Origin of the sequence: Phormidesmis priestleyi ULC007, assembly GCF_003003695.1 — a bacterium.
GTDB classification, from domain to species: domain Bacteria; phylum Cyanobacteriota; class Cyanobacteriia; order Leptolyngbyales; family Leptolyngbyaceae; genus Phormidesmis_A; species Phormidesmis_A priestleyi_A.
In genome coordinates this window covers 1-47675 of record NZ_PVWG01000036.1, presented here as the reverse complement: position 1 = coordinate 47675, position 47675 = coordinate 1, and the positions used below count along the sequence as shown (strand labels likewise).

The 47675-nt window shown below is 48.4% G+C and carries 42 protein-coding genes and 2 pseudogenes; 25 read left to right on the top strand and 19 right to left on the bottom strand.

Annotated features, from left to right (window positions below; all coding sequences use genetic code 11):
• Positions 1 to 374, bottom strand: a pseudogene (locus C7B65_RS20595) (IS4 family transposase); the annotation flags it as partial.
• Positions 375 to 475: 101 nt separating this feature from the next.
• Between C7B65_RS20595 and C7B65_RS20590 the strand changes: the two are divergent.
• The 3 genes from C7B65_RS20590 to C7B65_RS20580 all read left to right on the top strand — a co-directional run bounded on the left by C7B65_RS20590 (position 476) and on the right by C7B65_RS20580 (position 2933).
• Entirely contained in the window at positions 476 to 1432 is a 957-nt protein-coding gene (locus C7B65_RS20590; RefSeq protein ID WP_073074525.1) for a hypothetical protein, read from the top strand.
• Positions 1433 to 1545: 113 nt separating this feature from the next.
• On the top strand, positions 1546 to 2322 hold the full coding sequence (locus C7B65_RS20585) for an Rpn family recombination-promoting nuclease/putative transposase (RefSeq protein WP_073074526.1): 777 nt from the start codon (positions 1546 to 1548) through the stop codon (positions 2320 to 2322).
• Positions 2323 to 2483: 161 nt separating this feature from the next.
• Positions 2484 to 2933: an RpnC/YadD family protein gene (locus tag C7B65_RS20580; protein WP_143162102.1), complete on the top strand. Its 450-nt coding sequence runs from the start codon at positions 2484 to 2486 to the stop codon at positions 2931 to 2933.
• A gap of 22 nt (positions 2934 to 2955) precedes the next feature.
• Here the strand turns inward: C7B65_RS20580 and C7B65_RS20575 are convergent, their stop codons facing one another.
• Entirely contained in the window at positions 2956 to 3480 is a 525-nt protein-coding gene (locus tag C7B65_RS20575) for a zinc ribbon domain-containing protein (RefSeq protein ID WP_223257468.1), read from the bottom strand.
• A 179-nt stretch (positions 3481 to 3659) separates the two neighbouring features.
• Here C7B65_RS20575 and C7B65_RS20570 point away from each other — a divergent pair, with 179 nt between their 5' ends.
• The 3 genes from C7B65_RS20570 to C7B65_RS20560 all read left to right on the top strand — a co-directional run bounded on the left by C7B65_RS20570 (position 3660) and on the right by C7B65_RS20560 (position 7108).
• The gene (locus C7B65_RS20570) at positions 3660 to 5093 is read left to right on the top strand and encodes a circularly permuted type 2 ATP-grasp protein (RefSeq protein ID WP_073074527.1); all 1434 of its coding nucleotides are present in this window, start codon (positions 3660 to 3662) and stop codon (positions 5091 to 5093) included.
• A 10-nt stretch (positions 5094 to 5103) separates the two neighbouring features.
• Positions 5104 to 6060: an alpha-E domain-containing protein gene (locus C7B65_RS20565; protein WP_073074528.1), complete on the top strand. Its 957-nt coding sequence runs from the start codon at positions 5104 to 5106 to the stop codon at positions 6058 to 6060.
• 178 nt (positions 6061 to 6238) lie between these two features.
• Positions 6239 to 7108, top strand: a complete 870-nt coding sequence (locus C7B65_RS20560; protein ID WP_073074529.1) for a transglutaminase family protein — start codon at positions 6239 to 6241, stop codon at positions 7106 to 7108.
• On the opposite strand, the gene C7B65_RS20555 is transcribed toward C7B65_RS20560, so the two are convergent.
• Entirely contained in the window at positions 7093 to 7839 is a 747-nt protein-coding gene (locus C7B65_RS20555; protein WP_073074530.1) for a proteasome-type protease, read from the bottom strand. The genes C7B65_RS20560 and C7B65_RS20555 overlap by 16 nt on opposite strands.
• 48 nt (positions 7840 to 7887) lie before the next feature.
• Here C7B65_RS20555 and C7B65_RS29365 point away from each other — a divergent pair, with 48 nt between their 5' ends.
• A complete protein-coding gene (locus tag C7B65_RS29365) occupies positions 7888 to 8013 on the top strand; it encodes a hypothetical protein (RefSeq protein ID WP_262983565.1) in 126 nt (41 codons plus the stop codon).
• On the opposite strand, the gene C7B65_RS20550 is transcribed toward C7B65_RS29365, so the two are convergent.
• Positions 8014 to 10590, bottom strand: a complete 2577-nt coding sequence (locus C7B65_RS20550) for an ATP-binding protein (RefSeq protein ID WP_073074531.1) — start codon at positions 10588 to 10590, stop codon at positions 8014 to 8016.
• A gap of 212 nt (positions 10591 to 10802) precedes the next feature.
• Here C7B65_RS20550 and C7B65_RS20545 point away from each other — a divergent pair, with 212 nt between their 5' ends.
• Positions 10803 to 11231, top strand: a complete 429-nt coding sequence (locus C7B65_RS20545; RefSeq protein WP_073074532.1) for a hypothetical protein — start codon at positions 10803 to 10805, stop codon at positions 11229 to 11231.
• Positions 11232 to 11429: 198 nt separating this feature from the next.
• Here C7B65_RS20545 and C7B65_RS20540 read toward each other — a convergent pair whose 3' ends face one another.
• Positions 11430 to 12935: a UDP-N-acetylmuramoyl-L-alanyl-D-glutamate--2,6-diaminopimelate ligase gene (locus C7B65_RS20540; protein ID WP_073074533.1), complete on the bottom strand. Its 1506-nt coding sequence runs from the start codon at positions 12933 to 12935 to the stop codon at positions 11430 to 11432.
• Positions 12936 to 12974: 39 nt separating this feature from the next.
• The gene (locus C7B65_RS20535) at positions 12975 to 13226 is read right to left on the bottom strand and encodes a glutaredoxin family protein (RefSeq protein WP_073074534.1); all 252 of its coding nucleotides are present in this window, start codon (positions 13224 to 13226) and stop codon (positions 12975 to 12977) included.
• Between the two features lie 101 nt (positions 13227 to 13327).
• Between C7B65_RS20535 and C7B65_RS20530 the strand changes: the two genes are divergently transcribed.
• Positions 13328 to 13762 (top strand): Na-translocating system protein MpsC family protein, encoded by a 435-nt coding sequence (locus tag C7B65_RS20530; protein WP_073074535.1) that lies wholly within the window; start codon positions 13328 to 13330, stop codon positions 13760 to 13762.
• Here C7B65_RS20530 and purU read toward each other — a convergent pair.
• The 5 genes from purU to C7B65_RS20505 form a co-directional block, all read right to left on the bottom strand.
• Positions 13759 to 14616 carry a formyltetrahydrofolate deformylase gene (purU, locus tag C7B65_RS20525; protein ID WP_280523192.1) on the bottom strand — a complete coding sequence of 286 codons (858 nt, stop codon included), beginning with the start codon at positions 14614 to 14616 and terminating at the stop codon, positions 13759 to 13761. The genes C7B65_RS20530 and purU overlap by 4 nt on opposite strands.
• 23 nt (positions 14617 to 14639) lie before the next feature.
• Positions 14640 to 15299 carry a DUF4340 domain-containing protein gene (locus C7B65_RS20520; protein ID WP_073074536.1) on the bottom strand — a complete coding sequence of 220 codons (660 nt, stop codon included), beginning with the start codon at positions 15297 to 15299 and terminating at the stop codon, positions 14640 to 14642.
• A gap of 90 nt (positions 15300 to 15389) precedes the next feature.
• Complete coding sequence (locus tag C7B65_RS20515; protein ID WP_143162103.1) at positions 15390 to 15695, bottom strand: hypothetical protein; 306 nt, start codon at positions 15693 to 15695, stop codon at positions 15390 to 15392.
• Between the two features lie 344 nt (positions 15696 to 16039).
• Entirely contained in the window at positions 16040 to 16723 is a 684-nt protein-coding gene (locus C7B65_RS20510) for a response regulator transcription factor (RefSeq protein ID WP_073074538.1), read from the bottom strand.
• Positions 16724 to 16761: 38 nt separating this feature from the next.
• Positions 16762 to 17829, bottom strand: a complete 1068-nt coding sequence (locus C7B65_RS20505; RefSeq protein ID WP_223257469.1) for a hypothetical protein — start codon at positions 17827 to 17829, stop codon at positions 16762 to 16764.
• Between the two features lie 343 nt (positions 17830 to 18172).
• On the opposite strand from C7B65_RS20505, the gene C7B65_RS20500 reads away from it, so the two are divergent.
• Positions 18173 to 19558, top strand: coding sequence for a sensor histidine kinase (locus tag C7B65_RS20500; protein WP_219898674.1), 1386 nt, complete (start codon positions 18173 to 18175; stop codon positions 19556 to 19558).
• A 2-nt stretch (positions 19559 to 19560) separates the two neighbouring features.
• Here C7B65_RS20500 and C7B65_RS20495 read toward each other — a convergent pair whose 3' ends face one another.
• From C7B65_RS20495 to C7B65_RS20485, 3 genes are read right to left on the bottom strand one after another with little or no spacing between them, the layout of a single operon-like run.
• Positions 19561 to 21195, bottom strand: a complete 1635-nt coding sequence (locus tag C7B65_RS20495) for a PhnE/PtxC family ABC transporter permease (RefSeq protein WP_073074539.1) — start codon at positions 21193 to 21195, stop codon at positions 19561 to 19563.
• Positions 21195 to 21953, bottom strand: a complete 759-nt coding sequence (phnC, locus tag C7B65_RS20490; RefSeq protein ID WP_073074540.1) for a phosphonate ABC transporter ATP-binding protein — start codon at positions 21951 to 21953, stop codon at positions 21195 to 21197. The genes C7B65_RS20495 and phnC overlap by 1 nt, the downstream gene beginning before the upstream one ends.
• The gene (locus tag C7B65_RS20485) at positions 21953 to 22870 is read right to left on the bottom strand and encodes a putative selenate ABC transporter substrate-binding protein (protein ID WP_073074541.1); all 918 of its coding nucleotides are present in this window, start codon (positions 22868 to 22870) and stop codon (positions 21953 to 21955) included. Before C7B65_RS20485 ends, phnC begins: the two co-directional genes overlap by 1 nt.
• A 52-nt stretch (positions 22871 to 22922) precedes the next feature.
• On the opposite strand from C7B65_RS20485, the gene C7B65_RS20480 reads away from it, so the two are divergent.
• From C7B65_RS20480 to C7B65_RS20470, 3 genes and pseudogenes are all read left to right on the top strand, one after another.
• A complete protein-coding gene (locus tag C7B65_RS20480; protein ID WP_317615840.1) occupies positions 22923 to 24299 on the top strand; it encodes a bifunctional folylpolyglutamate synthase/dihydrofolate synthase in 1377 nt (458 codons plus the stop codon).
• Positions 24300 to 24473: 174 nt separating this feature from the next.
• Positions 24474 to 24739: pseudogene (locus C7B65_RS29675) on the top strand (DUF6972 family protein).
• On the top strand, positions 24687 to 24956 hold the full coding sequence (locus tag C7B65_RS20470) for a hypothetical protein (protein ID WP_073074542.1): 270 nt from the start codon (positions 24687 to 24689) through the stop codon (positions 24954 to 24956). The pseudogene C7B65_RS29675 and the gene C7B65_RS20470 overlap by 53 nt, the downstream one beginning before the upstream one ends.
• A 94-nt stretch (positions 24957 to 25050) precedes the next feature.
• Here C7B65_RS20470 and C7B65_RS20465 read toward each other — a convergent pair whose 3' ends face one another.
• On the bottom strand, positions 25051 to 26349 hold the full coding sequence (locus C7B65_RS20465) for an ABC transporter substrate-binding protein (RefSeq protein ID WP_073074543.1): 1299 nt from the start codon (positions 26347 to 26349) through the stop codon (positions 25051 to 25053).
• 172 nt (positions 26350 to 26521) lie between these two features.
• Here C7B65_RS20465 and C7B65_RS20460 point away from each other — a divergent pair, with 172 nt between their 5' ends.
• The 10 genes from C7B65_RS20460 (at position 26522) to C7B65_RS20415 (ending at position 39038) form a co-directional block, all read left to right on the top strand.
• Entirely contained in the window at positions 26522 to 27343 is an 822-nt protein-coding gene (locus C7B65_RS20460; RefSeq protein WP_073074544.1) for a hypothetical protein, read from the top strand.
• A 577-nt stretch (positions 27344 to 27920) separates the two neighbouring features.
• Positions 27921 to 29036 carry a type IV pilus assembly protein PilM gene (pilM, locus tag C7B65_RS20455; RefSeq protein WP_073074545.1) on the top strand — a complete coding sequence of 372 codons (1116 nt, stop codon included), beginning with the start codon at positions 27921 to 27923 and terminating at the stop codon, positions 29034 to 29036.
• Between the two features lies 1 nt (position 29037).
• On the top strand, positions 29038 to 29856 hold the full coding sequence (locus C7B65_RS20450; protein ID WP_073074546.1) for a PilN domain-containing protein: 819 nt from the start codon (positions 29038 to 29040) through the stop codon (positions 29854 to 29856).
• The gene (locus C7B65_RS20445) at positions 29853 to 30752 is read left to right on the top strand and encodes a hypothetical protein (protein WP_073074547.1); all 900 of its coding nucleotides are present in this window, start codon (positions 29853 to 29855) and stop codon (positions 30750 to 30752) included. The genes C7B65_RS20450 and C7B65_RS20445 overlap by 4 nt, the downstream gene beginning before the upstream one ends.
• Before the next feature lie 72 nt (positions 30753 to 30824).
• Positions 30825 to 33056 carry a type IV pilus secretin family protein gene (locus tag C7B65_RS20440; RefSeq protein ID WP_073074548.1) on the top strand — a complete coding sequence of 744 codons (2232 nt, stop codon included), beginning with the start codon at positions 30825 to 30827 and terminating at the stop codon, positions 33054 to 33056.
• A gap of 109 nt (positions 33057 to 33165) precedes the next feature.
• Entirely contained in the window at positions 33166 to 34398 is a 1233-nt protein-coding gene (locus tag C7B65_RS20435) for an MFS transporter (protein WP_073074549.1), read from the top strand.
• 102 nt (positions 34399 to 34500) lie between these two features.
• Positions 34501 to 35733, top strand: a complete 1233-nt coding sequence (locus C7B65_RS20430; RefSeq protein WP_073074550.1) for a tellurite resistance TerB C-terminal domain-containing protein — start codon at positions 34501 to 34503, stop codon at positions 35731 to 35733.
• A 128-nt stretch (positions 35734 to 35861) separates the two neighbouring features.
• Positions 35862 to 38081 (top strand): S-layer homology domain-containing protein, encoded by a 2220-nt coding sequence (locus C7B65_RS29360; RefSeq protein ID WP_073074551.1) that lies wholly within the window; start codon positions 35862 to 35864, stop codon positions 38079 to 38081.
• Positions 38082 to 38183: 102 nt separating this feature from the next.
• The gene (gene psb28, locus C7B65_RS20420) at positions 38184 to 38522 is read left to right on the top strand and encodes a photosystem II reaction center protein Psb28 (protein ID WP_073074552.1); all 339 of its coding nucleotides are present in this window, start codon (positions 38184 to 38186) and stop codon (positions 38520 to 38522) included.
• Positions 38523 to 38531: 9 nt separating this feature from the next.
• The gene (locus C7B65_RS20415; RefSeq protein WP_073074553.1) at positions 38532 to 39038 is read left to right on the top strand and encodes a MogA/MoaB family molybdenum cofactor biosynthesis protein; all 507 of its coding nucleotides are present in this window, start codon (positions 38532 to 38534) and stop codon (positions 39036 to 39038) included.
• A gap of 31 nt (positions 39039 to 39069) precedes the next feature.
• Here the strand turns inward: C7B65_RS20415 and C7B65_RS20410 are convergent, their stop codons facing one another.
• Positions 39070 to 39339, bottom strand: a complete 270-nt coding sequence (locus C7B65_RS20410; protein WP_073074554.1) for a YciI family protein — start codon at positions 39337 to 39339, stop codon at positions 39070 to 39072.
• 14 nt (positions 39340 to 39353) lie between these two features.
• A complete protein-coding gene (gene pheT, locus C7B65_RS20405; protein WP_073074555.1) occupies positions 39354 to 41798 on the bottom strand; it encodes a phenylalanine--tRNA ligase subunit beta in 2445 nt (814 codons plus the stop codon).
• A gap of 817 nt (positions 41799 to 42615) precedes the next feature.
• Between pheT and C7B65_RS20400 the strand changes: the two genes are divergently transcribed.
• Positions 42616 to 44235, top strand: coding sequence for a serine/threonine-protein kinase (locus C7B65_RS20400; protein ID WP_073074556.1), 1620 nt, complete (start codon positions 42616 to 42618; stop codon positions 44233 to 44235).
• A 196-nt stretch (positions 44236 to 44431) separates the two neighbouring features.
• On the opposite strand, the gene C7B65_RS20395 is transcribed toward C7B65_RS20400, so the two are convergent.
• The gene (locus C7B65_RS20395) at positions 44432 to 44674 is read right to left on the bottom strand and encodes a hypothetical protein (protein WP_073074564.1); all 243 of its coding nucleotides are present in this window, start codon (positions 44672 to 44674) and stop codon (positions 44432 to 44434) included.
• Between the two features lie 125 nt (positions 44675 to 44799).
• On the opposite strand from C7B65_RS20395, the gene C7B65_RS20390 reads away from it, so the two are divergent.
• The gene (locus C7B65_RS20390; protein ID WP_073074557.1) at positions 44800 to 45009 is read left to right on the top strand and encodes a helix-turn-helix domain-containing protein; all 210 of its coding nucleotides are present in this window, start codon (positions 44800 to 44802) and stop codon (positions 45007 to 45009) included.
• Positions 45010 to 45138: 129 nt separating this feature from the next.
• Here C7B65_RS20390 and C7B65_RS20385 read toward each other — a convergent pair whose 3' ends face one another.
• The gene (locus tag C7B65_RS20385) at positions 45139 to 47478 is read right to left on the bottom strand and encodes a GUN4 domain-containing protein (RefSeq protein ID WP_106254111.1); all 2340 of its coding nucleotides are present in this window, start codon (positions 47476 to 47478) and stop codon (positions 45139 to 45141) included.
• Positions 47479 to 47675 lie beyond the last annotated feature (197 nt).

Genomic DNA, 47675 nt, shown 5'->3' with positions numbered 1-47675 from the left:
ATCTCTGCTTGAGCCAGCGTCTGTTGGGCAGACAGGGCGTAAGCGGTTTTGGTTTCCACATCCACCACCCCCACTAACGAGATCTCTAAGCCTTTCTCTACCCGGCTAGCACAACCATTCCAATACCAGTCGATGCCCTCCGTCGCCTTGCCGCTCTTGGGAATAAACGAGCTATCCATCACCAACAGCAACGCCTGTTCTGTCCTAGCTCCAAGGTTGACCAGTTCGACATTGAACGAGGTGAAGTCAAACTCCGCCCCGAAGTGCCGTCGGTACGTCTTCTCATGCAACTCACTATAGCGGCTCAAATTCGTGAAGTTGACCTTGCCGCAGACAATCAGAATCGTTGAAAACAGCGTCACGAAAAAGGTCACTTGCGGTTTGCGAAAACGCCCACTTTGGTCAGTAGGCTCTGTACAATGGCTTCCATAGCTATCTATCCGGTGCGCTTGATTTAGTAGTTGCACCCTATCCGATGGATAGCTTTTCTGTCAAAAATTGTCCGAACTATTGTGTTAATGACAATATTAAAAATCCAGTTCAAGAAGTCGGTCAGATAGATTTTGCAGTTTATAATCTATCTGATAAAGATTTTGATAAAGTTCAGATATCTATTGAATTTAAACAAAAGGGGAAGAGCAAACCTTTGAGAATAATATCTCAAGAAATTCCCACTGAATACAAGGATAGTACTAAATTATCTGCATCACAGTCCCTAGCGAGTAATTCAACTAGGAAATATTTTTACAATATAGATATTCTAAATCGCTCTAGTTTTGAAGAATCATCTAAGCCTAATCATGAGTCCTCGGAATTTACTGCTGCTTTTGGAACTCCAGTAAAGCCCGTATTCAAAGCAACTTACACAATCGTAGGTGAGAGGATATCTAACATTGAGGTCGTTCCAAGTGTAAGACTGAAAGAGGTCAACCTTCGCGAAATTTCATACGATTCTGTCAGAGAGTATGAGATTACTTCTGAAGCAAACTGGTGGAATCTTCTAATGTTGAGATTCCCCATCTTACAGCTCCTTCCTTTTTTGGCACTGTTGTTTTTCTTTTTTTATGCCTACCACTTTATTTTATGTTTGTTCCTAAGAGTTAGAATTTATCGACAAGAAAAGGAACTTGGTAGCCAGTTCACAGAATTCTTTAAGAAATCAAACACCTTGAATCAACTACGTTTAATGTCAGATCCAAAAGACATTGCTCAAGAGTTGACAAAAATTAATAGGCAAATACGAAACCAGGAAATTGATACGGAAATTTTTACAGTTCTAATTGCAGAACTTTCTGAGCCTGAAGCAATAAATAAATTTCAGCAATCTACGGTTTCTGAAATTATTGAGATCTTGCTGAAAATTGATCCTAACCCAATGAAATATCAGCTAAATTTTTGGGAGTGGCTCCGTATGGGGATGCGATTCTACTAGAATGATCCAAAGGAGCAGGAGTTTAATAAACGCACCACAACAATCAGTCATCAAAATTCAGATTTTCACAGAAACAAATTGCTCATGCAGGGCGTACAATTTTACTATTTCTTATGTACGACGATACCTGCCGATTTCTTGCCGAACACTTCTCCTCAGACTTTGCCAGTTGGCTTTTGGGAGAACCTGTCGAAATGACAGAACTCAAGCCCTCTGAACTTTCTCTCGATCCGATTCGCACCGATGCCCTGATTCTGCTGCAGTCAGTTGCTTCTTTTTTACATCTAGAGTTTCAAACCCTGCCTAAAGATAATGTTCCATTCCGAATGCTGGACTACCGTGTGCGTGGGTATCGTAAAGATCCAAGCAAACCGATGCGGCAGGTTGTGATTTACCTGAAGCAAACTGCATCTGAGCGCGTGTATCAAACCAGCTTTGAGATGGAGAACACACGCCACGAGTTCGAGGTGGTGAGAATCTGGGAGCAACCCGCAGCCCTGTTCCTGCAATATTCAGGGCTGATCCCCTTTGCGTCTCTTGGTCAAAGCGCAGACGCAGAGGAAACGTTGCGGCAAGCGGCACAACGGATTAATCAAATTGCAGACTCTGAAGCGCAAGCAAATTTGATAGCAGCATCAGGGATTTTAGCTGGGTTACGATTAGAGGATGAGGTCGTTTATCAAATCCTACGGAGAGACATCATGCAAGAATCTACCGTTTATCGTTCGATTCAGAGAGAGACTCAAGCAGAGAATTCACGAGCGATCGCACTCAATCTTCTGCAAGAAGGTGTACCAATTGAAATTATTGTTCGTAGTACTGGTTTATCGATCCAAGAAGTGCAACAACTTCAGCAACAACTCAACGGTTCCTCACAAGGCGGAAGTTGATCGATGTACGGAGAGTTGATCGTAAGAAACGGCATAACAATCTGCTTGCACCCGACCGTTTAGAGTCTTTTCATTGAGTTCGAGAGGCTATTTGCGGCGGGTGAAGCGAAACGTTATGCACACTTAAAGTCACAGAATGTTCTCGATCGTTTATTTTGGCAGTGCTGCGATCGCATCTAGAAGGGGAATTACGTTACGACTTTGATGTGGTTCGTTTATGGGAGCAACCTGCTTCACTCTTCCTGCAATATCCTGGACTGCTGCCCTTTGCGGCACTGGGACAGAGTGCAGATCCAGCAGAGATGTTGCGCCAAGTGACTCAAGTTGGGGATCAGATTGAAGAACCAACGACGCAAGCTAATCTAATGGCAGCCTCAGCGATTTTGGCTGGGTTAAGATTGGAGGAGGACGTGATTTATCGTTTAGTGCAGAGGGACGTTATGCAAGAATCTGTGATTTACCGTTCAATTCAGAGAGACGAGAAGCAGGCGATCGCACGCAATCTTTTACGAGGAGGCGTGAACATCAATCTCTTTGCGTCTTCAACAGGTTTATCGATCGAGGAAGTTCAACAGCTTCAACAGCAAATGAACGAGTCTGCACAAAGTTAAGCTTTGCCAATCAAACCATTCGTTAATTTGTTGATAACTGAGTGCCGCAGTGAGAGCAGAAGCGATCGCTAACTCTCACAGATTCTCCACACTGAGAACAAAAGCGCTGACCGCTCTGGGGCGTGCCCATCTGCATCTGCATATTGCCCATTTTCATTTCCATCGGCTTCATCGGCTGCATGGGCTGCATGGGCTGCATCGGCTCCATCGGCTTGAATGATGAAGCGATCGCTTCGGTAGGCTGAAGCGACAGCACCTCTGCGCCTGTCATGTCGGGTAAGTGGCTTAACGTGCCGATGCGTTGAGCTTGCAAACTGACAAATGATTGCTTTTGGGCTGACTCGATTTGCAAAATGATTCCGGTGCCCGTGCGAAACACTTTGGGCAAGGTTTGCCATTCTCCCGTTTCAAAGTTGCTCTGCTGACTCTGCTGCTGTCGGGCACTGCCACTCGTCAGCCTGACGATCGTCTGCGTGCCTCGGTTTTCGAGATACAGCCGTTGTCCGGTTCCTAAATCACACTGATAAGCCATAGTCTGATCCTGCATCCTCTCCCTTTTGTTCTATCAATGACTTGGGATGAATGATCGGTCAGCGACTCGATCGCTATATTTCTTCACATGGTTGATCGCGCTGAAGACAAGATTAAGTATTCACGGCTACAGTTTGAAGTCGTGGTCAACTCTATTCATTAAGAAGTTAACGGTCAAACTTTGGGCGCACGGCTGTGAATTTGCATGATTATGAACCCGGAGATTTCTATGATGAACTGTTTATTGAGCAGGGACAGCCTCGCCTAGATGCGATTCCTCTGGTCGATCGGATCAATTCGCTGTCGATGGAAGAGTTGCAGCGACGGCAGCAGTCGGCTCAAATTGCGCTGTTTAAAATGGGTGTCACTTTTAACGTTTATGGCGATACGCAAGGCACCGAGCGCATCTTTCCGTTTGACATCATTCCTCGCATTGTCTCAGCCAACGAATGGGCAAAGCTAGAAAAAGGTTTAAAGCAGCGCATTTATGCCCTCAATCTATTTTTGGCTGACATTTACGACGAGCAAAAAATCATTCGCGATAGTGTAATTCCGGCAGAGCTGATTTATTCGGCAACGGGATTTTTTAAGCAATGTATGGGAGTCAAGCCGCCAGAAGGCATCTGGTGCCATATTACCGGGACGGATTTGGTGCGCGATCGTGCAGGTGAATGGTACGTGCTAGAAGACAATCTGCGCTGCCCGTCAGGAGTCTCTTATGTGCTAGAAAGTCGGCGCGTGATGAAAAGCACTCTGCCGCTCGTCTTTGAGACGATGAATATTCAGCCCGTCGAAGAATACCCCAGCCACTTGCTCGAAACGCTGTTGAATTTGGCTCCTCACCATTTGCCCGACCCTACTGTCGTGCTGCTGACTCCTGGAATCTATAACTCGGCTTATTTTGAGCAGTCGTTTCTTGCCCAGCAAATGGGAGTCGAACTGGTCGAAGGGCGAGATCTGGTGGTGTCAGATGGCTATTTGCAAATGCGAACGACCAAGGGTCTCAAGCGGGTTGATGTGGTCTATCGCCGCATTGATGACGACTTTATCGATCCGTTAGCGTTTCGTGCTGATTCTCTCTTAGGCATTCCTGGGCTGATGGAAGTCTATCGTGCCGGAAGAGTCGGACTGGCTAATGCTCTGGGTACTGGCGTTGCAGACGACAAAGTGATTTATTCTTTTGTCCCGGCGATGATTCGCTACTATTTGGGCGAAGAGCCAATTCTGGCCAATGTGCCCACTTATCTCTGCTGGGAGCCGCAGCAACAGAGCCACGTTTTAGCCAACTTAGATAAGCTGGTGGTCAAATGCGCCAACGAGTCTGGCGGCTATGGAATGTTGATCGGTCCTCACTCAACTCAGGCACAGCGAGACGAATTTGCCGAAAAAATCAAGGCGCAACCCCGCAATTACATTGCTCAACCAACGCTTTCACTGTCTCGCGTGCCTTCGCTGATCGGCGACCAGTTTGAGGGCTGTCACGTCGATTTGCGTCCTTATGTGCTCTACGGTAAAGAGATTTACGTTAATCCGGGTGGGTTGACTCGTGTGGCGCTTAAAAAAGGTTCTCTAGTGGTCAACTCCTCTCAAGGGGGCGGCAGCAAAGATACGTGGGTCATTTGTCAATAAGAAATTCTCTATGCTGAGTCGTGTTGCTGATTCGATTTACTGGCTAAACCGCTACATTGAGCGGGCAGAAAATATTGCTCGATTTATTGATGTCAATTTGAACTTGTTGTTGGATTCTCCGATCGGAGTCACTCAACAATGGGAGCCGCTGGTGCTAACCACCGGAGATTTGCCGCTGTTTAAAGAACGCTATGGCGAGGCGACGGCTGAGAATGTGATCCGATTTCTCACGTTTGACAGCAATTATTCCAATTCGATTTTGTCGTGTTTGAATTCGGCGAGAAACAATGCCCGATCGGTGCGAGAAATCATCTCGTCAGAAATGTGGCAACAGGTAAACGCCTTCTATTTCATGGTCAAAGAAGCCGCTCAAGCAGACTCGCCCGGTCAGTTGCCCGAATTTTTTAGTGAAGTGAAACTCGCGAGTCACTTGTTTGCTGGCATCACTAACGCGACCATGACCCACAATGAAGGATGGCATTTTGGGCAAATTGGCAGACTTTTAGAACGCGCCGACAAAACCAGCCGGATTCTCGACGTGAAATATTTTATTTTGCTGCCATCAGTGAAAGATGTCGGCACCACGCTAGATGACTTGCAGTGGATAGCGTTGTTGAGGTCTGCCAGTGCCTACGAGATGTATCGCAAACAAGGTCTGCATCGCATCACGCCGATGTCGGTCGCCAAGTTTTTAGTCTTAGAGCGAGAATTTCCGCGATCGATGCGGTTTTGCATTCAGCAAGCCGAGCGATCGCTACATGAGATCACGGGCACTCCGATCGGCACTTGGTGTAATCCTGCCGAGCGCACGTTGGGGCGGCTGCGATCGGACTTGGATTATCTGACGATCGATGAGATCGTTCACGTCGGACTGCACGAGTTTCTAGACAGCTTACAGCAGCGGATGAACGAAGTTGGCAAAAATGTTTTCGAGACTTTTTTTGCGTTAGAACCTGCCAATCGATGATTAACTGCGAAGTTTGACGTTGCACAATGAGGAATGAAATCGGCTGTAGGGGTAGCGCCCCCGTGCCTACCCATGACGGAGGGCAACCACGGGGGGATTGCCCCTACCCCAATTATTCCGCTATTCAGCAGTGCCGAATTTTGGATTCTGGTTGTCTGTCAAGATTCAAAATCGCCCAATGTTTTACCAAATCTCACACACCACCACTTACAAATACAGTCAGCCTGTGACGTTGCAGCCGCATCTGGTGCGATTGCGACCCCGATCGAACGGCTGGCAAACCCTCAAATTGTTTTCGCTGCAAGTCACGCCACAGCCGACCGCGCGATCGCAAATCGTGGATCTCGATGGCAACTCGCTGATCAAGCTGTGGTTTGCGCCGCAAAAAACCGAGCAACTGCAAATTCAAGCTCAGTCTCAGGTTGAAACTCACGAATCGAATCCGTTTAACTATTTGATGGAGCCTTGGGCAGCGCGACTGGCGATCGATTATCCCACTTCACTTTTGCTGCAACTTCAGCCTTATCTAACGGGGCAAAACGCCAACTATGCCACCTCGGTTGACCCGATCGCGCTACAACTCGCTCAAGAAATCAGTCACGAAGTTTCAGGCGACACGGTGAACTTTTTAGCAACCCTCAATCAACGCATTTACGAAAGCTGTAAATATCTGGTTCGCGAAACCGGGAAGCCGCTATCACCAGGCATCACCTGGACAGAAAAATTGGGATCTTGTCGAGATCTAACGGTGCTGTTTATCGAAGTGTGTCGCTCGATCGGACTCGCGGCACGGTTTGTCAGTGGCTATCAAGAAGGCGATTTAGATCGAGACGATCGTCATCTTCACGCTTGGGCTGAGGTTTATTTACCGGGCGCGGGGTGGCGAGGCTATGATCCGACGCATGGATTAGCGGTCAGCGATCGTCACGTTGCCCTGGTTGCGAGTGCGGTGTCTGATTATGCGGCTCCTGTCTCCGGCAATTTTAGTCGAGTCGGAGACGTGCAATCCACTATTGACTATCAGATTCAGATTCAAGGACTGTCTTGAGACTGATCCCAATCGATGTTGGGCATCCGTTCAAACGCCTCATTCAGATAGCCCTCCCAAAACTTGCGAATCTGAGCGAGATAAGGCGCACCCCGATCGAGCCGCAATTCATAGCGAATTTTAAAACTATCCGCTTCATACATCACCAGATTAATCGGCGGGCCGACTGAAATATTAGACTTCATGGTTGAATCGATCGACAGCAGCGCACACTTCGCCGCCGCCTCTAATGACGTGTCGAAATTGAGGACACGATCGAGAATCGGCTTGCCATATTTCGCTTCGCCAATCTGCAAAAACGTCGTTTCTTTAGACGCTTGAATGCAGTTGCCCTGACTGTAGAGCATATACAGTTCCGGTTCTTCACCTTGAATCTGTCCGCCCAGCAAAAACGTGCATTTAAAGTCGATGCGATCTTTTTCGAGCCACGATCGATCCCGTTCTTGAATTTGCCGCGTTTTGTCGCCGATGTATTGGGCAACTTCATAGAGACTGGGCAAGGTGTGCAAATTAACCGCTTCCTGAGCTTTAATGTCTCGTTTTAACAGCGTCACAATTGATTGAGTCACCGCCAAATTGCCCGACGTGCAGAGAAGAATGACGCGATCGCCCGGCAGCGAAAAATCAAACAGTTTTTGGTGAGTCGAAACATAATCAACCCCGGCATTTGTGCGCGAGTCGGCAGCCATCACCAAGCCAGCACTAGTTAAAATTCCGAGGCAATAAGTCATAAATAAACTGGGAAACCTACAGCGGTTAGCTATCAAGCAAATCGGGCATTGCAGAATCAAGGTAAAGATAAGCTGCAAGCATTAGCAAACTCCTTGCAAAACCAGCATCAGATTCAGGCTTACGTCATTCCTCAAGACTTAACCGAGCCTGGCTTGTTGAGTGGCGGTAAATGATTACTTCCTTGAAGTTGATGATGAAGACTCGGACAGTCGCTTTTGCAGTTCTGCTTTGTATTCCTGAAGTTGTTTTACATCGGTGGGAGAAGCGTTCTTAATCATTCTATCCACGATTTCAATAGCACTGCTCCAGTCTTTCTTGTCTGTTGCTATTTTTAGGGCAAATCGAAGCTCTTCTTGGTTAGGAATGGATGAGATAGGCGGTAATTCTGTTATTCGCTTTAATGGTTCAACCTGCGGTGTTGGTTTTACTAATTCACTCGGATTTGAATTCGTGTTTCCGTTAGGATTCCGATTATTTCCTGGAGGTAGGTTTTTGGGAGGATTTTTCTGCCCAGATTTGAGCATCCATTGTGGTAGCTGCTCTAAATTCACCTCATTTCCAGCTTTGGGAATCTTAAGTGTCCAGATATTAGCACCTTGTGCAGATAGAGTCATTCTGAACGTACCTGTTGCCCCACTCGTTTTGTCTGTTTTAATTTTGCTTCTCTTGCCATCCAATAGCACTTCGTCTGCACTTGCTCCACCCACTATCAAACCATCTGACATCTTTTCTCCATCAAGTCTGATGAAGCAGCTTCCAGGAGTAGGGTTTTGTGTTTCCATATAAAACCAACCACTCCTTGTATTGAGAGTTCCCAACAGAGTTGCTTTTGCTGGTTTTCCATTCAGTTGATAAGAAATTTCTTCACCTCTGAAAGAGTTGCCATTTTGGGTAATTTGGGCAGATGAACCTCCAGTAATAATGCAAGCGGCTGGAGGTAAAGGATTCGGTTTAGAAATTGGGACAGAATACCCTTGATAGTTATAATCAGGTGTTTTCCACAAACTTAAGAAAATTGCCCCTACTGTACCTATAAGAATTGGGGGAATTAGATGGGATTCTGGGCGCTTCAAACCCAAGAGCAGACCTAAATTATGGCGAGTGACAGCAGCACCATTGCGATCGTCTAACTCTTCCCGTAAAGCAAGTGCCTGAGTCAGGCAAGTATAGGCTATGTCGGTATCACCCAAACAGAGTGCCCGACTGCCCTTTTGATGAAGTGCCCAAGCCTCAGATGCCCGATCCTTTAGGTTTTTTGCAGCCTCTAACTCCCAATTCAAGACCTCTTCCCAGGCACCCCATTGTCCATTCAAGGCAAGCGCCCCCTCTAGTCCGCGACCCATTTGTACAACTTCTTCCCAACGCCCCCCATCAACAGCCGATTCCAAAAGGTTAAAAACTGCATCAGATTCTTTCAGCACAACATCAGGCTGCATTTGATTCTGTTGCATCCAGTCATTGAAATATGTAGTGGCTTTGTCTCGCCAGGGAACTAAGTCCCACTCGGAGCCAAGTGTTTCGCTGTTTTTGAAAACTGCTTTGAGAGGTTCATCTAAACTGTAGCGAGAACCGTCAGATTGAATAAGACCATTTTGGAGCAAGGAGTCTAAGTGATATTTCACCTCAGTAGCTGACAGATCCATTGATGAATTGCCTTTTGGTACAGATGTTGTAGCATCTGATTTAACTTGGGCGACGAGAAGAGTTAAACCTGTTATTCCTAAAACGGCTAAGACTTTCAAAATTCGTCGTGCTGGTTTCGGTAAAGAATTCAGCATTTTTAAGACTGAAGAAGGATCAGAGAATTCTGAGCTTGGTGCATTTGCAATTTCCTCGGCAATCTCTTCCAGTCTTTTGTCATCCTTCCTAGCTTTTCTCACAGCTTCGCGGATTTTTCCAGGATTTCCTTTCAGAAGAATACGCAGTTTTTCAACTGCAAGACGATCCTGATCGCTATCTAAAGGATCTTCTTCGGCAGAGAATTTTCCTGTATTCCATTCTTGTCTTGCTAGTTCCAAAGCTTCATCAGCAGGCATTCCTTCTAAAGGAATGCTTTTGTCACCATCTTTTTCTAAGCAGCGTTTGGGAGAGGCGAGAACAAATTTAGAACCTCTCATATGATCACGTAGAAACAATATGCTCTCTCGTGAAAGTCGAACATCATCCAGTAAAACAAGAGCCTTTTTGCCACCTAATCGGGTTCTGATTTCGGCGTTGGTAAAGTAAGTATGAGATTTGACTCTATAAAAAATGAAAAGAATTGCTTGAAGCAAGTCAGATACAGTTCGATATTTCCCTGCGTCACGAAATACCACCCCATCAGAAAAACTAGTCGTAAGCTCACTGTGATTGGCTAAATGGCGTAGAAGAGTTTCTCTGTCGATTTTAGCTTCTCCATAAAATTCAAGAATTTTTTTGGACTGAAGTTCAGTGATCACTCCCTCAACTTCTTTTCTGCGTCCTACCAAATTGAGGGGAGCTGGCAGGAATCTTTCACGCTCAGTACGAGGGCGATTTCTTAGTCGTTCCTTACTCCAGGCAAGAATTTTAAGTACTTTGCCTCCGTAAGTGATATTGAACTGTATTATAAATTTACCAACAGCTATCTGACCGCTATTGTTGCCCTGATTATTGAGGGTAGTGGAAGACGAAGGAACTTGAGATCGAGGAGATGTTCCTGCTGCTTTAGTAGATTCAGAATTAGCTGATTCAACCTGTCCTTCAGTGTTTGGCTGAGATTCTTGAGTCATAACAACCCTAAGTTTTCTATTCTAGGCAGCAGGATCTCCTCGCATTAGTAACTTTGGATGCACTAGTGAATATCCAAACTTGGGAGGAAACTAATGCTTCACTGGTATCATATCCTAAGCTCTGACGCAAGTAAATTCTTTCATAGTTCATGTGTATTTCTCTAAAGCCAACACTGGCGTTTATTCTGAAAGGTAACTGTTGAGGTTATGTCATGAGTGAGCAAAACCAGTCTGGTAATTCCATCCAAGCTGATATTAAAGGAGATACAAGTGGTCAGATTGCTGTTGGCAGGGGGATAAGTCAAACACAAATCAACTCTACGGCTTCTGTAGACAAGCAATTAACCCAGTCAGATGTCGTCACAGTTCTTGGTGAACTTGATCGAATGATTCGTGACGCTGAGTTACCATCGGATGTTAAAGAGGAATTGACACTTTACCTGGGTGCTGCGAAGAAGGCAGTTGAAAAAGAAGAACCTAAAAAGGTATTAGCCGCAGACAACTTGAAAACTATGGCTGAGACGCTTGAAAACGCTGGCAAGACTGTTGAAGCAGGTAAAAGTCTCTGGGATAAAGTCAAGCCATTTTTGGGGCAAATTTCCGGTTGGTTGGGCGTAGCTAAGGGTTTCTTTTGGTTTTGACCGGGAGAATGTGTTGCTTTATTGCTGACTTGGACAAGCTATCTAGAAGTTGACCCCAGAGAAGTGAACGTTGCTAAATAGCAGAATGATTTGAGTAGGAGTAATCTCCCTGTGGTTTACGGGTAGACACGGGCTGCCCTTGCAGTCCGTTCATCGTTCTGCAACGCCGACTTTTCAAACATTCTTTTAGGGAGGTGCTTAATCAGGCGCAACACGCTTTGTTAGGGCAGATCTGGCTTGTTCTCGATCGTCAAAATGAATTTTTTCAGTGCCCAAAATCTGATAATCTTCGTGTCCTTTGCCTGCAATCAGCACCCCGTCTCCAGGGTTGGCTTGCAAAATTGCGGTGCGAATTGCGGTTGCCCGATCGCTCAACACGATCGGCTGCACAGAGGCAGGAATTCCCGCCACGACATCTTCTAAGATTCTCACTGGGTCTTCAGTTCGAGGGTTATCAGAAGTCACGATCACTCGATCTGCCAGCGTTGCGGCGATGTTGCCCATTAAAGGACGCTTGGTACGATCGCGATCGCCGCCACACCCAAACACACAGATCATTTGCCCTGCAATAAACGGTCTCGCCGCCTTGAGCATATTCTCTAAACTATCGGGAGTATGGGCATAATCTACAATCACGCTGATGTCTTGCCGGGAATTGATGTGAACTTGTTCCATGCGTCCTGGCACCCCTTTAAATTTGGGGAGGGCGTTAACCATCAATTCTAAATCCAGTTCTAAATGCAGCCCGACTGCGATCGCCGCTAGCAGATTTTCTAGATTAAATTGCCCGACCAGTGGCGATCGAAAGGACATATCTCCTTGAGGAGTGTGCAGCATTCCGCTCACGCCATCTGCCCCGTAAGTCAAATCACTCATCCATAAATCGGCTGGCTGCTGCGTGCTGTAGCTCCACACCTGCTGAACAGATTGCTCAATTAATCGCTGTCCGTAGGGATCATCGAGGTTAATTACGGCTCGACCTTTGAGATAGTCGGCGCTAAACAGCAGCGCCTTTGCCGCAAAATAATCGTCCATATCTTTATGGAAGTCGAGATGATCTTGCGTCAGGTTTGTAAACACAGACACCTCAAAGGGGCAGCCCCTCACCCGGCCCTGTGCCAGTGCGTGAGAACTGACTTCCATCACGCCCACTTGACACCCTGCCGCGATCGCCGCCGCAAACTGACGCTGTAAATCGATCGCAAACGGGGTTGTGTGCAGAGCAATCTGCTGAAAGCCTTGCCAACGAGTGTAGAGCGTCCCAAACAGCGCGGCGGGTTGCTGACCTTTCTCTAACAAAAACTCAATTAAATGGGTCGTGGTCGTTTTGCCATTGGTGCCCGTCACTCCCACGAGTTTCAGCTTGCTCGCCGGAAAGTCGTAGAACGCCGCCGCGATCGCCGCACACGCCTGAGTCATATCAGTTGCCGAAATTACCAGCGGGGTCTGAGACTTAAACGCTGGATCGCTGATCGCTTTAGCCGCCGCTTGAGGAGAGACGATCGCCGCGATCGCGCCCGATGCGATCGCGCTTTGCCAAAAGTCTCCCCCATCTACACGAGTTCCAGGCATCCCGATAAACAAGTCTCCAGGCTGACACACGAGCGAGTTGGTCGTCAGTCCTTTAACCTCGGCGCTCAAGGCAGAATGATCGGGCAATGCCTCAATGCCAGGAACCTGTGCCAGTAGATCGATTAACTGCATTTGTTCACTCCTTGCCCCAATAATTTGCGCTTATTTTTATCAAGTTGACGACTCAAACTTCTGTAGCAAGCTTTCTAATTGTTGAACTGTAGCGCGAGGAGAAGGGCGAGGCAAGCGAACAGAATCGGTATAGAGAACTGGAATTTCATATTGATAAGCTTGAAACCAGTCATCGCGGGTCGTGATGTCGCGAATCTCAAGCTCGATCGTCACTGCCCTCACCTCTGCTAGCTTTTCTTGCAAGCCCTCACACAAATGGCATCCAGGTTTGCTATAGAGAACTAATTTCATTATTTGCTTCACCTTCTGATAGAGGAATTGCCGCTCGATCGTCTTTAACGTGTAGTGTCCACCTCACTAAAGTAGGGGAGTTCTACCCCTAATGATTGATCATGCCAGAAGTTACTCCCACGAGCGGACAAATTGAACGATCGCTCTCGCAACGCATTCAAGCAGTTTATAAAGACGAACTAGGAGTGCGCCCTGAGAAAGTAGTCTGTCAGTTTTTTGATCAGAAACTGGCGATCGCTCTCGAAAAAGTCGCGACTCCTTCTGAGCAGCTTTTATTATCAAACGAGCGAGTAGAGTCTGCAAAAGCGCTGCGATCGCATCTAGATATTGCCCTCAAACCTCGCCTGATCGAATTAATCGAAGAAGTTTCGGGTGTTGCCGTCAAAACTCTCCTCAGCGACACTGATCTCACCTACGATGTAGCGGGCATGATTGTCGTTTTAGAAGACGTGCCCCCCGTCCGCAATCTAGAATCGATTCCTAAAGTCAAGAAAGAAAAGATTGCAGAGGTCAATCAGGAAGAATCTACAAGTTAGCCAATCACAACGGTGCGATTTCCGTAGACTAAAACGCGATTTTGCAAGTGCGATCGCACCGCTCTTGCCAACACGACACGCTCTAAATCTTTGCCTTTGCGAATCAGATCATTCACGTCATCTCGATGGCTGACCTGTACTACATCCTGCTCAATAATCGGGCCTTCATCTAAATCTGCCGTCACATAATGAGCCGTTGCGCCAATGATTTTAACGCCTCGCTCATAGGCTCTTTGATAGGGGTTTGCCCCTGCAAATGCGGGTAAAAATGAGTGGTGAATGTTAATGATATTGGGAAATTGAGACACAAATTCCGCACTCAAAACCTGCATATATTTGGCTAACACCACCAGATCAATGTTGTATTGCTGCAAGAGTTTTAGCTGTTTTGCTTCCTGTTGAGGTTTTGTCTCTTTGGTGATCGGGATGTGTCGAAACGCGATGTCAAATTGAGTCGCGATCGCGCTTAAGTTTTCGTGATTGCTAATGATTAACGGAATTTCAGCGTTGAATTCTTTAGCTCGCTGTCGCCAAATTAAATCAAATAAACAATGATCTTGACGGCTCACCCAAACTGCAATCCGAGGCACCGTGTCAGAAAAATGAATTTGCCATTTTGCATTCAGGGGTTGCGCGATCGCGTTAAAGGCAGGCTCAATCACGTCACGGGGAAGATTAAAGCCGTCTAACTGCCACTCAATGCGAACGAGAAACAACCCAGCCAAAAAATCGGTGTGCTGATCGGCGTGAATGATGTTGCCCCCATTTGAGTAAACAAAGTTGGCGATTTTAGCGACTAATCCTTTTTGGTCGGGGCAAGAAAGCAGGAGCGTTGCAGTCGGGCTAGCCAGCATAATTTATGATTCGATGGTCGTAATTATTGTGCCCCCTTCGAGGTTGCATTATTGGTATTTGGGCTACTGGGCGTAGATGACGCTTTAGGGGTTGGGTTGGCTTGTTTCCATTCAGATAGGGGACGATCGATCGCGTTTTGAAAATTGATCGGAACCTGCAACACAGCAAGATCTTGAGAAGAATTTGCGATCGGGTCAGCCAGCGCATATAAAAACTGACGGTTAAAATTCGGTTTGCCCAACAGCAGCCGATGGGTTTGCTGATTGCCGAGCTTTACCTCGATCGTGGCGATTGGGGGATTGAGTCCAAATTCTGCTTGACGGGTGATCGGGGTTAAGAGGGTGCGATCGCTTTTTGCTGTGGCGATCAAATTCAGCAGGAATGCGACAGTTGCCTGATCAGCAGTTGTTTTTTCGGGGGCGATCATTTGCCACGAAGACGTTTTGCCCAGTCCTTTTTGCCCCGCCGGAATCGACATCGGTATCTGCTCAAAACTCAGCGTTTGTTGCGCCGTTTTCACCGTAAATGCCTGAACTTCATCTTCTTTAAACGCAAAAATTGGCTTTGCTTCTGTTTGGGTTGTCTGCGGCTGTGGCTCTTTTCTCAGCTCAGAAAAATAGACATATCCACCCAAAAGCAAGGCACTAAACAGCAAAATTAAAGGAGTTTTTTGAAACTTCATGGAGCCAACGATCGCGATTTAACAGAGTCTGCAAGTAGATCCTAACAGGAGCGCTCGATCGTCCATCATTTAGCGGTCTCGCGATCGCGCTTAACCGACTAACAATTGGCTTGTCTTTTCACGGGTTAGCACCCCCACGATCAACCCTTCTAAGGTCGAATATTCGTCAGAGTTGAGGTTGCCCTGAATATAGTTTGCATAGCAGTGCTTGAGCGCCCATCTGACTGCTTCTAAGTCTGCTCTGGTTTGGGCAGCAAACCGCGCGCTTTCTAACGTCGGATAGGTGTGACGATCGCTCACCGCTAATCGATCGCTTGGCAACCAGCACTGAAACGAGTAGCCCGTTGCTTCTGGCACCAGTTCAACGTGCCAGCCGTGATAGATTTCTTTGCTCATTCGATTAAAACGCTTGACAACTTGATTGACACCCATAAGCAGTGAGCAAAAAAGATGCCTGGGACTAGCTGTCTCTGCAACACCTAGCCCCAGACAGGCGATAACTTCGGTGATTAGCCATTCAGCCCAAAACGAGGGGTTGTCTGAGGCTGAATGGTTTCCCCTTTCCCAGCGACCGAAGCTTTAAATTTGTTGCTCTGACAGTGCCTGATCACAAAGTGTTAGCAAGACAGCCAGACTTCCCAAACTCCTCTAGAAAAAAATGGTAAAGCCCTAATGGGGGAGTTGACGGGGAGAAATCGGGGAGAAATCGGGGAGATCGAGAAACTTTGCCTACTGATTGATTAGCCTGCCTCGGTCTTTTTGAGTCGATAGCCCAATCCGTGAACGGTTTCGATGAAGTCGTCTGGGGCACCAGCGGCTTTAAGCTTTTGGCGCAGGCTTTTAATGTGTGACTTGACCGTCTCCTCGGTTGGCGGGTCTTGCAGCGTCCAGATACGCTCAATGATCCCGGCGCGGCTTAACACTCGCCGCCCATTTGCGACCAAAAGTTCTAGCAGCGCATATTCTTTCGGCGTAAGCTGAATCAACTCAGTCTTGTAAGTGACTTCGTAAGTGCTGGAATCGAGGCGCAAACTGCCCCAGACAAACCCAGTTACGGTGGCACTGCTGCCTCGACGCAAGAGCGCCCGAATTCTTGCCATTAGCTCTTGCAGGTCAAAGGGTTTGACCATATAGTCGTCTGCGCCTGCATCTAACCCGATAATTTTGTCGGCGATCGTGTCACGAGCGGTCAGCATCATCACTGGAGCCGTGAAGTTACGATTTCGCAGGCGCTGACAGAAGCTTACCCCATCGAGTTTAGGCAGGGTCAGGTCTAGCACGATCAGATCATAGTGAAGCGAGTTAAACCAATCCCAGGCGACTTCTCCGTCTTGCACTACGTCTACGGCATACTGGCGATCGGTCAGTGCCTCAGCAAGCACTTCGGCTAGTTGAACATCATCTTCAACCACTAAAATTCGCATGAAGCAGTCTCAATAATTTTCAACTCGACTGCAAAATTCTAACTCTCCTGAAACACGTCTGTTGAAAACATCTCTGTCAACGCCTGCAAATAGGGGATCAAAACCGTCATGTCTGTCGGTGATAATTGCCCGTATAGCTCCCAGCCCATCACCTGCAACATCTCCTGCACCATCTGCCACTTTACCTTCAATCGAGGATAGAGCATCACACAAAGCGGGAACAACTGACGCTGCACCGATGACACATTTCCCTCTAGGGTACACAGACAGAGGTAAACCTGAAACATTTCAACATCGCGAATGCTGGAAGTTCTCACCTCTGAGGAGTTGAGGCTGCCGCTGTAGGTTTGATAGCCCGGATTTAGACGATGAATTTGATCACAGACGCGATGGGCAACCCGGCTGCTGACTGGCAACAAATTCTGCACGGCAATCAACTCAGGAGAATCAGGATCGTGGGCTGCGGCAGCTTGGTACGCATCTTGCAACGGCATGTACATGTGATCGTCCATGACTTTGAGATAGGGCGAAAATAGCCCCTGCTCGGCTGGAGAAAGCTGATCTAAGAGAATTTTGCCCGTGTGATGAAACTGCATGCTGACAAAGCCGATCGCACGCGGATCTGGGTCTGTATATTTTTGGCGCAACCGCCCGCAGTCATCGCCAATCACTACCGAGAGACGCTGGGCTGTAAGCTCGTCGCCATAGGCTAACAGCGCTTTCTCAAACAACTGATGAGAATCTGCGGCAATTTGCCAGGGGTCAAGCAAACTTGAATCAATTCCATGACGCAAAACTTCTGCCGCTAGGAGATCTTCGGTCATCGACCAGGCTTGGGCGCTCGCTAGATTCAGTCTTTGCATCAGCTTCTCAGTGGTGTATTGTCGCCCTTCTGAGGAAGCGTAATTTGCGAGGCGATCGATCTTTTTGATCTGCGCTTCGTCATAGTCTGAAGTCACTGAGACAATATATTTTCGGGCCCAAGTCGCAGCCAAAGTGTGCAGATTTGATTTTGGTTTGTCCGTCGGAGGGCGATCATCAGAGGGGGTTTCGGAGGGGTGAGAAGTCGATGCAGTCTGAGGCGGGGTAGATGCTGATCGAGTCATTGTTTAGCCCAAACTTATCAAAAAGATCAAATATAGACATGTGACTGAACGTACAGCACAAACTGTCGGCGTTCAAGAGGCTTCTGGAACTCATTGCGACAAGTCAGCAGCCGGGGACAATCTAGACTTCAGATTACTCACGATCGCTGATATGTATAAATGCTGAAAAAGGTTCAATTAAAGCTTCAATTGATGAGGCTAAATATACCGTAATGTCAGGTTGAACACAACCAATCTATGAAGTTAAAAATCTTTCGTCACGGAATACTTATTATTTCTTAAAATACAAAGACTTCATAATTTTAAACACAGAATTCTGCATCTAACCTTAGAAAATAAAGGAATGGCTTTTTTGAAATGGTCGTCTGAAGGAAAGTGGTTAGCAACAGGATTTTTGCTATTGATTCTGCTGATGGGAAGCGGAAGTTTTGTATCTTATCAGAATGCGACTGAGCTAATCGAGAGCAGCAGAAAATCGCAACAGACCTATGAAGTGATCAAAACGTTGGGTAATGTCTTCTCGACCATGACGGTTGCTGAGTCAGGGCGACGAGGATATATCTACTACGGCGATCGTAAAGAGCTGACCCGCTATCAAGTCGCGATCGACCAGTTTGAACCTGAGTTGACAGAACTAAGATTGCTGTTATCAAATCACCCCAATCAGGCACCGCGCCTTGTCAAGTTAGAGGCTTTAATTAAGCAGAGATTAGCGCTCTTAGCGCAGTCGATTGATTTGCGTCAAAAAGATCGAGCCACGATTATTCAGCAGACTAAAATTACCGATCGGAGTGTTCAACTTCGAGAGCAAATTCAGGCTGTAATAGCTGAGATGCAATCTGAGGAACAACAGGAGTTAAAGCAATCGATTATTCAATCTCAGACAAGCATTTATGGAAGAAGACTGATCGAGATTTGGTTGAACCTTTTAGGATTCTCGATCTTATTTTTGGGCTTTTTTGCCTTCTACTCACAGTTAATTAAACGCCAAAATGCAGAAACAATTCAACATAAGTTAGCTCAACAACAAGAACTGAGTGAGCTTAAACTCCGCTTTTTCTCGATGGTTTCTCACGAGTTTAGGACTCCGTTGAGCGTGATTTTAGGATCAGCGCAATTGCTGTTAGAAAGTCATCAGCCGTGGACAGCAGACCGAACCGAGAAAAATCTGCGGCGAATTCAATCTTCTGCAAAGTTAATGATTCAACTGCTAACAGATATTTTGACGTTGACTAGAGCAGAAGCAGGAAAGCTAGAGTGCAACCTAGAACTAGTCGATTTAGAAGCATTTTGTTTAAATTTGATTGAAGATTTTGAGTGTTATAGCTTGGCAACTCATTCATTTCAACTGGTTAGCCAGTGTGGATATAGCCACGCTCAGTTAGATGAAAAACTACTCTATTCGACCCTCAGCAACTTATTATCAAATGCAGTGAAATATTCGCCCAAAGGAGAAACGATTCGGTTAATTTTAAGCTGCGATCGAGACACGATCGTGTTTCAAGTTCACGATCAGGGCATTGGCATCTCATCAACCGATCAAGAGAGTTTGTTTGAGCCGTTTTATCGAGGACAAAAAGCCACCACGATCGCCGGAACCGGGCTTGGTTTAGCAGTGGTGAAAAAGTGTGTCGATCTTCAGAATGGCAAGATTTTAGTCGATAGCCAGGAAGGAGTCGGCACCACATTTACGGTCAAAATTCCGCATCTTGATGACGGCAATCTGTGAGGTCATCGCAGCGATCGCCGTGCATTTGCGCTCACCCAATCGACCAGAAATGTCAGCATCAGAAAGCCTCCGAGCGTAACAATTAACGCTTGATAATCAAAGCTACTTAACTGCTCAGTTAGCGATCGTCCGAGTCCCCCAGCACCGACCAGCCCGACGATTACGGTCTCTCGCATACAGACCTCCCATCGGTAGAGCGAATAGGCTAAAAATCTGGGCATCGTCAGCGGCAACACGCCGTAAAGAAAGATCAGTGAGTTTGGCGCTCCCTGTGCCTTGAGCGCTGCGAGGGGGCGCTGATCTTGGTTTTCGATCACCTCTGCCATCAAGCGTCCCAAAATGCCTAAATTGTGTAGACCGAGGGCGATCGCGCCGGGCAAAATTCCTGGAAACATCACAAACAGCACGACTAACGCCCAAATCGGTGCCGGAATCGCGCGGCAGATCAGCAAGACGGCTCGTGACAATAGAAACATGATTTGCGGTAAGCTGCCATTGCCTTGCTGATTAAGCAGACCGCCCGGAAGAAAGAAATTATTTGCCGCTGGAAATGCGAGTAGCAACCCTCCAAACGCAGAGAACGCGATCGCCAGCACTGACATCGAAACCGTCTCGATCGCTTGGGGAATTAGCTGCGGCACTCCACTAAAGTCAGGTGGCAAGGCGGATCGAACAAATTGCCCAAATAACTGCTGAGTGCGAGGTGCCCAGAATTTGCTGAAATCAGGATTGATATACCAAAAACAAAGCGTTAGCAGAAACAGCGCGATCGGAATCAGAATAAAATAATTTTGAGCAGCTTTTTGAGGCGTTTTGCTTTTGTTTTGCTGGAGGTTCAAATCGATACGGCTAGAGCATCCCAATCGCCGCCGCAACCAGGCACTACTCAGATCAACCAATCCGTTAAGAATAAACAGCGCGTAGAAAAATGTCCAGAGTTGCTCATAGCGCAGCGATTGCAAGCTGAGAAAGATTTCATATCCCAATCCACCCGCGCCGATGATGCCTAACACGGCTGCCGATCGAATCGAACATTCAAATCGATAGAACACATAAGATAATAGATTGAGAAATGCTTGCGGTAATAGACTGTAAAAAAATGCAGTCAGGGGAGAAACGCCGCTATTCAGCAAGATTAATAAGGGTGTCCGGGGCGTTTCATCTAAAATTTCAGAAAAAACTTTCGCGGTGATTGCACCAAAAGGAATCGCGATCGCTACGATCGCCGTCAGTGGATCAAGTCCCCAAATGTTGACAAAAAACAGTCCCCAGATCAGTTCATGAATGGCACGAGGAACTGCGATCGCGGCTCGAATCAACAACCAGCAACGCGAAGGTTGACCAAATGATAACCACCAAACCTCAGAGGCTAAAACGCCGCCGATCATTCCTAAAATAACGCTAAAGAATGTTCCGCATACCGCATAAGCTAATGTGGTGACAGTCGCACTGAATGTCGTTTGTAGCAACTCAGTGCTTAAATCTGGATGAACGCTAGCGACTATAAATCGCCACAAGAGCGGTACACCATTTAGATTGAATAAATCTTGTCTAAAAAGTCCGGCTTGCAGAAGCGAGAGGACGATCGCGGCGAGTCCAATCAAGCCCCATTTGAGAGCGGGAGTGATGACAGTCATCAGTGAGATTCCAATCGATATAAGTCTGCAATTAAATCAGGTGAGACTTGGTGAGGAGCCGCATCGAAGAGAATTTGCCCTTGGCGTAACCCAATCATGCGATCGCAGTGACTCCGCGCAAAATCGACATCATGCAGACTAACGACTAGCGTGCGATCGGCTTGTTCAGCGAGATTTTGTAACAGATCCATAATTTCTCGGCTGAGTTCGGGATCGAGGCTGGCGATCGGTTCGTCTGCCAAAATCACGAGCGGATTTTGAACGAGAACTCTGGCGATCGCGACTCGTTGCTGTTGTCCGCCTGAGAGTCGATCGGTGCGCTCATAGAGCTTTTCGGCGATGCCAACTTGACTCAGAGCCTTAACCGCCGTTTCAACTTCTAGCGGCACCATCAGAGATGCCAATGCTTTAAAGAATGACCATCGCCCCAAATGTCCGGCGTTGACGTTGTGAATGACTCGCAGATTATCGACTAAATTCAACTGTTGATAAATCGTGCCAATTTGCTGCTGAATTTGACGCAGACGCTTTGAGTTGAGTTGGCTCAAATTTCGTCCCATTGCCCAGACTTCGCCGCGCGTCGATCGCACACTACCATTCAGCAATCGCAACAGCGTACTCTTTCCAGCCCCGCTTGACCCCACCAGCGCCACCCGTTCACCGGGATAAATTTGTAGACTAATATTCCTCAGCGCAGAGAACTGACCGAACTGCTGAGAAACCTGTTTGAGTTCAAAAACGGGGACTGAAAACGCCATTATTTGATTTTGCCGATCGCGCGTCCGACTTGCTCGATCGTCGCATAGTTCTCGTTTTTAGTTGGCACAAACTTAGCTGCTCCAAACAATTCCAAAATCTCTTTTTGGTCGGGCACATTCGGATCAAGTTTCATCAACGTGGCTTGAACTCTTTGCGGAAAGTCGGCTCCAAATCGCTCCTTCACACTCGGATTCATCACCCAGTGATAATCAAAAAAAGCGGGCGATCGCCAAATTACCTCAACCTGATTGAGATCGATTTTGCCTTCTTTAAGGCGCTTTTGCCAAACTTGCTCGTTCACGACACCTGCATCGTAAGTGCCTGCGGTGACTAGCTCGATCGTCGCATCGTGATTTTTAGAAAAGCCTGCCTGTCCTTTAAAATCGCCTTCCAATTTCACGCCTGCTTGCTGAAGAAAATATTGCGGCATTAACCGCCCAGAAGTCGAAGACTCGCTGCCAAAGGTGAAACTGTGTCCTTTAAGCGTGGTGAGATCTTTAAGATTTTGAATCGGCTGAATGCCACTTTTTTTATTAGCGATAAACAGACTATGAAACTGAGAATCGATATCCCGTTGAGCGATCGCCTCAGCACCCGGCACCTGCAAACGCGCCTGCACACCCGTCAAGCCGCCAAACCACACCATATCCAAGTCACCAACCTTGAATGCAGTCACCGCCGCCGTATAGTCAGTCACAGGCTTATAAGCAACGGGCACCTTTAACTCAGCTTCTAGATATTTTGAGAGCTTGCTGTAGAGCCGCTGTAGCTTTTCGGGATCTTGGTCAGGAATCGCCCCTGTGGTAAAGGTTTTTTGTGTAACTGGTTTCGCCGCATCAGGTGAAGTTGTAGATGAACAAGCTCCCAGCGACAGTAAAGACAAGAACAAGAACCCGGAAAACAGAATTTTTTTCATGGAACATTAGAAATGGATCAAACAAGAATCGCAGAATATCATAAGCGTTAGGATGATTCTGAAATCGATCGCTTTGATTTTGATTCCATTTAGCGACTTAGAATGCTTAATGACTAATTCCTCGATCGAGACCTTCCTTAAAAAATTTGAGCGATTTGGAGTCAATCTCGGCTTAGAAGCGATTCAAAACCTTTTAGCCGAGTTGGGCAACCCGCACGATCGAGTTCCGATCATTCACGTTGCCGGAAGCAATGGCAAAGGGTCAGTGTGTGCCTATTTATCAACAGTGCTGACCGAAGCGGGCTATCGAGTCGGGCGCTACACATCACCACATTTGGTGAATTGGTGTGAGCGTATTTGTATTCGTGACCAGCCGATCTCACCCGCAGATCTCCAGCAAGTATTGCAGCAAGTTGAAGCAGCTATTCGTTTCGATCGCCCATCTCCCACTCAATTTGAAGTGATCACGGCGGCAATGTGGCTCTATTTTGCTCAACAAAAAGTAGATATTGCGGTAGTCGAAGTTGGTTTAGGTGGGCGGTTAGACGCGACCAACGTCTGCGATCAGCCTCTAGTCACAGTGATCACTTCCCTCAGCTTGGAACACTGGCAGCGACTTGGGCCGACCCTCGCAGACATCGCACGAGAAAAAGCGGGCATTCTCAAACCTGGCTGTCTAGCGGTGATTGGTCAAATTCCTAGCGAAGCGGCGACGATCGTCAATCGTCGCGCTTTGGAATTAAATTGCCCCACGATCTACCCAAAGTCCGCCAAAAATCTCGGCAACGGTTGGGCAGAATATCAAGGCATAGAAGAATATGAGTTGAGGCTTGAGACGGGCGAAGAAGGCTCGATCGAGCTAATCAAAACCTTTCAATATCAGTTGCCATTGCAAGGGGCGATTCAACTGCACAATTCAGCCTTAGCGATCGCGGCGCTGCAATTTCTCAGACAAGAAGGCTGGGAGTTTTCTGACGAAGCGATCACGAATGGAATCGCGAAAACCCAATGGGCGGGGCGGCTGCAATGGTTTACTTATTGCGATCGCCAGATTCTCATTGATGGTGCTCACAATCCGGCTAGCGCTGAGGTGCTGCGTCAATTTGTAGACACGTTAGAAAAATCTCCCATTCATTGGGTGATGGGAATGCTATCGACTAAAGATCACGCTGATGTGTTTAAGGAATTGCTGAGAAGCGGCGATCGGCTTGATCTCGTTCCCGTTCCTGGTCACAGTTCTGCAAATCCTCAAGAGTTAGCCATTCTAGCGAAACAAATCTGCCCTGATTTAGCGGATTGTCGCGTTTACGAAAACGTGTTTTTAGCATTAGAGTTAGCGATGCAGAAATCGGATCAAAATCTAATCGTCTTGTGTGGATCTTTGTATTTGATTGGTGATTTCTTTGAGAAGACCCGATCACCGATTTGAAGTACGATCGATCTTCTGAGAGCTTCTTACTTACTTACTTACTTACTTAGTCAGGCTGTGATTAGGTGTGATCTGCCTTGAGGAGCAAACTTGTCCGATTTTACAAATGGTATTAACCGTGAGATTTTTCTAGATCCAAGACACATTGCGAAACACCTACCCAATACGGCATCAGTGCAGCGATCGTTGAGACGAGGAAGATCAGCGCACGTTTTCAATGACAAAGTGACGATGGATCGAGTTGCTCAAACCATCATTGAAAGGGGAGAATATACAGGTATCGTTCGAGAATATGAGCGTTACGGTTTACTCTTTACTGAACCGATCGCTATCGAATTGATCCGAATGGTTCAACGATTCTTTTGTTCTACGGCGAGGTGAAGATTGATGCAGAAAACCGATATCACGTCATTCCCCGTACCCGATCGAGTGCAGGATGATTGGCAGTTTGCCGAGGTGTGGATTGAGCCAATGCTGTCGCCGCCCTACATTTTGCTGCTGTTAGGTGAAGAGTCGGGAAGTTGTCGTATCTTCGATCCTGCAAAAAACTATACAGTCATTTTTGCAAGTTCCACATACGACGAAGCGCAACACTGGCTATTGGAAGATGAATATGAACCCTTGGAAGGGCGACTTTCTGCATCTGAATTGCAGTGAGGGCAAATCCGAGCCTTATTTAATTCATGACTCTAAGAGGATGGTTGATTGGCTCGATCGCTCAACCACCTACTCAAAGATTTGTAGTCAATAATTACGATCGCCCGTTCCAACCTTGAGCCGCATCATTAATCGCTTGATCGATCGTCTTTTGCCCCAACATTGCCGCTTGCAGATTTTGATAAATCACTTTCTGCAACTCTTTAACGTTCTTCATCGCCGGAATCAAAACTTCTGCACTTTTGAGCTGACTCGCACTCACAATTCTGGCTTTGTCTACCGCAGTTGCATTGGCAGGAAGCGTGGTGAAATAGCTATCTTGTGACGCTTTAATCGTCGAGGGCAAAACGTTTGCAGCTTTGGCAAACGCCAGTTGATTTTCATTGTTGGTGACAAACAGCGCAAACTTAAGTGCGGCATCGGGCTGATCGGTGTCTTTAGGAATCAACAAATCCATCACTGCGATATTCTTTTTGCCTGTGTCACCTGTGATTTGAGGAGCCGATGCCGAGACTTGAGCGATCGATGGCGCATTTTTCTCGATCGTCTTCAAAAACTCTGCACCCGATGCCAAAATTGCGGTTTGTCCTTGTTGATAAAGGTCGATCGCGTGACGGTGCCCCTCGGTCAGCACTTCTTTGGGCATCAACCCATTTTTATACATCTCCACCCAATATTGAAAGGCGGCTTTGCCTTGCGGAGTATTGAATGCCGCTTTGCCTTGACCATCGATTAACTGCACCCCCATTTGCACAAACGATTCGAGAATCTCGCCCGAATCTTCAGGAACTGCCGTCGCAAAAAAGGCGTATTTTCCCGTTTTATCTTTAATTTGCTTTGCAGCTTGAGCCAGCTCTACATAGGTTGCGGGAGGTTTGCTCACGCCCGATCGCTTCAGCAAATCTGTGTTGTAAATCGCCACTCTAGTCGTCAGATACCACGGAATTCCGAAGCTCTTGCCGTTGAGTGTGCTCGACTGCCAAATATTTGGGAGATATTGCTGACGCACCTCGGCAGGAATCTTAGCATCGAGATCTAACCAGGCATTGCGCTCGGCTAGCTGGGTGGCAAAATTTGGGTTGAGATTCACTACATCGGGCGCACTCTTTGCCACCACTGCCGTGAGAATCTTGCGTTCCATCTCTGCCCAGGGCACATCGACCCACCGAATTTTCACCCCCGGATTTTGGGTCTCAAAGTTTGTGATCAGTTGATTGAAATAATCGGTGTATTGCGGCTTGAGCTGCATCGTCCAAAATTCTACTTCTGGCTGACCCGATGCCTGGTTGCTGCCCGAAGGCGCACTGCCTGTGCCACAACTCACCAGCCAACTCAGTACACATCCCAACAGGGCAAACAGTCCAAACGTTTTCCAGGTTCTAATCTGACGCATCTTCTCTATTTAAATGGCGATCGCGTAGCTTAGTCTACCTGATCACCAGAGTCCTAAAATCTGAGTTTTGAGTTGAGTCTACTCACTCAACGCTTTCCTCTCTTCAGATAGATGTGATGGGTTATTAGGTACTCCAATATTTCTGAATTAACAATCACCTAAAAGGACAAGCATGATAATCAGGGGTTCACGAATTGGAGCGATCGCATCGTTCACCTTAATATCTCTATCGTCTGGAATCTGGCTCAATCGAGCGATCGCGCAAGTTGGGTCAGATCAACCCGTCAAAAATCCAGGCGTTTCAGGAATTAGCAGTCCCACTCCATCGGGGAATGGCGGCGCAACGATCGATCAGCCCGTAACCAATCCTGGCGTTTCAGGAATTAGCAGTCCCGCTTCGTCTGAGAATAATGGAGCGACGATCGATCAGCCCGTGACTAATCCTGGCGTTTCAGGAGGGAGTTTTCCGACTCCTGCTTTGGGTCAGCCAAATCCTACCTTTGACGGCTCTCAACCTGTCACCAACCCAGGCACTTCTGGAATCAATACTCCCAGCTTGACCCAGCCTAGTCAGCCTGCAAACCCAGACACGATTCGCACGATCGTGCTGCCCAGCGATATTCCGAGTGCGATCGTTCAGCCCCGCACTAATCGAACTCCTCCGACCAGAACGCCTCAAGTCACTCAGCCAGTGACCCCGCAAGCCACACCCACCCAAATAGACAACGGCAGAGCCACGACCGGGTTTATTAAAACAGCAGTCCCTACTCAGCTAGCCAATAACCCCAACACCCAGAGATTAGACGCTCAACTGCTGCAAGCCACCTGCTCACAAAATTGGCAAGGTGCGATCGCCATTGTTGATCGAGCGTTAGAGAGTGCCCCTAATCAAACGTATCGATCGCAACTCAGAACCTACCGCAATCGCCTCGAATCTTTGTCAAGCGCGAGAACTACGATTCCTAACTGGTCACAAAAGTGCACCGGAGGATGAAAGACTGAAGGATGAAACCTGAAAAAGTTGAAGCCTGTGTTGCAATTGTGACACGGGCTTTCTGTATTTAGCGAGAGGCTTTTCTTTTGATACTTAATTCCACCTAGCAATTTGTCGTCGAACTTTTAAGGCTTGCGCCTGATCTCTCTTGAGCCGCTATCACAAACTTTATTTTTCGATCGTCATTTTCTGAAAATGCGTGTACTATTCACAAATGAGTTCCCGATCAAGCGCTTAGAGGAGAATTTTTTAGCCACAAGTTGATTGCAGATTCCAGCACCTAACCAGTCGATCAAACTAGTTTATCTGAGTCAAAATGATTTTTGTTTGAGAAGAAATCACCGAAATTGACTCAGCAGATTGGTCGATCATTTCGGGGTAGTCTGAATTCGTCAAGCAAAATTATTTGCTGATTATTCAGTCGATATTGCAGAATGAACCCCAAATCTTTGTATCTTTGTGTGCAAACGAGTCATTCTGAATTAAATTGTGTACTATGCTCTTGAACCCGACCGTTTTACGGTTATTCCTTCCCCAGCTTCGGTTCCAAATTATCTCTTAGTGGGCTAACAAATCTGTGGTTAACGGTCTAAAAGGTCTCTTTTCTAAAAAGTCTAAAGGGGTTGGCATAGAGTTAGCCCCCGATCGGATCAATATTGCCCAGTTACGTAAGCAAGGTTCAGGGTTTCGGCTCGCTAGCTACGTGACTGTTCCCGTGCCTGACGGGGTATTTCAAGAAGGGCAAATTGTCGATCCTCCCGCCATGTCTGAGCTAATTCAAACCGCGTTATCAGACAACAAAATTAAAGTTAAACAAGCGGCAACCGCCGTCCCAGGGGGGCGCGATACGGTGACTCGAATTATTCCGGTTCCCGCAGAGCTTGACGATCGGGAACTGCGAGAAATGGTGTTAAACCAGGAAGCCGGGTTATATCTGCCGTTCCCTCGCGAAGAAGCCGACGTAGACTATCAAAAACTCGGTCTATTTATTGACGAAGACGGCATTGAGAAAGTTCAGGTTTTGCTGGTAGCAACGCGCAAAGAAATTACAGACACCTATATTAATACTTTCCAACAAGCAGGGCTGCAAGTTGATGTTTTGGAGATTAGCAGCTTTTCACTGATTCGCACCATTCGCGAACAATTGAGACAGTTTGCGCCTCAAGAAGCTGTAGCTTTAGTGGATATCGAGTTTGAAAGCACCGAGATCTCAATTACCGTCGATGGCGTGCCGCAATTTTCGCGCACGGTGCCGATCGGCAGTTTCCAAATTCAAAGTGCTTTGTCACGAGCAATGAATTTGCCTCCTTCTCGCAGCATCGATTTGCTGCAAGGCATGACCATTCCGGCCAACCCAATGGATACGATGGGCAGTCCGAGAATGAGTCCGGGCACCAATCCCGGAACGGCGGCAATGCTGAGAGTTTTGGGCGAACTGTCTGACGAACTGCGGCGATCGATTGATTTCTATCTCAATCAAGGCGAAAACCTGGAAGTGGCTCAACTCCTGCTGGCCGGCCCAGGTGCCTCGATCGGGCAACTCGACGAATTCTTAACGCAACGCTTAAGTCTGCCCTGCAACTCGGTTGATCCTGTGGCGGCGCTCTCGATCGAAACGCCTCAAGAGATTCCGTTAGCGGCTAGACCAGGGTTAGGCGTTGTGTTGGGGTTAGGATTGCGGGAGGCATGGTGAGATGTATAGCTTAGACATTAATTTTCTCAACGATCGACCAGAATACAAAACCGATGGTGCTAGACGAGCCGGACGAAAAACCTCGACCTATGTGAGCGACGATCGTCGCCCCCTCTATTGGGGGTTAGCGGCTGGGGTTTTCTTTCCGATCGCGCTGTTAGCGTTGTGGGGCTTTCTGCAAGTCAGAAACGCCGACCTAGAGCGACAGCAAGTAGAGTTAGACGCTCAACTGGGCAACCTCGAAGCTCAGAAACGAGACCTCGCATTGATCAACGCTCAAATCAAGCAAAGCACTGACGAAACTCAAGCGCTGGCAACGGTGTTTAACCAAATTAAACCCTGGTCAGCGATGGCGCAAGATATTCGCGATCGCTTGCCGCCCAACGTGCAAATTGCTGGCATCACGCAGGTTGACCCCGCTAAAACTCCAGCAAAACCTGCGGTGGCGGGTCAAGCGCCAGCCCCTGTGTCGGGGCTGATCCAGATCGATGGCGTGGCAAATTCGTTTAACGATGTCAACGACTTTCTTTTAACCTTGCAACAATCTAACTTTTTGCAGAGCGCTCAAACCAAGCTCATTAGTGCAGAACTCACAGATTCTCAAGCATTGCAAAGTTTAGATTTAGCTGGCTCTAAGGCTGGCGGCTCAAGCGCCAACTATGAGACCCCCAAACTGCCGCCACGAGTTAAGTTTTCGCTCCAAACTGCCTTGAGCGAAGTGCCTGCCTCTGAGCTGATTCGCGAACTCGATCGTAAAGGAGCCGTTGGACTCGTGACCCGTATTGAAGCCCTCAAAGAAAAGGGAGTGATTAAACCATGACGGCAGGTGGAGATTTTATTCCTCAAGATTCAGACTTTGATCCGGGTCCCAACTATCCGGTTGTATTTGGCATTACGCTCACGCCTGTCATCTCCGGCATCGCTCTAGCAGCCGCAGGGCTGATCAGCGCTGGCTTGCTCTGGAATTATGTGGTCAGCCCTACCTGGGAAGCGTATCAATCGCTAGATGCCAAAGTTAAAGAAAAGAATGAGCAACTTAAGGAACAGGCATCGATCAAACAACAGATTCAGGATGCCAAGACAAAGCTCACGCAAGTGAATCAGCAACGCGATCAGGTTTTAGCTTTATTTGCAACCGACAAGACGTTAGATACGTTGTTGCTAGACATCAATCAGTTGATTGATAAAAACAACTCAGGTCGCATTGCGGCAACTAAGGCAAAGCTTAACAGTTGCCCTGCTTGGGTACGCGATCAATATTCTGATATTGTCACCTACCAAAAATTTGAAGACAAAGTAGGCGCTTTGGTCGCTGATGCCAAGCTAAAGAAATTTACGCCTAATGTCAAAGGCACCGAGGTGATTGCCGATGGTTCGCTCGGTGCGCCGATCGACAACAAGCTCAAGCGTCAATCGATTGACGTGCAGTTTGAGGGCAACTTTAACCAAACTCAATCCATTTTTAGAACGATCGAGCGTCTTCAGCCGTTGCTGCTGATCAAAAATCTCAAGATTGAGGTCGGCGATAAAAACCGCGCACTGGTTCCAGGCGGTCTCTATGAAATTGCGCCGGGGGGCATCGTGCGCTTTTTAACCAACTGCCAGCCCGATGCCAAAATCACGACTTCCTTTCAAATGGAGGCGTTGATACCTCTCAATGCGGCGGATAAGAAGGCACTCGTGCCCACTCCTAGCCCAACCGCTTCACCCAAATAGTCAGAGCGGCGGCAAGACCGCTCGATTTACGTTTTAATCCCATCGTTTTTAAGTTGAGAGAGGAGTGAACCCGTGAAGGAGTTTTATGGAATCGGTGCAGCCACTGCCGCGATCGTGCTGGCGGCAACTCAGGCAGCAAGTGCAGCCCCAACTCAAGTCACCAATGTGCGCTTAAATCCCAGTCGATCGGGGGTCGATGTGGTGTTAGAAACTCAGGCGGGCGATCGCGCTCCGCAAGTGTTTAACGTCAACCGCGGCAACACTTGGACGGCTTATATTTTCAATACGCAGCTACGCGGCGGCCAGTCTTTTCAGCAAAATAACCCAGCACCAGGCATCGCCTCGATCGCGGTCACACCCGTCGGTGGCAATGGCATTCAGGTGACCGTAGTGGGGCAGGGCAATACCGCTCCGACTGGGCAAATTGCCAGCCGCAATGCAAAAGGCGTGATTTTGAGCGTCAGTGGTGCTGGCGGAGGGGGAGCGCCCGTTGCTCAGGCTCCTGCATCAACGCCTGCTGCACCGTCTGCAACGCCTGCTCCACCGCTTGGGGTGCCGATCGCGCCTCTGGTGCCCAACCCAACGATTACGACTACTCCGCCTACGGTGCCAGTGGCTCCAGTGCCGCCCTTTTTGCCGAGAGCCGTAGCTCCACCCGTTGGAGATATTACAGTCGCGCCGATCGACGTGTCGCCTTCCTCGATCGATTTGGGTTCCGCAGAACGCATTCCTCGGCTCGTGCTGCGCGATGCTCCAGTGCGAGAGGTTTTGTCTCTACTTGCCAGAGCCGCCGGACTCAACTTAGCCTTTAGCGAATCTCCGGGCGGACAAACTGGCACAGCCGCCGGACAAGCGACTCGATCGGGCGGCCCGACAATCTCGCTTGATATTGAAAATGAGTCAGTGCAAGATGTCTTCAACTATGTGTTACGGCTGGCTTGCGTCCCTGTTGCAACAACCGGGCAGGGTGGGGGCGGTCAATGTGGCAGCCTAGAAGCAACGCGCTCAGGGCGAACCATTATTGTTGGCACCCGGTTACCTAACTCGGCTCGTGGGGCATTGGCTCGGAGTCTGCGCCTCAATCAAATATCTGTGAGCAGTGCCGTCAACTTTTTGGTGGGCTTGGGGGCAGAAAGCGCGGTGACCAGAGAGCGGCAAGTCAGAACGGTGATCGCTCAGTCGGCATCTCAGCTAGAAGGTGCTCAACAAACTACGGCAAACCAGCCAGCCACTACCGAGACCACGACAGAAACCAGAGTCGAGGTTCAGCGCGCTGAGTTTAGAGATTCTACGCCATTTCTGCGAGGCATGCAGGTATCAGGCGATGAGCGCACAAACTCCATCACGCTGATCGGCACCGCTAAACAAATTGAACTGGCAACCAGCCAACTGATTCAGCTTGATTCAAGACGGCGGATGGTAGCAGTCAACGTCAAAGTGATTGACGTAAACCTGCTGGCACTGCGGCGATTTGGCACGACGTTCTCGTTTGGGGTCGGGGATTCGCAGATCCTTAACCAAGGCGGCATTGCGGTGCTTAACTTTGGTCGAAACACCCCTGGGTCAAGTTCGGCGACCTCGGATGGTACCGGAAGCACGATCGGCACAGTTGTGAACATCGCTGGTGGTGCTTCACCCGTTGATTTTATTCGTAGCTTTTTTGCCCAGCTACAGGCTTCAGTGGTGAGCGGCAACGCTAAGATCTTGACCGACCCGACGCTAGTTGTGCAAGAAGGGCAAACCGCAACGGTTAACTTGACACAAGAAGTGATCACAAACTTTGTTCAGAATGTGACTGGGGGGAGGAATGATGTGCAAACTGTAACCCTGACGGCTGAGAAGAGATCTGCTGGGTTGATTTTGCCCGTTAAGGTCGATCGCATTGATGACAACGGCTTCATTTCTCTATCGGTTGCTCCGTCGATCTCTCAGCCTGAGAGCACTCAATCTATCAACATTGCTGGCATCAATGGCTCACCTGGCTCAAGTAATATCATCACGCTGTTGTCTGAACGAAAACTAGAGTCAGGTCAAATCCGGCTAAGGGATGGTCAGACGTTAGTGCTTTCCGGGATTATTCAAGAGCAAGACCGCGCTACGGTAACGAAGGTGCCGATTTTAGGAGATATTCCAATTTTGGGTGCTTTATTTCGCCGCACCGAGCGCAATAACCAACGCCGAGAAGTGATTGTGCTGCTGACTCCGCAGATTATTGACGACTCCGATCGCTCAACCTACGGCTATGGCTACACGCCAGGGCCGGAAGTGCGGCAGGTCTTGCAGCAAAATCCAGGCAGTCGCTAACCTCTAGATAGGCGACTTGCTAAACCATTGAAGATACGCTATGAGAGCCAGAATTCAGGATGTTTCTTGAATTCTGGCTCTTTGTTTGAAAGAATGGTTCTCAGGCTTAATGAAACTTCCCGCTTGGCTGCCCCGTTTCCGTCATGAAGTTTGGATTCTCGCCTTGGGTCGGTTGCTCTCACAAGTTGGCACCGGATTCACCCTATTCTATGCGCCAATTTTCTTTGTCAATCAGGTTGGGCTATCGGCAACCGCTGTCGGGTTAGGGATAGGCAGTGCCTCAATTTCTGGCGTGGTTGGGCGTGCCCTCGGCGGCACCTTTGCAGACTCAAAATTTTGGGGACGTAGACGGACTTTATTACTGTCAGCGGTGGTTTCTTCGATCGCTTCATTCACCCTAGCAGGGGCCTATAATTTCCCAGCTTTTGTCGGCGGCAATCTGCTCATGGGGTTGGGAATGGGGCTTTATTGGCCGGCCACCGAAGCAGTCGTAGCCGACTTGACAACTCCTCTTCAACGCAACGAAGCTTACTCGATCACCCGTTTGTCGGATGTGTTAGGGCTGGGCATCGGAGTCGTTCTGGGCGGGTTGCTGATCAGCTCAACAGGCTCGTATCGATCGCTCTTTCTGATCGACGGATTTTCATTTTTAGTCTTCTTCGGGGTGATCTATTTCGCAATCGCTGAAACCAATCCATTTGTTGAGAGAACTCGTGGACAAGGATGGACGATCGCATTCGCTGATAAGCGTCTATTAGTGTATGCGCTAGTGAACACAATATTTACGACTTACATTGTGCAAATTGATAGCACGATGCCGCTCTATTTCAGTAACTTTCTGCACTTAGATAACGCTCATCGGGGCTTTCCTCCCCCTGTGATTAGCGCTTTGTTTACAGCCTATTTGACGTTATCGGTGATTTGCCAATTGCCGATCGCGCGTGCTTTCAATCGATTCAGCCGTTCCAAAGTGTTGATGCTATCAGCGTCGCTGTGGGGAGTTGGGTTCGCTCTGATCGGCATTACCGGAATCGTCTCGCAAGGGCACCTCGTTTGGGCAATCTTAGGCATGGGTGTCTTGTCATTCGCAACGATCACCTATACGCCTGTGGCATCTGCGCTAGTCGTCGATCTAGCGCCCGAATCGCTGCGAGGAGTTTATCTAGCCGTCAACTCTCAGTGCTGGGCCGCAGGTTATTTTATTGGCCCTCCCTTAGGTGGATGGGCATTAGATCAATCCACGACGATCGCTCATGGTTTGTGGCTATTTCTCACCTTGAGCGTTGTGGTCGCGATCGCCATTTTGCGACGGCTTGACCAAATGATCAAAGCAGAACTATAACGTCCAAACTGTCTCGATCCAAATTGCGATTACGCCGTCTAGAGCGCGTACACTTTATTACGGTCGATTCTTTTTAATGCAAGGTTGTCGAGCACGAGCGCTATGTTCAAAAGTCGCCTTCTTCTCAGTTTGGTTGCCTTTGCGGTTAGCTTTGGTGTGAGCTTTGTGACCAGCAGAGACTTTGGTCGGGCATTGCTGACAGGATTGATTACATTCTTTGCAAGCTTGGTTGGGGTTGCGGTCGCTGAACGTCGCTATCATCAGTTATTTGAGCAACGCTCCGCAGAGTTGATGGCGCACATTCGCGGGTTGCAGCGCCAGCGATCAGAGGCTTATGAGTCGCTGCTTGCTATTAGCGAAGAGCACGATCGCATTGCCCAAGACCTCGATTCTCCCCCAAGTCAACCTATTTATAAACCTAGAGCCGCCGTTAGTTGGAACCTCGCTCACCCTTCGGCTCCAGTTCAAGCGCCGACTAGCCAGGTTCATCTGCGTCAGACCAAACTTCAGGCACTAGAGCGCCAAGAAGCAGACCTCAAAGAGTCGCTGTCGTTCACTCTTTCAGCCAAGCAGCAAGCAGAACTGAATCTAACCACAACTCAAGCGGAACTGAACCAAATCAAAGCGCAAATTCTAGAACAGAAAAACACGAAAGAAACTTTGATTCAGGAGATCGCCGCGCTAACGGGTCAAAAACAGCGCATAGAAGCTGACTTATTGACCTTGCAGCCGCAGATCAACGAGTTAGAACGCTATCGATTGGAACTCGATCAGTTTTTACTTTCAGCCGAACCCAAACGCCAACAAGTTGAAACTGGCTCAAAATCTCTGCAAACGGCGATCGAGCAATTGCAGCTTCAAATCTCATCTCTGCATGAAGAACTTGGTCAGTTAGAAACCCAAATTCTCGCTCGTCGTCAACAAAAAGAAACCCTCGACCACGAAATTTCAGCGTTAAAGAAAACGTCAGTCCCCAATCAAGTCACCGACGTAACTCACAAAGTCGCAATCGTGCCAGTCAATCAACGCTCGAATGGCACGGTAATCAAATCGGCTTCTCCAGACTTGCCAGTTGAGTGGACTCAATTTTTTACTCACCTGTCAGATTCGGAATTAAAAGCACTGCGCGCGATCGCCGAGCAAAAAAATCTCATGCCCACGCTCAAAAAAATTGCAGAAGACAATCTCACCATGCCTGAGCTTTTGATCGACGCGATTAACGAACGCGCCCTCGATACGATCGGCGACATGATTTTAGAACCCGGCTTAAGCAACACTCCCGCTGTGATTGCTGAAGAATATCGCTCGATCGTCCAAAAACTCATTCATCTCTAAATTAATGCGTTACTTTTCCTCTTGATGAGTATTATAAAGAGCCTCTCGACTCTTCCTGGAATTGTCTTATTTAATACTGTTTTCTACAGAAAATAAGCTTACCCCTCACACATTCAACTGATAAAAATATGGTTCAGTCCACATCGCCTACTCTTTTCGTCAATCCCACAAGCGGCAGCGATAGCGCAGCAGGCAGTCAAGTTTCGCCCTTTAAAACGATCGCGCGCGCCCTGCAACAGATTAAATCTGGAACCAAAATTCAACTCGCCCCAGGCACCTACAGCACGGCAACGGGTGAAACCTTTCCGATCGTCATTCCTTCTGGCGTGACCATAGTGGGCAACGAATCCAATAAAGGCAGCGGCATTCAAATCACAGGTGGCGGCATCTTTGCCAGCCCCACATTTGCCAATCAACTGGTGACGTTTAAGTTAGAAAATAACGCCCAACTGCGAGGAGTCACCGTCACCAATTCTGAAACGCGCGGCACCGGAGCTTGGATCGAATCGACCGCACCCACGATTGCCAACTGCACCTTTGTAAATTGCAAACGAGAAGGCGTTTTTGCGACAGGCACCGCCAACCCCGTCGTCAATGACAATGTATTCTTTCAAAACGCCGCCAACGGAATCTCGATCGTCCGCGACACAAAAGGCGAGTTTCGCCGCAACGTCTGCCAGAACACTGGGTTTGGGCTGGCGATCGGAGACAACGCCGCGCCCTTGATCGCCGACAGCCGCATCTTTGAAAACCGCTCTGGTATCGTGTTGTCAAAAGCTGCCCGTCCTGTTTTGCGCGGCAACATCGTCGAACGCAACACCGAAAGCGGGTTAATTTCGTTAGAGCGATCTGTCCCTAACTTAGGCAGCAGTCAAGATCCAGGCGGCAATATCTTTCGAGATAATGCTGAATTTGATTTTGAGAATGCGACCAGTCCACCGATCACGATCGCATCGGCTGGCAACCAGATAACGCCAACCAAGGTAAAAGGCCCGATCGAGTTTCTTGTCAGCGAAGTTCCGACTCCTACGCCTACGCCGACTCCCAGCCCGATTCCAACTCCTGCACCCACGCCGACTCCCAGCCCGATTCCTACACCGACTCCGACTCCCATTCCAGTTCCGACTCCGACTCCCACGCCGACCCCGACTCCCGCTCCAGTTCCGACCCCTGTGCCCGACACTGGATTAAGCGACATTCGAGGACATTGGGCAGAAGCCTTTATTCAAGGATTAGTCAGTCGAAGTCTGATTAGTGGCTTTCCCGATGGCACCTTTAAGCCCGAAGCTCCCTTGACCCGCGCTCAATATGCCGCGATCGTAGCCAAAGCCTACGATCTGCCGCTCAAACAAGCCGCGACAAATTTCTCAGATGTGCCAGAAAACTTTTGGGCACGCGATTTCATCATCAAATCCAATCGAATGGGCTTTATTGCGGGCTTCCCGGATGGCACCTTTCGCCCCGGTCAAAATCTTACCCGCGTTCAGGCGCTAGTGTCGCTCGTCAACGGGTTAGGACTCACAGGCGGAACGCCTAGCGCGGTCGGGGCTTATAGCGATCGGGCTGAAATTCCCAGCTATGCAACCGATTTAGTGGCGACGGCAACTCAAAAGCGCCTTGTCGTCAACCACCCTAATGTGGCGCAACTGCGGCCCGTGATGGATATCACCCGTGCTGAAGTCGCCGCTCTGGTTTATCAATCGTTAGTGGCAACCAATCGTGCCCCCGCGATCGCATCTGCGTTCATCGTCGATCCAGATACCTCAGTGGCAACGTTTTCAGATATTCAACAGCACTGGTCAAAAGATTTTGTTTTGGGTCTAGCCAGTCAAAACTTCATTAAGGGGTTTGCTGATGGCAAGTTCCAACCCGATGCCCCAATGACTCGCGCCCAATATGCCGCCATCATCGCCAAGGCCTTTAACCCGGCTCCCAAACGCAATGCCTTCAAGTTTTCTGATGTGGCGGCCGACTTTTGGGCAAAGCCAATGATCGATCAGGCCTATCGGGCTGGCTTCATCTCCGGTTTCCCTGACGGCACCTTTAAGCCTAATCAGAATGTGACGCGACTTCAGCTAGTGCTGTCACTGGCAAGCGGGTTTAACCTGCCGCCCGGAGATGTTAGCGCCTTGAATTTGTATGACGATCGCAGTGCCATCCCGCAAAATGTGCTCGATCGCGTAGCCGCCGCAACCCAAGACCGGATCATTGTCAACTATCCAAATGTGCGCCAGTTTAACCCCAACCGTGATGCCACCAGAGCTGAGGTGTCTGCAATGGTTTACCAAACGCTGGTGCGAGATGGCAGAGTGGCATCGCTAAACTCACAGTACATCGTCAACGCCTGATTCGAGGGGGATCAGCCCCAAACCTGATCCCTAACCCCTTTTTTAGGTTCCGTAAAATGGGAGAATACTAATTGAATTAACCACGATCGCAATTTTACAGCTATGGCACAAATGCAATTTTCCAGGGGTGTTGATGAAGATGTGACTCCTGATGTTCGGTTGACTCGCTCTAAAGATGGCACGAGTGGAACCGCTACTTTCTACTTTGAGAAACCCACAGCATTGAGCAATGATGTCACCGAAGATGTCACCGGGCTATACATGATTGATGAAGAGGGCGAAATCATCACTCGCGAGGTCAATGCCAAATTTGTCAACGGCAAGCCAGAAGCACTAGAAGCCCTCTACGTCATGAAATCAGTTGAAGAGTGGGATCGCTTCATGCGCTTTATGGAACGCTATGCCGAGCGCAACGGATTGGGCTTTTCTAAGTCATCATAGTGGGCACTCATGACCCAACATCCTCACCCTGACGCTCCCGGGGTGACTGTTTCTTGCGCTGTCATTACCGTGAGCGACACCCGCACGCGTGAAACCGATCGCAGCGGTCAACTGATCCAACAGCTTTTATCGAATGCTGGGCACTCGATCGGGTTCTACACCTTAGTAAAAGACGAACCGGATCAGATTCGTTCACAGATCCAAAATTTAAGCGAACGTTTGGATCTGAGTGTCCTCATTGTGAATGGCGGAACGGGGATCGCACCTAGAGACACGACCTACGATGCGATCGAGAGCCTTCTAGAAAAAACCTTACCAGGATTTGGAGAACTTTTTAGATTCCTCAGTTATCCAGAAATTGGGTCAAGAGCAATCGCGTCGAGAGCGATCGCCGGAGTCTATCGCGGCAAACTCGTGTTCTCGGTTCCGGGTTCTTCAAATGCGGTCAGACTTGCCCTAGAAAAATTGATTCTTCCAGAACTTGTGCATTTGGTGAACCAAATATCTGGAGGTTAAAATTCTTCCTTAACTTCAAAGATTGGATGTTCTACACGGCTTGAATCCATTCTTTCACGTCGTACTCAGTCCAGATCTGGTTTTGCCAATAGGGGTCAGCTTCAACAACTTGACGCACGGTTGCCTCGTCTTGCGCCTCATAAATAGCGAAGACTTTTGTGAGATCTTTGGTCGGACCGATCGTCACCAGCACTCCCGCCGCTTTTTGTTTTGCCAGCCCATCTAAATGTGCCTGACGATAAGGAGTCCGTTTTTCTAGAACGTCCTCGCAATAGCTTCCCCACATCACATATTTGGGCATTGCTCGCGCTCCGATTAGCTTCTCAGTTCCACTCTAAACTTCTCAACGATCGCCTCTCGCACCTTTTGTTGAATGGGCGCGATGTCGTCATCAGTGAGGGTGCGATCGTCAGCTCGATAAATCAGCCGAAACGCCAAACTGCGTTGACCTTCAGGAACTCGATCGCCCCGATATTCATCAAACAATTCGACCGATTCGAGCAATTTTCCGCCAGTTTTGGTGATCAACCGCTTTAATTCTGCCACTCCAACGGTTGTAGCGACATAAAACGCCAGATCGCGATCGGAGGATGGATAGGTCGAATAAGACTGGAAGGTAGGAATCAAAACCTCTTCTTGTTCGAGTTGAGCGATCGCCACATTCAGATCGAGTTGAAACACGTAGATCTCATCGGGCAGATCTCGCTCTTGCCTCAGTTGGGGATGGAGTTGTCCAAACGTGCCCAGCCGATTGCCCTGACTCCAGAGAGAAGCCGTCCGTCCGGGATGTAACCGAGAGTCGCGGCGATCGGGCTGATATTCGATCGTCAAGCCCACTCGCTTAAACACCGCCTCTAAGATTCCTTTTGCCTCAAACCACGAGAGAGGCTGCTCTCGCCCACTTCGCACCCATTTGCCTTGTGTTGGGTCGCCTCCCATAATTCCGGCGATAAATTCGGCTTCGGTCAATCCTTCCTCTTCTCGCGAAAACACATGACCAAACTCAAAGCCGTTTAGCGCCCCATTTCCCTGCTCTAAGTTGAACTGAAACGCATCAATTAATCCTGAAATTAGATCAGTCCGCAGGGCAGAATATTCTGTGAATAGCGGATTTGCGAGAATCACCTGGCTCTCTGACTCTGGTTTGCCCAATGAGTAGTGAATCAACTCCGTCAACCCGGCAGCTCGCAGTGACTCTCGAAGTTTGCGGGTGATCGCTTGCTCGATCGACAAATATCCTGGCTCTGTCTTCTCTGGCAGCGTGTCGCAGAACTTGTTGTATCCATAGATTCGAGCGATCTCTTCAATCAGGTCGATTTCACGCTCTAGGTCTCGATAGCGATAGAAAGGCACCGTCACCGACCAACCATCGGGCTTGATGACGGTAAGCTCACAGCCTAATGCGGTGAGAGTCCGTTCAACCTCGCTGGACGGAAGGTCGCCAATATCATCTTCTAACTCGACCATTCCTAAGACTTGATTGACCCGCTCTAGGCGAAGCTTGATCGTTCGCGTCACTGCTTCCTTCGGGCGCGAGTCTGCGGTTTCTTGAGCGACGATCGTGCCTCCCGCCAATTCAATCATCAGCTTTAAAGCACGATGGCAAGCAGTTTCTAGTTCGGCGAGATTAACTCCTCGCTCATAGCGGGCAGACGCTTCAGTTCGCAAACCTTGAGAACGGGCAGACCGACGAATCGCCGCCGTGTCAAAGAGTGCCGCTTCTAGCATTAAGTTTTGAGTACCTTCATAAACCTCAGTCTCCTCACCACCCATCACCCCTGCCAGGGCAATCGGCTTGTCATTTGCAGTGATCAGGAGCGTTTGCTCTTGGAGAGATTTGGTTTGTCCGTCTAGCGTTTTGAGCGATTCTTCAGCACGAGCAAATCGAACTCCGATCGTCAGTGCATCACTTCCAGCAACGGTGACGAGACGATCGCGATCGAAGGCATGGAGCGGTTGTCCCCACTCTAATAAAACGTAATTTGTGACATCCACCACATTGCTAATCGGACGGATTCCTGCCGATTGCAGACGTTGTTGCAGCCATAGAGGAGACGGAGCGATTTTTACGCCCTCGATCGTCGTGCCAATATAGGTTGGGCAAGCCTGAGGCTCTAAAACCTTCACGGATAAACTGCCGCTCCCAGATTTTTGAACCGTTGGCTTTTCTGCCTGCGGCAATCTCAGCGTCGCCCCTGTCAGCGCCACAACCTCACGCGCCACGCCTACCATACTCAGCGCATCCGCCCGATTTGCAGTCGAGGTCAGATCTAAAATTACGTCATCCAGCCCTAATAAAGGTCGAGCATCCTGTCCCGGCTTCAGCGTTCCTAACACTGACTCGTCAAAGATGTGGATGCCCTCTGATTCTTTAGTTAACCCCACCTCAGACAAAGAGCAGATCATGCCTTCTGAAGCAACGCCCCGCAACTTAGCGGGTTTAATCTTCAGGTCAACTTTGGGCAAATAAGTTCCCAGCGTTGCCACCGGGACGAAAACTCCCGATCGCACATTTGCTGCCCCACAGACGATCGTAGAAGGCGTGTCACCCCCAATATCAACTTTGCAGACACTTAAGCGATCGGCATTTGGGTGAGGATCGCGCTCTAGCACTTTGCCCACCACAACCCCATCTGCCCAAGTGCGTCGGTCTTCAATGTCTTCGACCTCAAACCCTGCCATCGTCAGCATTTCAGCCAAAGCTTCTGGAGGCATTGAAATATCTACTAGTTCCCGCAGCCAGTTCAGAGAAATACGCATTGAGCTTGCTTTTGATCTACGCCAGTCTGAACTATTCTACCGCTCCCAGGCAAAGGATTGGACAGAGAGCGGTCTGATACCCATTTGATGTGTGAATGCGACAGATCCGTATGAGGGCACTGCCGTGCCATGCCCGTACAACAAGCCGTGCCCCGTCGGATTGAACGATCAGTCGCAGTTGCTTCCGAAATTGGTTTGACTCATCCCCTCAAACTCTTGACCCTGTAGTCAAAATAGAAATAGTCTACTTTTTGCTACAGTGTTTTGGCTGCATTTCTGGCTTAACTTCGGATTTATGTCTCACAAACTTACGGAAGTTCCAGTCCGTCAGAGTATTGAGTAATAAGAGATAAATATCACCTTTGCAACGAGGCTATTTCTTGGGCACCTATTCTCAAACGGATACAATGCAATGTCAGCAAAATCTATCTAGACAAGCATGATTTTCACAGTCTACGATTATATAAAGAGGGTTTTTCTAAAATGGGAGTAACCTTCTTTGATTTGACTCAACTCTAGTTTGCCTTTACACGATCGCCCAGCTTCCATAAAAGTTATCCATGCTGAAAGGAAAGTTCGCGCTATTGTTGTTGGCAGAGCCTGACCGTATGGGTATCCTGTATAACCAGGAGCATTCAGCAAATTAGGGGCTTGACCGCTGCTAGTTTATAGAGACTTTAAGTTCAAATGGTTCAACTTTAGACACTCTTTAAAGGATCTCTTACACCTTTGACCCTATAGTCATCGAGTCGGTGCCCAGATCATCAGGGCAGGGTAGCAATATCCCACTACTCACAATCAACGCGGGTAATGCTGAATGAGCTACTGCTTGAATCCAGTCTGTCCACATCCTGAAAACCTCATCCACACTGAAGCGTGTCAGGCTTGTGGCTCTAAGCTATTGTTGAGCGATCGCTTTCGGATTCTGCACGCGCTTGGTCAAGGGGGCTTTGGCGCAACCTTTCTAGCCCGCAACGAAAAGTTACCCGGTCAGCCCAACTGTGTGATAAAGCAATTACGTCCCACTGCCACTGCCCCTCACATTTTGCAGATGGCACGAGATTTGTTTGGGCGAGAAGCCTGCACCTTGGGAAAGATTGGCAACCATCCCCAAATTCCTCAGTTGTTGGACTATTTTGAGGCAAATCAAGAATTTTATCTAGTTCAAGAATATATCAGTGGGGCAACGCTGCAACAAGAAGTTAAGCGAGAAGGCACATTTGGCGAATTAAAAGTCAAGGTCTTTCTGAGCGAAATTTTGCCTATTCTGCAATATATTCATAGTCATCAAGTCATTCACCGTGATATTAAGCCTGCAAACTTAATTCGGCGCTCTCACGACTGCAAATTGGTATTGATCGACTTTGGAGCGGTCAAAAATCAGGTGAGCGATTTGAACGCTAGTCTTTCAGAACAAACAGCCCTCACGTCTTATGCGATCGGCACCCCTGGTTTCGCTCCACCCGAACAGATGGCGATGCGTCCGGTATATGCCAGCGACCTCTATGCGCTAGGAGTCACCTGCATCTACTTGATAACAGGAAAATCTCCTAAAGATTTAGACTACGACCCCGCAACGGGAGAGTTAGTCTGGCAAAAACAAGTCCAGGTGAGCGACCACTTTGCCAAAGTTCTCAGAAAAATGCTAGAAGTCTCAGTTCGTCACCGCTACCAGTCGGCAAACGAGATTCTGCGAGATCTAGATTTGGAACCCTACTTAGAAAGTCTGGCAAGCGGTATGACTAACGTGCCATCTCAGCCAAACACTGTTGGGCGCAAGCGAGGCGACCCTTCTGGGCCTGACTCTCAAGATTCTTCCGCTTCTCCCAATGCTCGTGCTGCAATGGCAATCAGAGCACGCCAGACTCGCACTGAATCGACCAGCCTTCAGTCTGGGCAGACTCGCGGTCGCGTTATGGCAACTAAGCCATCAGTTTCAGGAGCTAAAAGCCGCGACTCTGGAGGGCGCACCGGAAACTCTGGAGGAGGGCAGTCGAGCAGTTCACCTAAGCTAGATTCTCAAGGGTTACAGAGCTACTACAGCAAAGGGAAACGAGATTTTGCTTCTTATGATTTGACGGAGTTGATTCTGACGAGAGTCGATTTATCGAATGCGGTTTTCCATCAGGCAAACTTGCATAAAGTCAATCTTCATGGAGCCAACCTGATTAGCGTTAACTTTGGACGCGCCAATCTCAGTCACGCCAACTTACGTGATGCCAACTTGACAAAAGCTTATCTCAGCAACGCTGACCTAGAAGGTGCAGACTTACGCGGAGCCAACTTGAGTAGCGCTTACCTACTCAACGCAAACTTGCGAGGTGCTAACCTCTGTGGCGCAAATCTCACTGGGGCAAAGTTGAGTCAAGAGCAGTTGACGATGGCACGAACGAACTGGATGACTATCAGACCCACAGGGAAACGCGGAATTTGGTAAAGCTAAGGCTAGTCATCAAAGCGCTTCTGAAAATTAGAAGATCAGCAACCTTCTGTTCGCTAGTGTACTTTTTCAAGCTTAGAAGACCTGTAAATTTAAATTATCTTGTTTACCCGGAACACTGTCCTCTACCAGCAATGTTAGAGGATTTTTTTGTGAAAGAAAGAGGGCGATCGCCCACCCTCAGCTACATCGGTCACTCGCCCGTTACCAATTCTTCTACTGCCGGATCAAACACAATCTCATAGTTTCCGATCGGGTTCAGCCGCTTCAACACCCGCAAATGTTCCGTCGCATCATTCCGCCGCCGAAACCGAGCCACCACACGGCGCTGCATCTTTGGCAAAAGCTGAATAATGCACCAAGGAGACAAACGATCGCGGTAACTCCGCACAAAACTGTCACCAACCGTTGCTGACGGCTGCGATGCTGATATCATATGGTTACCTCCCGTAATGGGATAAGAAGTAGCGATCGCTCTCAAGTTTTCCAGGCGAAAAGAGCGATCGCTTTTCAATGTACAACAATTATTAAATGTCGCATACGCGTCATTGTCAAGTCTGAATGGGGCTAGTTAGGCTAAAAATTCGAGAATTAGCTGACAAGCGAGGCTGGACTTTGAAAGAAGTGTCCGAACGCTCAGGCGTTAACTACAGCACAGTCAGAAGTTATGTTCAGCGTGGTGAGTTGAATACTGTTGATTTGAGTGCGGTTTATAAGATTGCGAAGGCTTTTGGGGTGACGATCGATGATTTGGTTGAGGTGGTGGAATAGGGGGCGATCGAACTCTTACAAAGACCTGACGGTATCAAGTACATAGATCCTTCTAAAGGCAAAAAACACGCCGAGTCGGAACATTAATACAAGTCTTAAAAACAGGCTGAAGCTACCGGACATTACAGTCTACAAGTCGCAGTTTGAGAGAAGAGAGACGTGTTCCATCCAACGCCCACGCGTCAACTTTACCCCAAGCCGCGGAAGATATCCCCTCGGAGAAGAGATATCATAAACTACCTTCGTATACTTACCCTTTTCCATCCAACCGTTAGTGTTACAGAAACTTTCCCATGCCTCCGCATGATACTGCCCGTCAACAATGCCTCCGCACTCTAGATATAATTCTTTCTGAACACTAAAGCCAAACCGACCCTCGCTATACTTTACCCACAACCGATCAATATTCAACAACTCCTCACGCGGAAAATTCAGCAAGTGCTCTGGCTCAAACCACTCCCCCTCTTCCTTCCCCACCGTCATAATCATCAATCGATACGTTTCATTATCCGCCTCTTTCCACTGCTGGTCTTTCAGAAATTCCTCTAGCTTTTGATACCGAGAACTTAGCACCTTTTTCTTAAGTGCCTCAAACTCTTGCAACAACGGCTGCTGGTTCACTGTGAATTCCTCCAGATGTCGGTATCGATGAATCAGCAGCTTTTCTTTGAGCGACCCTAACTCTTTCACCAAAGCCGGATCGATTCGCTTTGTCGTCTCCTGCAAGCAAACATACGCTAAATCCGCTGCCCCGCGCTCCGTCATCTCTCGGATCAGCTTTCCAGGGTTCACTAATCCCGCATACAACAAAATCACCTGCTTCCACCAATCCTCCCCCAACTTCTCATACAGCAAACTCTCCTGCCCCAACCGAGCCACCTCCTCCGCCGCCAAATACTCCTGAAAACTCAGATGAGCAAACTCATACTCATCCTCCTGCTCGATCACCAACTCACTCACCTGCACCACCTGATCGAGAAACTCCACAGCATCAATGGTTTCACCCTGCACTGTCAAATATCCTGCCAGCCGTTCCACTAGCTCTCTACGCTCCACCCGCCCCTCTTTTTTCTGCATCATCTCCAGCGCCAGCATCTGCAAAATCACCTGCGCTCCACACTCCAACAGCAGCGTCTCCAACTTTCTCGCCCCAGGGCGATCCTTCAATTGCAGCCGACAAATCTCCTGATATAGCTCCACCCGTCGCCTTGGCAACTCCGCCCCCGGAAACCGCCGATGAAACGTCACAATCATCGTCAGCAAAAGCGGATTCTTCGCCAAATCCTTCAATTCCGATCGCGCCTCAATCTGCGCCAAAAGCTCATCTGCGGCAGATTGCGCGGCTTGTTTGACATCCGGCGTATCTCGTCCACTGTTCGCAAACCGCTCTTGATATCGATACCAACTCTCCACAAAATCCCGACGCTGCCCCTGATTAAAATCACGCACCCAAATCGGAGTCGTCATCTCTAGACGATCACCTGCATCCTGCTCTCTATAAGCTTTAGGGCGCGAAGTCAGAATAAATACCGAATCTCTATATCGCCGCATCTGCTCATTTAACCACTTAGCCAGAGCAGGTCTTTTAGCTTTCTCCACCTCATCAAACCCATCCAACATCACCACCACATCGCCCCGCCGAAGGCTCTCCTGCGCCCAATTCACTGGCAGCTTCAATTCTTCATCAGTCGGCAAAGCAGGAATATGATGCAGCGTAATCAAATCCGCCAAATTGGGAGCATTCTCTTGAGTTAGCAAGTCACGATATTTCCGCAGCACCAACAGCACCGGGATTTTTTGTGACACTTGATAGCGTCCTTGTTGCTTATTCCCATAAGTATGAGCAACATGCTTAAGCAGCGTCGTTTTGCCATAGCCACCCCACGCCAAAATCACCATCTGCCGCAGCATCGGTTCCGCTTTTGTTCGCTTCAACAACTCCCAAATTCGCAGCTTGCCCGATCGAATACTTGCAGCATCGTCCGCACCCTCCATTCCCCGAAACCCTGGAGCGATCGCGCTACTGTCCAATTCGAGCGGCACAAACACCTCTTCCAAAAGCGGAGTTCCCAAATCAGACTGGCGAACTCCTTCAGGGCGATAAGCCTGACAATCCCACGCCTGACACTGAAGATACTTATCCTCACCCTGCGTTACTTTAGCGATCGTTCCCTGAGCCAGACTATCAATCCGATCGTTAATCACCTCTCCTGCTTTCGCCAATCGCTTCTCATTGCCCCGATGAATCGGTTCCAGCAATTTTGCCCCATAAGAGAAACCAAACCCGATTAGAGCGGAAGCGATCGCCTTAGCCACATTCGTTTCAAAAATCAGAGAGTAAAGCCCATAAACACTACCAACCCCAACCCCTCCCGGCTTGATAACCCTAATCAAAAATTCTACCACCTCCTGCACAATGGAATCTTTTTCAGGCTTGGCTTCAGGTCGATCGAGTGATTCTTGCGGCATTGCAACATCTAAAGCAGAGGTCTCACCTGAATTCTACACAGATTGCATTAGAAGCTCCGGTATTTCCTAGCGACAGAAGGGCTACCAAGATCACAAGCAAGCCAATCGAACAAGCCTCCTTTCAGCTAAGAAAGGAGGCTTTGTTCTTTTAATATTCAACCTGGCGATGAGCTATTTTTGCGGGAGGCTACCCTCCA

Coding starts and splice junctions, on each gene's coding strand:
- C7B65_RS20510 (WP_073074538.1), bottom strand. CDS start 16,723: ATGCGAATTTTAGTGGTTGAAGATGATGTTCAACTAGCCGAAGTGCTT.
- C7B65_RS20395 (WP_073074564.1), bottom strand. CDS start 44,674: ATGATATCAGCATCGCAGCCGTCAGCAACGGTTGGTGACAGTTTTGTG.
- purU (WP_280523192.1), bottom strand. CDS start 14,616: ATGCTGGCTAGCCCGACTGCAACGCTCCTGCTTTCTTGCCCCGACCAA.
- C7B65_RS20545 (WP_073074532.1), top strand. CDS start 10,803: ATGAGTGAGCAAAACCAGTCTGGTAATTCCATCCAAGCTGATATTAAA.
- C7B65_RS20505 (WP_223257469.1), bottom strand. CDS start 17,829: ATGACTCGATCAGCATCTACCCCGCCTCAGACTGCATCGACTTCTCAC.
- pheT (WP_073074555.1), bottom strand. CDS start 41,798: ATGCGTATTTCTCTGAACTGGCTGCGGGAACTAGTAGATATTTCAATG.
- C7B65_RS20530 (WP_073074535.1), top strand. CDS start 13,328: ATGCCAGAAGTTACTCCCACGAGCGGACAAATTGAACGATCGCTCTCG.
- C7B65_RS20520 (WP_073074536.1), bottom strand. CDS start 15,299: ATGAAGTTTCAAAAAACTCCTTTAATTTTGCTGTTTAGTGCCTTGCTT.
- C7B65_RS20535 (WP_073074534.1), bottom strand. CDS start 13,226: ATGAAATTAGTTCTCTATAGCAAACCTGGATGCCATTTGTGTGAGGGC.
- C7B65_RS20575 (WP_223257468.1), bottom strand. CDS start 3,480: ATGCAGGATCAGACTATGGCTTATCAGTGTGATTTAGGAACCGGACAA.
- C7B65_RS20565 (WP_073074528.1), top strand. CDS start 5,104: ATGCTGAGTCGTGTTGCTGATTCGATTTACTGGCTAAACCGCTACATT.
- C7B65_RS20390 (WP_073074557.1), top strand. CDS start 44,800: ATGGGGCTAGTTAGGCTAAAAATTCGAGAATTAGCTGACAAGCGAGGC.
- C7B65_RS20555 (WP_073074530.1), bottom strand. CDS start 7,839: ATGACTTATTGCCTCGGAATTTTAACTAGTGCTGGCTTGGTGATGGCT.
- C7B65_RS20430 (WP_073074550.1), top strand. CDS start 34,501: ATGTTCAAAAGTCGCCTTCTTCTCAGTTTGGTTGCCTTTGCGGTTAGC.
- C7B65_RS20410 (WP_073074554.1), bottom strand. CDS start 39,339: ATGCCCAAATATGTGATGTGGGGAAGCTATTGCGAGGACGTTCTAGAA.
- phnC (WP_073074540.1), bottom strand. CDS start 21,953: ATGGCGTTTTCAGTCCCCGTTTTTGAACTCAAACAGGTTTCTCAGCAG.
- C7B65_RS20400 (WP_073074556.1), top strand. CDS start 42,616: ATGAGCTACTGCTTGAATCCAGTCTGTCCACATCCTGAAAACCTCATC.
- C7B65_RS20550 (WP_073074531.1), bottom strand. CDS start 10,590: ATGACTCAAGAATCTCAGCCAAACACTGAAGGACAGGTTGAATCAGCT.
- C7B65_RS29360 (WP_073074551.1), top strand. CDS start 35,862: ATGGTTCAGTCCACATCGCCTACTCTTTTCGTCAATCCCACAAGCGGC.
- C7B65_RS20470 (WP_073074542.1), top strand. CDS start 24,687: ATGCAGAAAACCGATATCACGTCATTCCCCGTACCCGATCGAGTGCAG.
- C7B65_RS20450 (WP_073074546.1), top strand. CDS start 29,038: ATGTATAGCTTAGACATTAATTTTCTCAACGATCGACCAGAATACAAA.
- C7B65_RS20485 (WP_073074541.1), bottom strand. CDS start 22,870: ATGAAAAAAATTCTGTTTTCCGGGTTCTTGTTCTTGTCTTTACTGTCG.
- C7B65_RS20460 (WP_073074544.1), top strand. CDS start 26,522: ATGATAATCAGGGGTTCACGAATTGGAGCGATCGCATCGTTCACCTTA.
- C7B65_RS20540 (WP_073074533.1), bottom strand. CDS start 12,935: ATGCAGTTAATCGATCTACTGGCACAGGTTCCTGGCATTGAGGCATTG.
- C7B65_RS20415 (WP_073074553.1), top strand. CDS start 38,532: ATGACCCAACATCCTCACCCTGACGCTCCCGGGGTGACTGTTTCTTGC.
- C7B65_RS20465 (WP_073074543.1), bottom strand. CDS start 26,349: ATGCGTCAGATTAGAACCTGGAAAACGTTTGGACTGTTTGCCCTGTTG.
- C7B65_RS20445 (WP_073074547.1), top strand. CDS start 29,853: ATGACGGCAGGTGGAGATTTTATTCCTCAAGATTCAGACTTTGATCCG.
- C7B65_RS20500 (WP_219898674.1), top strand. CDS start 18,173: ATGGCTTTTTTGAAATGGTCGTCTGAAGGAAAGTGGTTAGCAACAGGA.
- C7B65_RS20560 (WP_073074529.1), top strand. CDS start 6,239: ATGTTTTACCAAATCTCACACACCACCACTTACAAATACAGTCAGCCT.
- C7B65_RS20435 (WP_073074549.1), top strand. CDS start 33,166: ATGAAACTTCCCGCTTGGCTGCCCCGTTTCCGTCATGAAGTTTGGATT.
- C7B65_RS20385 (WP_106254111.1), bottom strand. CDS start 47,478: ATGCCGCAAGAATCACTCGATCGACCTGAAGCCAAGCCTGAAAAAGAT.
- C7B65_RS20515 (WP_143162103.1), bottom strand. CDS start 15,695: ATGAGCAAAGAAATCTATCACGGCTGGCACGTTGAACTGGTGCCAGAA.
- C7B65_RS20590 (WP_073074525.1), top strand. CDS start 476: ATGGATAGCTTTTCTGTCAAAAATTGTCCGAACTATTGTGTTAATGAC.
- C7B65_RS20585 (WP_073074526.1), top strand. CDS start 1,546: ATGTACGACGATACCTGCCGATTTCTTGCCGAACACTTCTCCTCAGAC.
- C7B65_RS20480 (WP_317615840.1), top strand. CDS start 22,923: ATGATTCTGAAATCGATCGCTTTGATTTTGATTCCATTTAGCGACTTA.
- psb28 (WP_073074552.1), top strand. CDS start 38,184: ATGGCACAAATGCAATTTTCCAGGGGTGTTGATGAAGATGTGACTCCT.
- C7B65_RS20495 (WP_073074539.1), bottom strand. CDS start 21,195: ATGACTGTCATCACTCCCGCTCTCAAATGGGGCTTGATTGGACTCGCC.